Consider the following 57671-nt stretch of genomic DNA (forward strand, 5'->3'; position numbering starts at 1 on the left):
GAGGTCGCCGACGAGCGCGAGCGCGTCGCGGACGCCCTGTCGCGGGCAGGGATGCGCCCGCCCGAGCGCTTCTTCCTGCGCTACCCCCACGAGCTCTCCGGCGGGCAGCGCCAGCGCGTCGTCATCGCCGGTGCGCTCGTCCTCGACCCGACGCTCCTCGTCGCGGACGAGCCGGTCGCCTCGCTCGACGCGTCGGTGCGCGGCGAGATCCTCGCCCTCATGCTCCGGCTGCGCGAGGAGCTCGACCTCGCCGCGCTCGTCGTCACGCACGACCTCGGGCTGGCGTGGAACATCGCCGACCGCGTCGCCGTCATGTATCTCGGCCGCATCATCGAGACCGGCCCGGTCGAGAAGATTCTCACCGCGCCCGAGCACCCCTACACGCAGGCCCTGCTCTCGGTGCTGCCCGAGGGCGGGGAACCCGTCGTGCTCAGCGGCGAGCCGCCGGACCCGTCGCGGGTGCCGGGTGGGTGCCGGTTCCACGTGCGTTGCCAGAGCCTGGCCTCCGGTGCCGCCGAGGCGGCCGGCGTGGCCGACCTGTGCCGCACGAAGGACCTGCCGGTGCTCGACGGGCGTGGCACGCAGGCCGCCTGCCACCTCGCGCAGGCCCGGCTGCTCGCGACGTCAGGCGAGGGCGGGCACGTCCAGCACCAGCGTTGACGCGTCGGCGTCGAGCGTCGCCGGGACGCCGAGCGGGACGGTGATCGTGCTCGGGCAGTGACCGAAGCCGAGGTCGGCGAGCACCGGCACGCCGAGGTCGCCGAGCCGGTCCTCGAGCAGCTCGGTGACCGGCTCGCAGTCCTGCCACGAGCCGAGCACGACGCCCGCGACGCCGTCGAGCCACCCGGACCGACGCAGGTGGGTGAGGTAGCCGTCAATACGGTAGGCCTTCTCGTCGACGTCCTCGAGCAGGAGGAGCCCACCGGAGGCGGACGGCATACCGGTCGGGGTGCCGAGCTCACCGGCGAGGAGACTGAGGCACCCGCCGAGGGTGACGCCCTCCGCGCGACCGCCGACGACCGGGCTTGCCCACTCGGAGGTGAGCGTCTGCACCGACTCCGGCTCGAAGAGGGTGCGGCGCAGGTGCTCCGCGCTCGCCACGTCGTTGAGGAAGACCTCGGTCGCCGACATCGGCGCGTGCAGCGTCACGAGGCCGAGGTGGGTCGTCACGGCGGAGTGGAGCGCGGTGATGTCGCTGTAGCCGACGAGCACCTTGGGCTCGGCCGTGCGCAGGGCGTCCCAGTCGACGCGGTCGACCATGCGCTGCACGCCGTATCCGCCGCGGGCGCAGACGACCGCCGCGACGTCGGGGTCGCACCACGCGGCCTCGAAGTCGGCGGCGCGGACGTCGTCGTCACCGGCGAGGTAGGAGAACCGCGGTGACCGCTCGCCCGCGCTCGGGGCGACGGTGACGTCGAGCCCCCAGCCGCGCAGGACCTCGGCCCCGCTCTCGATCCGGTCACGAGGGGCCGGACCGCTCGGCGAGACGATGACGACGCGGTCCCCCTCGGTGAGCCGTCGCGGACGCTGCAGGGGCTTCACGCTGGACGCAGTCACCGCGCCATTCGACCACGGCGCGGGAGACGAGGCGCCGACGACGCGCGTCGGCGGCGGACACGCGTCGCACGGCGGCAGACGGGGTAGGTGCACAGGACGCCACCCCCGACGAAGGACCCATGATGCTGCTCGAGACCGACACGACCCTTCTCGAACCGGGGTGGCGTGAATCCGCGCACGACGTCGGGGACGTGCTCCTGCACGTCGTCGAGGCCGGGGATCCCGGCGACCCGGTCGTGGTCCTCCTGCACGGCTTCCCCGAGTTCTGGTGGGGTTGGCGCCACCAGATGACGGCCCTCGCCGAGGCGGGTCACCACGTCGTCGTCCCTGACCTGCGTGGCCACAACCTCAGCGACGCACCCAGCGGGGTGGCGAACTACCACCTCGACGTCCTCGTCCGGGATGTCGTCGGACTGGTCGCCGGGCTCGGCGCTGACCAGGTGGACCTCGTCGGGCACGACTGGGGCGCCATGGTCGGCTGGCGCTTCGCCGCGCAGCACCCTGAGCGCCTGCGGCGGCTCGTCGCCTTGGCCGGGCCGCACCCGGACCTGCTGCTGCGCTCGGCGCTGAGCTCACCGCTCCAGCTCGTGCGGAGCTCGTATGCCGGCCTCTTCCAGCTCCCGTGGCTCCCGGAGTCGGTCCTGCGGGCGGCGGGGTTCGCCCTGCTCCGCCGGACCCTGCGGTCGACGTCGGCGCCCGGCACGTTCTCGGACGCGGACCTCGACCGCCACGCCGAGGCCTGGTCCCGGCCGGGCTCGCTCACCGCGATGCTCGACTACTACCGCGCCCTGCGGCTGCCGCGCGCGTCGCTCGCCGCCGTCCGCGTGACCGCTCCGACCCTGGTGCTCTGGGGCGAGAACGACGTCTTCCTCGACACCGGGGTCGGCGAGGCCACCCTCGTCCAGTGCACCGATGCCAGGCTCGTGGTGCTCGACGGTGCGACGCACTGGCTGCACCACGAGCAGCCCGAGCGGGTCAACGGCGAACTGCTCGCGTTCCTCACCGGGTGAGCAGGTGGGCGATCGCCGAGTTGCCCGCGATCTGTCCTGCGGCCGACGCCTGGACGACCGAGGCCATCGGCATCGGGTAGGCGGGCAGGTGCGCGAGGTCGCCCCCCGCGAGAACGCCCGGCAGACTCGTGCGCCCGAACTCGTCGACGCGGACCGCCCCCGACGGGTTGCGCTCGAGGCCGAGCTGGTCGGCGAAGGGCGCGGACTGGTGCAGCGTCGGCACGACGAAGAGGACGGCCACGTCCTCGGTCGACCCGTCGTCGAGGGCGAGCCGGAGGCCGTCCCCGTGCCGCTCGACCGCGGTGACGCGGGCCGAGACCCGGGGCACGTCGAGGCTGGCGCCCTCGGGCAGCGCCTGCCCCTCGTCGAGGACGACGAGCTCGCCGGCGACCGGGGCGAGGAGCGCCGAGAGGTGCGGGGCGGCGGCCGCGCCAAGGATGCCGATGCGCTGCCCGGCGAACTCGAACCCGTGGCAGAACGGGCACTGCGCCGCGAGGTCGCCCCACACCTCCTGCAAACCCGGCACCGGCGGCAGCTCGTCGCGCACCCCGGTGGCGAGGACGACGGCATACGCACTCACGACGTCACCGCTCGCGGTGGTGAGCCGGAAGCCGGTCCCGTCGCGCTCGACCGTCTCGACCCGCTCCTCGCGCACCGAGACGGTGTCGTATGCCGTGAGCTCCCGCCGCGCGGCCGCGCGGAAGTCGGCGGGTGGGGTGCCGTCGTGGGTGAGGACGTTGTGCATGTGGCTCACCGTCGCGTTGCGATAGGTGCCGTCGTCGAAGAGCGTCACCTGCCGCCGCACGCGACCGGCGGTGAGGGCGGCCTGGAGACCGGCGGGGCCGCCGCCGATGACGGCGATGTCGGTGTGGTGCCGGGGTGCTGGAGAGGTCATCATGAGTCGATGGTGAACCTTCAGGTCAACCTGAAGGCAAGCCCGGATCGCGGGCGGCCGGACCGCCGCGGCCGGTCGTGCGCGGCGGCTCGTAGCCACCCTCGGGCGGGACCATCTCGGCGCGCACCCCGAGCAGCCGGATGGGCCGGTCGTCGTCGAGGCCGTGCAGCAGCTCGAGCGCCGTCGTCGCGATGACGGACGGGTCGAACGTCGGCTCGGTGAGCTTGCGGATCCGGGTCGTCGTGAAGAACGGCGCGAACCTCACCTTGAGGTGCACCCGCGCGCACGCCCGGTCCTCGCGTCTGATGTCCTCGACGACCTGCTCCGAGAGCGCCAGCACGGCGGCCTCGACGTCGCCCGCGTCGGTGAGGTCGGACTGGTAGGTCGTCTCGCGGCCGTGCGCCCGCGCGACCCAGGGTGTGTCGTCGACGGTCGTCGCGCCGAGACCGCGACCGAGCCGGCGGTAGTGCGGCCCCATCCGCGGCCCGAACTCGGCGGTGAGGACGTCGTCCGAGGCCTCCGCAAGCTGCCTCACGGTGTCGTAGCCGTGCGACGCGAGACGGGCGGCGATCCGGTTGCCCACACCCCAGAGCGCCGTCGTCGGCCGCTCCCCCATGACGTCGAACCAGGTGTCGGCCGTCAGGACGAAGGTGCCGCGCGGCTTGCCGAAGTCGGTGGCGATCTTGGCCCGCACCGTCGTGTCGCCGACGCCGACCGAGCAGTGCAGCTCCGAGGCCTCGAGCACCTCGGCCCTGATCGCATCGGCGTGCGCGACCGCCTCGGCCACGTCGTCGCCCGCCGTCGTCAGCCCGACGAACGCCTCGTCCCACCCGAGCACCTGCACGACCGCCCCGTCATGAGCGCGCAGGGTCTCCATGACGACGGCGGACGCGGCGTCGTAGGTCGGGCCGTCGACGGGCAGGAAAACGGCGTCCGGGCACTTGCGCGCGGCCAGCCGCAGCGGCATCCCGGAGCGCACCCCGAACTCGCGGGCCTCGTAGGACGCGGTCGACACGACGGCACGCTCGGTCGGGTCGCCGCGACCGCCGACGACGACGGGAAGCCCGGCGAGCTCCGGCCTCCTCAGCACCTCGACCGCGGCAATGAACTGGTCGAGGTCGACGTGGAGCACCCAGCGCGCCATGCGACCCAGTGTGCACGCAGCCACCGACCGGGCGTAGGTTCGCGCGTGGGTTCAGGTGAGCCTGAAGGAAGGACGGTGGAGATGCGCGACGACGACGCGACGTGGTCGATCAGCGACCTCGCCGGCCGCTTCGACCTGCCGACGCACGTGCTGCGGCACTGGGAGGACCTCGGCCTGCTCGAGCCCCAGCGCAACGCGTCGGGCTACCGCCGCTACGGCCACGACGACCTCGTCCGCGTCGCCGTCATCCAGCGCAACAAGCTCGCCGGCATGACCCTCGAGCAGATCGGCGTGCTGCTCGACGCCGACGCCCGCGACCGGCACGAGGTCCTCGAGGCGCACCTGCGTGACCTCGAGGAGCGGCGCATCGCCCTCGAGCGCTCGCGCGAGATGACCGAGCACGCCCTGCGCTGTCGCGCCCACGACATCACCGCCTGCCCGCGGTTCGCGTCGGCGGTCGAGGACCTCGTCGAGGGCCGCCGCCACCCGGGGCTCACCCGTGCGTGACGTCGTCGTCGTCGGCGGCGGCATCGTCGGTCTCGCGACGGCATACGAGGTCCTGCGGAGGCGACCGGGGGCCGACGTCCTCGTCGTCGAGAAGGAGGCCGAGGTCGCCCGTCACCAGACCGGGCACAACAGCGGGGTCATCCACGCCGGCGTCTACTACGCGCCCGGAAGCCTCAAGGCCCGCTTCTGCACGGAGGGCGCCGCGCGGACGCGCGAGTTCTGCACCGAGCACGGGATCCCGTTCTCGGACACCGGCAAGCTCGTCGTCGCGACGACTCCGGTCGAGGTCGCGCGCCTCGCCGACCTCACCGAGCGCGCCCGGGCCAACGGCCTGGCCCTCACCTCCCTCACCGGCGCCGAGCTGCGCGAGCGCGAGCCGCACGTCTCGGGCCTCGCGGCGCTGCATGTGCACGCCACCGGGATCACCGACTACGCCGCCGCATGCCGTGCGCTCGCCTCCGAGGTCGTCGCCGCCGGTGGCGAGGTGCACACCTCGACCGCCGTGACGTCGATCGACGAGGGCACCGACGGTGTGCGGCTCGGTCTCGACGGCGGGAGCGACGGCAGCGGTGCCACGAGCGAGACCGCTCGCCGGGTCGTCGTGTGCGCCGGGCTCCAGGCCGACCGGCTCGCCGCCATGTCGGGGGTCAACGACGGCCCGGACGCGTTCCGGATCGTGCCGTTCCGCGGCGAGTACTTCCGGCTGCCCGCCTCGCGGGGCGACATCGTGTCGACCCTCATCTACCCCGTGCCCGACCCCGAGCTGCCCTTCCTCGGCGTCCACCTCACCCGCACCATCGACGGCGGGGTCACCGTCGGCCCGAACGCGGTGCTCGGGCTGAGCCGCGAGGGCTACCGCAAGGGGTCGGTCGACCTGCGCGACCTCGCCGACCTCGCGCGCTTCCCCGGGACGTGGCAGGTGGCCCGCACCCACTGGCGCACCGGCCTCGCGGAGCAGCGCGACTCGTGGAGCCGGCGCGGCTACCTCCGGCTCGTGCAGCGCTACTGCCCAGAGCTCACGCTCGACGACCTCCTGCCGGAGCCGGCCGGCATCCGCGCGCAGGCGGTGCTGCGCGACGGCACGCTCGTCCACGACTTCCTCCTCCGGCGCACCGAGCGGACGGTGCACGTGTGCAACGCGCCCTCGCCGGCCGCCACCTCGGCCTTCCCCATCGCCCGCCACATCGTCGACGTCGCGACGGCCGCGGCGTGACGACGCAGGAGCTCATCGACCTCGCCGCCCGGGTCGGACCGGTCATGGTCTTCCTCGTGGCGATGACCGTCGTCGCGGAGGTGGCCGAGATCGCCGGGGTCTTCGACGTCGCGGCGCACTGGACCTCGCACGCCGGACGCCACCGGACGTGGCTGCTGTGGCTGCTTGTCGTCGCCCTCGCCACCGCCTGCACCATCGTCCTCAGCATCGACACGACGGCCGTGCTGCTCACTCCCGTCGTCATCGCGATGACCCGACAGCTCGGCATCCCGGCCATGCCCTTCGCCCTGACGACCGTCTGGCTCGCCAACACCGCCTCGCTGCTGCTGCCCGTGTCGAACCTGTCGAACCTCATTGCGCTGCACCGGTTCTCGTCCTTGGGCGTCGGCACGCACGAGTACATCGCACTCGCCTGGCGGCCCGCACTCGCGGCGATCGTCGCGACGGTCGTCGTCCTCTTCCTGCTCCACCGCCGCGACCTGCTCACCCGCTACTCTCCCGACCCGCCGGCCGAACCGCACGACCGCGTCCTGCTCTGGGTCGCGGGCGCCGTCTGCATCGCGCTCGGCCCGGCCTTCGTCAGCGGCATGACCCCGGCGATCCCCGCGGCGGTCGGTGCCGTCGTCCTCGTCGGCGCGCTCGCGTGGCGCTGGCCCGCGCGGCTGCGGACCGTCGCCGTGCCGTGGCCGATGGTGCTCGCGGTGTGCGCCCTCTTCGTCGTCGTCGAGGTCGCGATGCGGCACGGGCTCGAGGGAGTCCTCGCCGACCTCGTGGGCGGTCCCGACGGCAGCCTGTGGCAGGTCGGTGCCGTGGGCGCTGCCGGGGCCAACGTCGTCAACAACCTGCCCGCCTACCTCGCGCTCGAGCCGGTGTCCGACACCTCTCCCGAGCACCTCATGGCGCTGCTCGTCGGCGTCAACGCCGGCTCGATCGTCACGGTGTGGGGCTCGCTCGCGACCCTGCTGTGGCGCGACCGCTGCCGCCGCGCAGGCCTGACCGTCGACGCCCTCCCGTATGCCGTCCGCAGCCTCCCGTGCGCCGTCGCCGCGGTCGGTGCGGCCCTGCTCGCGCTCAGCCTGGGCTGACCGCCGCGCGCACCCACTCGGCCACCTCGGCGGCGAGGTCGCCGGGGTGGCGTGCCCAGACGAAGTGGTCGATCGCCGGACCGTGCTCCCCCGCCTCGCGTGCGACGAAGCGGTGCTCGACACGGGCGGAGGTCAGCTTGTCGACGAGCCCGTCGACCGAGCCGCGCGGGGCGAGGTCGTCGTTGTCGAGCGTGAGCGCGAGGACGGGCAGGTCGAGGGCGCCGAAATCGGGCTCGGCTCGCTCGGACCCGCGCTCGACGACGAGGTCGCCGCGCCGGGCGAAGCGGGCCCACTCGCGCATGAGCCGTCGCGGCTGGCGCCCGCCGAAGCCGAGCCGGTGACCGGGCCAGTGGCCGCGCACCGCCGCCACCGCACCGACGAGCTGGGTCTGGGCAAGCAGCCGCAGCCGGCGCCGGTAGCCGCGCCAGTGCGGCGAGCCCGAGCCGACGAGGACGAGCGCATCGGCCGACGAGGGGTCGGCCGCGAGGTGCACGAGCGCGACCTGCCCGCCGAACGAGTGGCCGAGCATCGCGACCGGCCGTCCGGGGTGCCGGGATCGGGCCACCGCGACGGTGGCGCCGACGACGGCATCGGACACGACGGCATACCCGAAGTCGTTGCGCCGGCTCGCGACCGGCCGGCTGGCGCCCTGCCCCGGGAAGTCCGCGACGAGCACCGCCACCCGCTCGGCGGCGAGCGCGGCGACGAAGGGGCCGTAGTAGCCGGCGGCGACGCCGAGCGCGGGGAGGAGGAGGACGACCGGGTCCTGGCTCCCGCCCGCGTCGAGACCGACGACGGTCGTGTGCCCTCCGCCGGGGAGGTCCAGGTCGGCGACGTGGTCCACGAGGTCACCGTAGGCGGTGGGGACCGGTGCCCATTGCGTCGCCACCGGCCGCGGGCCTAGGTTCCCCTCAGCGGCCGCACCGCGCGGCCCGGGGAGGGGAGTTCCACCATGTCCAGAACCATCACGCGCGCGCGTCGCAGCCTCGCGGCCGGCATCGCCGGAGCCGTCGCGCTCACGGCCGCCACGATCGTCGCGTCACCGGGGTCGGGGCTCACCGCCCGGGCCGACGCCGCGGCCGCCGTGTGCGCGACCGACGAGACGTCGAGCGAGTTCGGCGGCGCGAAGGTGAGCGCCACCTACGGCGCCTACTTCAACGCGAGCACGCCGGCCGCCGCCTACCTCTCGACCTACGTCCCCCAGGGCCTCGGCCTCTGGGAGAACTGGCGCGGTGGCACGAGCACCGAGGACCTCTTCCTCGTCGGGATGCACCACGAGGTCGAGAACTCCAACCGCTCGCGCCTCTACGGCATGACCTCCGGCGGCACCGTGCGCGGCTACGCCAACCTGCCCGTCGGCTCGCACGCCGGCGGCGTCAAGGTCCACAACGGCTGGGTCTACGTCCAGCACGACAACAGCCGCATCCTGCGCTACCCCGTGTCCCGCATCCGTCAGGCGTTCACCGACAGCACGAAGCGCGACCTCGGCTGGGGCACCGCCACCAACACCGTCACCGACGTGAGCTTCTTCGACATCGACGGCGGCTACCTCTACGGCGGCTACCACAACCCCAGCGCGCGGGGTCACATGTTCCGCTACCGCATCCTGTCCGACGGCAACCTCGTCCAGGACATGGCCTGGGGGCCGATCCAGATCCCGATGAAGGCGCAGGGCCTCCTGGTCCTCAGCAACACGTGGATCTTCTCGACGTCCCGCTTCCGCGACCACCGGGGCAACGTCTACGTCGTCCGGCGCGGATACGGCCGGGGCGAGGAGTTCACCTCGGTGCGCTACCGCTGCTTCCAGTCGGTCGCGATGATCCAGGAGCTCGTCGGGTGGAACGGCCGCACCTACCTGCTCAACGAGAGCGGCGCGGACACGTTCGCGGACGGGCGGATCCACAACATCCGACACCTCCACGTCGCCAACACCGAGTCGCTGCGCGGCATGGTCTGGTGAGCCGCCCGGTCGCCTGACCCCAGTGCGTGTGCCGGGTCGTCACCCTCGTGGGGTGACGGCCCGGTGCTCGTTGGCGACGGTTCGGTCACGAATCCGCGACGCACGCAACCCGGCTCCCGGGGTGCGCGTCTGGACGGGTGGAGGATGTCCGGCAACCACGAGCGGGGAGCGACATGACAGGGACGACGAGGCGACGGGTCGCGACGGTGGTCCTCGCGACGGCACTCACCGGCGGGCTCGCGGGCTGCGGTGGCGTGACCTGGACCCCCGATGCCGAGGCCGTCGCGGATCCGTCGCGCACCCGACCGACGAGCGCGAGCCCGGCTCCCGTCACCCCGGTGCTGCCGACGTCGACACCGACGTCCGCCACCCCGACGACGGCGCCGACTCCCCGTGCCACCCCCACACCTCGACCCACATCCACGCCCCGGGCCACGACCACCCCACGCGCGACTCCGACGCCGGCGCCGTCGGCCTCGAAGCGACCCAAGCCGAAGACCGCACCCACTCCGAAGGCGTCCCAGCCCCGCACCGAGCTGCGCCTCGGCGACCGCGGGCCCGAGGTGCTCGCGCTCCAGCAACGACTCTCGGCCCTCGGCTACTGGCTCGGGGAGCCGGACGGCCACTACGGCTCCCTCACCCAGCAGGCGGTGTGGGCGCTGCAGAAGACCGCGGGGATCTCCCGCGACGGTCGCGTCGGTCCGAGCACCCAGCGTGCCCTCGACCGGGGTGTGCGTCCGACGACCCGCCTCGCCGGCAACGGCATCGACATCGACCTGCACCGCCAGGTCCTCCTCGTCGTCCGCGGTGGCCAGGTGAAGCACGTTCTCAACACGAGCACCGGCGGTGGCTACGAGTACGAGCGCAAGGACGGCAGCACCGCGACGGCCCGCACCCCGAAGGGCTCGTTCCGGGTCTACCACTCCGTGGACGGGCGCGACGAGGGCTTCCTCGGCGAGATGTGGCGGCCGCGCTACTTCAAGGGCGGGTATGCCGTCCACGGCTCGCCGTCGATCCCGCCCCACCCCGCGTCCCACGGTTGCGCCCGGCTCAGCAACGCGGCGATGAACCTCATCTGGGCGCGCGACTACATGCCCATGGGCTCGACCGTCCTCGTGCGCTGAGGCGACGCGGCGGCGTTCCCTCGACGTGGGGTCGGCGGGCTGCGCCGCCGGGGCCGTCAGCGTGCCGGCTGGTGCGCGAGGATCGCCTCGCGCGGCAGCGTCTCGCGGGCCCGGGCCCACGGGATCGTCGCGAGCAGGCTGAGCAGACCGGTGACGCCGAAGGCGAGGGCATAGCTGCCCGAGTCGACGAGGGCCCCGGCGACGATGGGTCCGATGATCGCGCCCGCGTCGGCCGACATCTGGAAGGCCGCGAGTGCCGGGCCGCCGTTGCGGTCGCGCCCGACCACGTCGGCCATGCTCGCCTGCTGGGCGGGGTTGAGCGCGCCCGAGCCGATGCCCGCCACAACCGAGAAGACGACGAGCACGGGGAACGAGGTCGCGAGCCCGGTGGCGATCGTCGCGACACCGGCGACGGCGAGGCCACCGAGGATGAAGGGACGACGGCCGAGGCGGTCGCTGAGCCGGCCCGCGATGTTCATGCCGACGGCGTTGGCGCCCGCATAGATCGCGAGGACCGCGCCCGCGAGCCAGGGCTCCTTGCCGATGTTGGCGGCGACGAAGAGCGGGATGATCGCGTTGCGCACGCCGAAGTTGGCCCACCCGTTGGCGAAGCCCGACACGAGACCGGCACGGAACGCGCTGTCGCGCAGCCCATCGCGGGCGGTCATCACGGGGAGGACGGGTGCGTCCGGCGCGGGACGCAGCGACTGGCCGCTGATAAAGAACGCGACGAGAGCCGCAGCGACGACGAGCGCGCCGGCATACGCGAGGAACGGGACGCGCAGGCCGAGCCCACCGAGGAGGCCACCCACCGCGGGTCCGCCGATGCCGCCGATGAGGAAGGCCGAGCCGTAGGCCGACGAGACCCGGCCGCGGATCGAGGGCGGGGCGAGTCGCACGACGAGGGCCGTCGCCGAGACGGTGAACATCACCGAGCCGATGCCGCCGAGGCCGCGGAAGACGACGAGCTGCCAGTAGGAGCCCGCGAAGGCCGTCGCGGCGGTCGAGGCGGCCACGATGAGCAGGCCGGCGAGGTAGACCGGACGCTCGCCGAGCCGGACGATGAGGTTGCCACCGGCCGGCGCGAAGATCAGCCGGAAGAAGGCGAAGACGCTGACGACGACCGCACTCGCCGTCGCCCCGACCCCGAAGCTCTGCGCGAACTGCGGCAGGACGGGCGTGATGAGCCCGAATCCGAGCGCGATGACGAAGGCGGAGGCGACCAGGACCCAGATCTCACGCGGGATGCGGACACGCTCGACCGGCGCGGAGGTGGTGGTGGTCATGACAGGGGACAAGTATGCCGTCGCCCTCCGACATTCCCTCCGTGCCGTGCACAACTCGCCAATTCCTCCCGTTCGGTACGGAGGCCGTGTGTACCGAACAGGAGGAATTGGCGAGTTATGCGCGGGTGAGCAGGACCGCGACGACGAGCGGGACGAGGGATCCGACGACGAGGAGCGTGTCGGCCCACCGCCACGGTGCCGGCGCGAACCACGTGCGCCGCGAGGCCGACGCGAACCCGCGTGCATCCATCGCCACGGCGAGGTCGGCCGCCATCCGGAGCGTGCGGACGAGCAGCCCGAAGGTCACCGTGCCGAGGTCGCGGATCAGCGCCAACGGCCGGCGGCGGTCGACGCCAATCCCGCGGACCCGCCGGGCCAGGGCGATCTCGGACCAGACCTCACCGAGCGTGTGGACCCGCTGCAGTGCCGCGGCGAGAGCGACGACGGGACGGGACGGCATACGGAGGCGTTGGGCGAGGTGGTCGCCGAGGCGGTCCGGGTCGACGAGCGGGAGGAGGACGGCCGAGGGCAGGACGATGACGAGCACCCGCAGGGCGGCCGTGACAGCCGTCGTCGTGTCGTGACCGCCGAGCAGCCACGTCGACCAGCCCACCGACAGCGCGCCGAGAGCCCCGGGCAGCATCCGCAGGGTGACCCGGCGGAGACGGCCCCTGGGCCGTGGACCCGACCCGGGAGCCGCCCACAGGGCGACCACGGCAAGAACCGCCTGGACCGCGAAGACGACGAGCGAGGTCCGCCAGTGGTCCGGGACGATGCCGGCCGGGATCGCGGCGAAGGCACCGAGCAGGAGGGCGAGCGGGCCGGCGCGGGCGGCGAGCACCGGGCGCGGCGGCTCCGGGTCGGGAGCCTGCGTCGGGGGTTCGAGCGTGACGACGGTGTGCGCCCGCTCGATGAGCGACGCGTCGTGGGTGGAGACGACGACCGCCCCGCCCGCCTCGCGGTAGCCGGCGAGCAGCCCGACGACCGCTGCCCACGTGTGCCGGTCCTGCCCGACGGTGGGCTCGTCCGCGAGGAGCAGCGGGGGCCGGTGGAGGACCGCCGAGGCGATCGCGAGACGCCGCTGCTCGCCGCCGGACAGCTCGCGCGGGTCGGCCGCCTGGAGGTGCCCGAGACCCAGGTCGGCGAGGAGCCGGGAGGCGAGGGCGACCCGCTCGGGAGTCTCCTCACCGAGCGCGCGGCTGGCCACGAGGACCTCGTCGAGCACGCTGCCGGCGAGGATCGTCGAGCTCGACCACTGGGGCACCCACCCGAGGCGGCGGGCGAGCGCGGTGGTGCCGAGGTCGGCGACGGGGTCCGAGCCCGCCGTCACCGACCCGGTCGCGGGCTCGAGCGCCCCGGCGAGGGCGAGGAGCACCGTCGACTTGCCCGAGCCGCTCGGCCCGACGAGGGCGGTCGCACTGCCCGGCGACGGGTGGAGCGGGATGTCGACCGCGGCAGCCGTGCGGGTGCGGGTCGAGCCGTCGAGCAGGCGGACGGTGCGCTCGACGGTCATCGGCGTCGCGGCGACGTCCTGCGTCCGGCGAGGTGACGGCCCAGCCCCCAGAGATGCGGACGCAAGGGCTGAGGAGGTGAGAGGGGCAGGTGGCGGCGCACCGGGCACCCAGATGCCCATGTCGAGGAGCCGTTCCCGCTCCTCCCGGATCACGTCGCCCACCGGCCCGTCGGCGACGAGTGTCCCCTCGCCGTCGAGGACGAGCATGCGCTCGACGAGGTCGACCCAGGGCCCGAGGACGTGCTCGACGACGACCGTCGTCACCGGATGGGAGGCGAGCACCTTCGCGACGCTGCGCCGCACCTGGGCAGCGTGGCCCGGGTCGAGCATCGCCGTGGGCTCGTCGAGCAGCAGCACGCTCGGGTGCAGGGCGAGCGCTCCGGCGAGCGCCAGCCGTTGGGTCTCGCCGCCCGAGAGCGCCGAGGTCGGGGTGTCGTGCGGGTGCGCCAGGCCGACGGCGCCGAGCGCCGCCGTCACGGCGGCGGGCATGTCGGCGCGGGGCGTCCCGACGTTCTCGAGGCCGAAGGCGACGTCCCGGCCCACCGTCGCGGCGACGATGCCCGCGCCGGGTTCCTGGAGGACGAGCCCGACCTCGCCGGCCCGGGTGCCCGGTGCGTGCCCGTCGACGGTCACCGACCCGAGGAGCTCGCCCGCGTCGGCGGTCTCGAGCAGCCCCGCGATGGCGCGGAGGAGGGTCGACTTGCCCGACCCGGACGGGCCGACGAGCAGCACCCGCTCACCGGGGGGAAGCGTGAGCGAGACGTCCCGGAGCACCGGCTCGCGACGCCCGAAGGGCCGCCACGTCACCCCCTCGAGGGTGACGTGGCCGCCTGCGACGGGCTCGACGAGCGGCTCGGGAGCCGGCTCGAGCGGTGCCACCGGCGCTGCCTCAGACAGCGCGGGTCTCCCGGTGCTCCTGCCCGGGCGGGAAGGCGTTCAACGCACCCGCCGCCGCGAGGGCCCGGGTGAGCAGCCAGCCGCCCGCGCCGGCGACGACCGCGCCCGAGAGGGCGAGGACGCCGGCATACGCGACCTTCCACGCGAGCGACCAGTCCTGGATCCAGGTGAACGACTCGTAGGCCGCGGCGAACGGCCCCGCGAGCGCACCCGCGAGCATCGCGGCAGCGATGCCGAAGGCGCGGTAGCCGAGCAGCGCGAAGGCGATCTCGGTGCCGAGACCCTGCACGATGCCGGACACGAGGGTCGTCGCGCCCCACTCCGTGCCCGGGATCATCGAGACCAGCGCCGCGACGACCTCACAGAAGAGCGCGGCGCCCGGTCGGCGCACGACGAGCCCGCCGACGACGCCCGCGAGGAACCACGGCCCGGCGAAGAGCCCGCCGAGCGGCGCGAACCCGAACGTGATCGCGCTCAGCGGCCCGTTGTAGAACACGCCCCAGCCCCAGAACGCGATGCCGAGCGCCGCGCCGAGGAAGGCGATGGTGAGGATGTCGACGGTCCGCCACCCGGTGAGGGGACGGGTCGCCAGGATGCTCCGGCCGCGGGCGGTGCCCGCACCCGTGGTCGTGCCGGTGGTGGCGGTCGTGCCGTCGGTCGTGGCCGACGTGTCGGTCTGTGCTGCCATGTGGACTTCTCCCGTGGTCTCCGGCGCAGGCGCGCCGTTGGATACCTCGGGGAGGTGACCGGCCGGCATACCTCTCGTATGCCGCTCAGTCACCTGAGAACTCGACTCCCTACGCCGGTGCGAACCGGATCAGGTGTGAGGGTCTGCGGTCTCCCGCACTCTCAGCGCCGAAGCGCTCCCCTGTCGTTGACGTCGCCACCCTACTCCTTCGGTGTGGCAGGGTGGAACGAGAGCAGGAGTGCGTCCCGCACGAGCGATCAGGAGGAGTCCGATGGGCAGCATGGTGTGGAAGATCCTCGGCACCGGTTCGGCGATCCTCGCCGGCATCGCCGCGACGAAGGTGGCCGACCAGATCTGGCAGAAGGCGGGCCAGGACGCGACGTTCGACCCCAAGGACCCGGACTCGCCGTTCACGACCGCGCTCGCCTATGCGGCCCTCACGGGTCTCGCCGCCGGTGTCGCGCGGACGATGGCGACCCGCAAGGCCGCGCAGTTCTATGCCCGTTCCGCCGGGCACAAGCCGAAGGAGATCGTCGACCGCGACCTCTGAGCTCGTGGCTCGAGCCGCTCGGGCGGCGACATGGGTCGTCTTCGCGCCGAGTACCTATAGGTGCGCACGAACACCCATAGGTACTCGAAGGTGAACGAACCCCTTTGGCCGGGACACCGCACCCGGGTTCGGGGTCCTGCGCACTGAGCCTGTGGACAAACGGGACGTGCCTGCGCCTGGGCGCGCCATCGTGTGGCCATGACCTCGAACTCCGATCCCACGACGGCACGCGACATCCTGCGACTGGCGCGTCGACGACAGCGCCTCACCCAGGCGGAGCTCGCCGAGCGGGCGGGGGTCAGCCAGACGGTGATCGCCCGATACGAGTCCCGGCGCCAGCAACCCACCGTCGGGGCCCTGCAGCGTCTCGTCGCGGCCTGCGGCTACACGTTGGAGTGGAGCCTCCGGCATGCACCCGACGAGGCCGCCGCAGCGACCGGTGACACAAGGTTTCCGGGGCCGATCGGGCGGCGTCTCGTCGGTGAGCTCGACACCGTCTTCGCGGCGCTCGATGCTTTGGGCGCGACCGATGCTCACATCCACGGTGGGGTGGCCGACGGTTCCGAGGGTGTCGGCTGTCCCGTGCTCATCGGGGTGTGCCTGCCGCCGGACGTCGACGTCGTCTTGGTGATGGCGGCCGCAGGGCGCATCGGGCTCGCCATCGGCGCCCACGTCACCATCGTTCCGCACGCCAGGGTGGCGGACTACGGCTTCGACGACGAGGGTGTGCCGCTCACTCCGCTGCGGAGGGCGTCGTGACCAGGGTCCGTGCAATGGGGACGCCCGCCCGGTAGGCAAGGTGCAGGTGGCTGGGCGCGTCGAGCACGGCGAGGTCCGCAGGTCCGCCGACGGCGATCCGCCCGACGTCGTCGCGCCGGAGGCTGGCGGCCGAGCCGCGCGTCGCCGCCCACACCGCCTCCCCAGGCGTCATCCCCATCTCGCGCACGGCGAGGGCGATGACGAAGGGCATCGAGCTCGAGTAGCACGTGCCCGGGTTGCAGTCGGTCGCGAGCGCGACGGAGACACCGGCGTCGAGAAGCCGACGGGCGTCCGGATAGGGCGACCGGGTCGAGAACTCGACGCCGGGCAGCAGCGTGGCCACCGTCGTGCCGGCGGCATCGACGAGCGCGTCGACGTCGGCGTCGTCGAGGAAGGTGCAGTGGTCGACGCTCGCGGCACCGAGTTCCACGGCCAGCTGCACGCCCGGCCCCGGGCCCAGCTGGTTGCCGTGGACCCGCAGCCCGAGCCCGGCGTCGCGGGCCGCGACGAGGACCGCGCGCGACTCCTCCTCGGTGAAGGCGTGCGGCGAGTTCGGCTCGCAGAAGACGTCGGCCCACCTCGCGTGCGGTGCGCACGCGTCGAGCATCGGCCCGGTCACGAGCTCGACGTATGCCGCCCGCTCACCACGCGCCTCCGGCGGCACGACGTGCGCACCGAGGAACGTCGTCTCCGGCGTGAGCTCGCGGGCGATGCGCAGCGATCTGGCTTCGTCCGCGACGGTGAGGCCGTAACCGCCCTTGATCTCGACGGTCGTCGTGCCCTGGGCCCGCATCTCGGCGACCCGGCGCCGGACGAGCTCCCGCAGCCGGTCGTCGTCGGCGGCTCGTGTGGCCGCCACCGACACCCCGATGCCGCCGCCGTCGTAGCGCTCCCCCGTCATCCGGGCGGCGAACTCGGCGGCCCGGTCGCCGTCGAAGACGAGGTGGCTGTGGCTGTCGACGAACCCGGGGAGGACGGCGCGGCCCTCGAGGTCGAGACGCCGGTCGGCGGCGGGGGCATCGGCGGCTGGGCCGAGCCAGGCGACGCGGCCGTCCTCGACGACGAGCGCGGCGTCGCGCACGATCCCGAGATCGCGGTCGCGCGGCTCGGCGACGCAGGTGACGAGCTCCCCGATCCCGGTGACGAGCGTCGCGCCCGCGGCTGGGGCAGCCGTCACGAGGACCTCCGGACGGCCTCGATGGACTCAGCGACGACGTCGTCGACCGGGCCCAGCGGGTGCACCCCGCCCGAGAGCACCCGGCGGCCGGCGACGACGACGTCGGTGACGTCGGCCCCGGTGGCAGCGAAGACCGCCTGGCCCAGCGCGACACCGCCCGTGCGGCGGCTGTCGGTGCGGATGGCGACGAAGTCGGCGAGCGAGCCCACGGCAATCCGGCCGCCGTCCCAGCCGAGGCTGCGGTAGCCGTTCGCCGTCGCCATCTCGAGCAGCCCGGAGAGGGGGAACCGCCCCCGCTCGTGGCTCTTGAGCCGCTCGTGCATCTCGATGCCGCGGATCTCCTCGAACGGGTCGATGACGGCGTGCTGGTCCGAGCCGAGGCTGAGCGGCACGCCCCGCTCGGCGAGCTCGCACCCCGGCCCGATGCCGTCGGCGAGGTCGCGCTCGGTCGTCGGGCAGAAGCAGGCTCCCGCGCCCGACCGCCCCATGAGCTCGAGGTCGTCCTCGGACAGGTGCGTCGCGTGGACCGCGGTGAACCGCTCCCCGAGCATCCCGGCGTCGGTGAGGTGCTCGACCGGGCTGGCGCCGTAGACCATCTGGGTCGCGAGGTTCTCGGCGATCTGCTCGCTCACGTGGGCGTGCACCGGCCGGTCGCCGACGACGGTGGCGAACTCGGCGAGCTGCTCACCCGTGAGGGCGCGCACCGAGTGCGCGGCGGCACCGATCCGCACGAGGTCGCTGTCGCGCAGCGCTTCCACGCGCTCCGCCCACGCCTGCACCGAGCCGTCGGAGAAGCGGGTCTGCACCTCGTCGAGCGGCAGGTGGCCGTCGGCGGAGAGCCCGCCGGTGAGGTAGCACGTGTCGAGGAGCGTGATGCGGATCCCCGCCTCGGCGGCGGCGGCGATGAGCGCCTCACCCATGGCGTTGGGGTCGTCGTAGGGCTTCCCGCCGGGCTGGTGGTGGAGGTAGTGGAACTCGCCGACGACGGTGTAGCCGGCAGCCACCATCTCGACGAACACCCCTCTCGCGAGGGCGAAGTAGGTGTCCGGCGTGAGGCGCGAGGTCACGGCATACATCTGGTCCCGCCACGACCAGAAGTTGCCGCCGTCCGCGTGGGTGCGCCCACGCAGCATCCGGTGGAAGGCGTGGCTGTGCGCGTTGGCGAAGCCGGGGAGGACGAGCCCACGCAGGCGGACGTCCCCGTCGCCCGGCTTGGTCTCGGACGTGACCTCGGTGATGCGTCCACCCTCGACGACGACCCGCACGCCGCGGTGCATCCTGTCGGGGAGCTGGGCGTGCTCGCACCAGTAGGTCGTCACGCGCGTGCTCCCGCCAGGTCGGTGAGGACGGTCGTGAGCGCCTCGACGCCGGCAAGGCAGTCCTCGGACGTCGCGAACTCCTCGGGTGAGTGCGAGACGCCGGTCGGGTTGCGCACGAAGAGCATCGCGCTGGGGACGCCGGCGTTGGCGAGGATCCCCGCGTCGTGCCCCGCCCCGGTCCCGATGACGGGTATGCCGCCGAGCCGGGTCGCGATCCTGCGCGCCAGTCCCGGGTCGAAGGGCGTCGAGCCGGTCCAGGAGTCCTCCACCACGAGGCCGCCGAACTCGTCGACGACGTCCGTGACGTCGGCGACGACGCGACGGACGGCGTCCTCGTCGGCGCCGCGCGCGTCGAGCCATCCGGTGACCTCGCTCGGGATCGCGTTGACCCCGCCCGGGGTGACGGCGACCTTGCCGACCGTCGCGACGCAGCCGTGCTCCTCGGCGGCCCGGCGTGCGGCGATGACGGCGGCAGCGAAGCCGAGCATGGCGTCGTCGCGGTCCTCGAGCCGCGTCGTCCCGGCGTGGTTGGCCTCGCCGAGGGTGCGGATGCGCCAGCGGCCGTGAGGCCAGATGTCGCTGCCCACGGCGAGGGGGGTGTCGGTGTCGAGGGTGGAGAGGTGGCGGCCCTGCTCGACGTGGAGCTCGACGAAGGTGCCGACCCGCCGCACCGTCTCGGAGTCGGGTCCGAGCTCGTCCGGGTCGCGGCCGGCGGCCTTCAGCGCCTCGGCCATCGAGGTGCCGTCGGCGTCGGTGAGCGAGCGCGCCCGGTCGGCAGTCATCGCTCCGGTGAGCACGCGGGACCCCGAGCAGGCCACCCCGAAGCGGGCGCCCTCCTCGTCGACGAAGTTGACGATGCCGATGGGGCGGTCGGGCTCGAAGCCGCTGTCGCGCAGCGCATCCAGAGCGGCGAACGCCGAGACGACGCCGAGCGGTCCGTCGAACGCACCACCGTCGGGCACGGAGTCGAGGTGCGAGCCGGTGACGATGCCCGGCCGGCCCGCCGCGAGCGCGGCGTCCGGGTCGCCCCACCACGCCCATTGGTTGCCGACGCGGTCGACGGTGAGGTCGAGACCACGCCGCTGCGCCTCGGCCGCGAACCACTCGCGCAGGGTGTCGTCCTCGCGGGTCCAGGCGAAGCGGGAGTAGCCACCCGAGCGGGCGTCACGGCCGACCGGCGTGAGGTCTCGCCACATCGAGCTGAAGGTCACCGCTTCCTCCTCCTTCCTCGTCGTCGGCTCACGGCCCCATTCCACACCCGGTCCGTGCCCCGGCGCGCGACGCAGAGCCGAATCGGTGTCTGACATGCCAGACCCTGCTGTGCGCGTGGGGCGTACCCGCAGACGCTGCCCCGCCGAACCCTAGAGTCGGTGCATGAGCGACACCGACAGCGCGCACCCCGAGTCCGACGGCGCCCGGCGCGCCCGCGAGGCACTCGAGGCGAGCGGCATCGAGCACCGCATCCTCGTCTCGACCGTTCCGGCGCGCTCGCTGGCGGAGGCGGCCGAGCAGCGGGGCATCGAGCCGCGCGACATCGTCAAGTCGCTCGTCGTGCGGCGCGGGTCGGGCGACTACGTCTTCGTGCTCGTCCCCGGCGACCGCGAGATCTCGTGGCCCAAGCTGCGCGCCCACCTCGGTGTCAACCGGCTGTCGATGCCGCCGGCCGACAAGGCCAAGGAGGCGACGGGCTACGAGCGCGGGACGATCACGCCGTTCGGCTCGACCACCGCGTGGCCGGTCATCGCCGACGCGACCGTGCCCGGCCGGACGATCTCGATGGGCGCCGGAGCGCACGGGACGTCCGTGACCGTGGCCGCCGACGACGTCGTGTCCGTCCTCGGCGCCGAGGTCGTCGACGTCACCGACCCGGCGTGAAACCTCGACATATTGCCCGTTCGGGCGCCGACTGAGGTCGGCGCACCGGAGCTGGAACTCGCCGAAGGGGGCAATAAGTCGGGTGGTCAGCGGGTTCCGGCGACGACGTCCTTGACGAGCTGCGGCGGCAGGTAGTCGTAGCGGGCGAACGCCCTGCGGAAGGTGCCGGTGCCGTGGGACACCGAGCGCAGGTCGATGGGGTAGCGCGAGAGCTCGAGCGCCGGCACCTCCGCGTGGATGACGGTGCGGCCCTCGTGCTCCGACGGCTCGGTGCCGTGGACCTGGCCGCGGCGGCCACGCAGGTCGGCGAGCACCGAACCCACCGAGGCGTCGGCCACGTCGATGTCGACGGCGTCGATCGGCTCGAGCATCGCGACCGTCGTCTCGTTCGCGGCCTGCCGCAGTGCGAGCCCGGCGGCGGTCTGGAAGGCCATGTCCGACGAGTCCACGGAGTGCGCCTTGCCGTCGACGAGCGTGACCCGGACGTCCACGGTGGGGTAGCCCGCGAGCACACCCTTGTCGAGCTGGGCCCGGGCGCCCTTCTCGACCGAGGCGATGAACTGGCGCGGCACGGCTCCGCCGACGACCTTGTCGACGAACTCGATGCCGGACCCCCGGGGCAGCGGCTCGACCTTGAGCTGGCACACGGCGTACTGCCCGTGACCACCGGACTGCTTGACCTGCCGGCCCTGGACCTCGCACTCGCGCACGAACGTCTCGCGCAGCGCCGTCCGCAGCGGCTCAGCCTCGACCGCGACGTGGTGGCGCTCCTCGAGCGACTGGGTGAGGAGCGCGACGTGCGCCGGCCCCATCGCCCAGATGACGACCTGGTGGGTCTCGGCGTCGAGGACGAGCCGCATCGTCACGTCCTCAGAGACGAGGGACTGCAGGACGGTGGCCAGCTTGTCCTCGTCGCCCTTGCTCTTCGCGTGGATCGCGACGGGCAGCAGCGGTTCGGGCAGCACCCACGGCTCGACGAGGGCGGGCCGGGACGGCGACGACAGCGTGTCGGTCGTCTCCGCGACGGCGAGCCGGGCCACGACGACGAGGTCCCCGGCGATCGCGTACGACTTCGGTCGCAGGTCGTCGCCGAGCGGGGCCGACAGCGCCCCGACGCGGTCGAGGTCGTCGTCGTGGTCGCGGTGGCCGCCGATCTCCTCGCCCGCGAACTGCTGCAGGTGGCCCGAGACGTGCACCGGGTCGTCGGGGCGCAGCGTCCCCGAGAAGACCCGCACGAGCGACTGGCGCCCCACGAAGGGGTCGGTCGTCGTGCGCACGACCTCGGCGACGAGGGGCCCGTCGGGATCGCACGACAACGCGCCGAAGTCTCCCCCGTTGGTGCGGTAGACCGTCGGCAACGCGGCGTCGGCCGGCGAGGGCAGGCCGTGCTCGACGAGGTTGAGCACCTCGTCGAGCCCGATGCCGCTCGTCGCGTGGGTCGGCAGCACCGGGAAGAAGCGCCCTGTCGCCACCGCGGTGTGCAGGTCCTCGCGCAGGGTCGCGGCGTCGACCTCCTCACCGTCGAGGTAGCGCTCGAGCAGCGTGTCGTCCTCGGACTCCTCGATGATCGCCTCGACGACGTGGCCGCGCCTTGCGAGCACCTCCTCGGTGGCATCGGCACCGGCGCCGAGCAGGTCGACGAGGCCGGTGACGGTCGTCGCCGGGCCGTCCGGCTGCACCGGGAGCGCCAGCGGTTGGGCGTCCCCGAAGACGCGCCGGCACGTCTCGACGGTCTCGTCGAAGTCCGCCCGCGCCTGCTCGAGCCGCGTCACGACGATCGCACGCGGCATACCGACGGTCGCGCACTCGCGCCACAGCATCTTCGTCGCCTCGTCGACGCCGTCCGCCCCCGAGACGACGAAGAGGGCGGCATCCGCCGCCCTCAGCCCTGCTCGCACCTCACCGACGAAGTCGGGGTTCCCCGGCGTGTCGACGAGGTTGACCACCACCTCCCCGCTCGCGAAGCTGGCCGCCACGAGCCCGGTCGACGACGAGCGCTCGCCCTCCCTCGGGCGCCGACCCTCCACGCGGGCCGCGACGAGGTGCTCGAAGAGCGTGCTCTTGCCCGCTCCCGGTGGTCCGACGAGGACGACGTTGCGGATCTGCTGCGGGCTGCTGGGGGCTGGGGCCTCGTCGCCACCTGACGCGCGGTTCATGTCCACACTGTGCTCCCGCGCCGGGGGGCCGCACAAGGCTTTCGCGAACCCTGACAGCCCGTATGCCGGCCTCTCCCCTCCGTTCCCCGCGAGGCGTAGCGTCGGAAGGACGCACCTGCACGACACCGCAGCGACGGAGCAGCGATGAGAGGAACCCCGAACCCGGTGGTGGACCGGGTCGCCGGCTGGCTCGACGGGTCGAACCCGCGCGCCACGCGACGCTTCGGATGGGCCGCCGTCGCCGCTGTCGCCCTCGCCCTCGCCTGGCCGTTCTCGGCGTCCGACGGAGTGGCGCCCCACGCGGCTGGCCCGGCGAGTGACGTGGGGACGGCTCCGACCGCTGTCGTCCCGAGGGCGCCGGAGTGCTGGCCCGAGTCCGGTCGGGCGAGCACCCGGCCGCCCGGCCTGGCAGCGGTCTCGACCAGCCCCGTGGACCCGAACGACGTCGTGGAGTCGACGCGGTGGGGTCGGCTCGGAAGCAGGGGTCTCTGGGGGGTGGCCGCCGTCGCCGAGTGCAACGTCGTGCGGCTCGACGCCGTCTGGTTCGAGCCCGGCGGGCGCAAGCAGCGCCACCGGATCGACGGCTCCGGCCCGGCCGCCACCGGGGTCGTCGCCGACGGGCTCGACGGCGCGATCGCGATCTACTCCGTCGGTGTCGACGGGACCGGGCGGCTGGCCGCCCGGCTCCACATCAGCACCGACTGGGGCCGCACGTGGCAGCAGCGCGAGGTGCCGGCGTCGGCCGAGCCCGACGTGCGGGCCGGCCAGCTCCCGGCCCAGTGGGAGCGCTGGCGAGTCCTCGACGGCTGACGAGCGCAGGTCCCACGCTCTGCGTGGGCCGGCATACGGAGGAAAGGTTGAGGGTCCGGAGGGAAATGTTCCCTCCGGACCCTCAACGTTCCCTCATGGGGAGCACAAGCTGGGGCCAGCGGCTCAGTCCTCGCGCATCGGGATGCGCACGCCCTGCTCTGCGGCGGTCCGCTCGGCGATGTCGTAGCCGGCGTCGACGTGGCGGATGACGCCCATCGCCGGGTCGTTGGTGAGGACGCGGGCGAGCTTCTGCGCCGCCAGGTCGGTGCCGTCGGCGAGCGAGACCTGACCGGCGTGGATGGAGCGGCCCATGCCGACGCCGCCTCCGTGGTGGATCGAGACCCACGAGGCACCCGACGACGTGTTGACGAGTGCGTTGAGCAGCGGCCAGTCGGCGATGGCATCGGAGCCGTCGGCCATCGCCTCGGTCTCGCGGTAGGGCGAGGCCACCGAGCCGGTGTCGAGGTGGTCGCGGCCGATGACGAGCGGTGCGCTCACCTCGCCGGTGCGGACGAGCTCGTTGAAGGCCAGGCCCGCCTTGTCGCGCTCACCCTGTCCGAGCCAGCAGATGCGAGCAGGCAGTCCCTGGAACGCGATCCGCTCCTGCGCACCCTTGATCCACGTGTGCAGCCGCTCGTTGTCGGGGAAGAGGTCGAGCACCGCGCGGTCGGTCGCCGCGATGTCCCTCGGGTCGCCCGAGAGCGCCGCCCAGCGGAACGGGCCCTTGCCCTCGCAGAAGAGCGGGCGGATGTAGGCCGGGACGAAGCCGGGGAACTCGAACGCACGGTCGTAGCCGCCCTGCCGAGCCTCGTCGCGGATCGAGTTGCCGTAGTCGAAGACCTCCGCGCCGCCGTCCTGGAACTCGACCATCGCCTGCACCTGCTTGGCCATCGAGGCCCTGGCGCGGTCGGTGAACTCCTCGGGCTTCCTGTCGGCGAGCTCGTGCCACTCCTCGAGCGAGACCCCCTCGGGCAGGTAGGACAGCGGGTCGTGCGCAGACGTCTGGTCGGTGACGATGTCGATCGGCACGCCACGGCGCAGCAGCTCGGGGAAGACCTCCGCCGCGTTGCCGACGACACCGACGGACCAGCCGCGCCGCTCGTCCTTGGCGCGCAGCGCGAGCTCGACGGCCTCGTCGAGCGAGGACGCGACCTCGTCGAGGTAGCGGTGCTCGACCCGGCGCCGCAGCCGCGACTCGTCGACGTCGACGATGAGGCAGGCGCCGCCGTTGAGGGTGACCGCGAGCGGCTGCGCCCCGCCCATGCCGCCACAGCCCCCGGTGAGGGTGAGCGTGCCGGCGAGCGTCCCGCCGAACCGCTTCTCGGCGACCGCGGCGAACGTCTCGTAGGTGCCCTGGACGATGCCCTGCGTCCCGATGTAGATCCACGACCCGGCGGTCATCTGCCCGTACATCGTCAGCCCGAGCTGCTCGAGCCGGCGGAACTCCGGCCACGTCGCCCAGTCGCCGACGAGGTTGGAGTTGGCGATGAGCACGCGCGGCGCCCACTCGTGTGTCTGCATGACGCCGACCGGCCGCCCCGACTGCACGAGCATCGTCTCGTCCTGCTTGAGCGTGCCCAGCGTACGCACCATCGCGTCGAAGGAGCGCCAGTCGCGCGCCGCCCGGCCGGTGCCGCCGTAGACGACGAGGTCGTCGGGTCGCTCGGCGACCTCGGGGTCGAGGTTGTTCATGAGCATCCGCAGCGGCGCCTCGGCACCCCAGTGGGTGGTCGAGGTCAGCGACGTGCCGCGCGGGGCGCGGACGGGACGAGCACCTTCCATGACGTTCTCCTTGACTGCGATTCGGTATGCCGGCTCGTCACGCGAGGCGGCCGGTGACGCCTTCGGCTGCGGTGACGACGGTGCCGTCGAGCACCGCCTCGTAGGCGGCCTCGAGGTCGGGGGCGAGGAAGCGGTCGGGTCCGGGGGCGACGTCACCTGACTCGGCGAGCGCCCCGATGACGGCCGCGGACGCGGGCGCGGGCTGCAGCGGCGCTCGGAGCTGGATGCCGCGGGAGGCGGCCACGAGCTCGATGGCGAGGACACGGGTCAGCGCGTCGACCGAGCGGCGCAGCTTGCGGGCGGCGGACCAGCCCATCGACACGTGGTCCTCCTGCATGGCGCTGCTCGGGATCGAGTCGACGGAGGCCGGGACCGCGAGCCGCTTCATCTCCGAGACCATCGCCGCCTGGGTGTACTGCGCGATCATGAGCCCGGAGTCGACACCGGGGTCGTCGGCGAGGAAGGGCGGCAAGCCGTTGCTGCGGGCCTTGTCGAGGAACCGGTCCGTCCGCCGTTCGGAGATCGAGGCGAGGTCGGCCGCGACGATCGCGAGGAAGTCGAGGACGTAGGCCACCGGCGCTCCGTGGAAGTTGCCGTTGGACTCGACGCGCCCGTCCAGGGTGACGACGGGGTTGTCGATCGCCGACGCGAGCTCCCACTCGGCCACCCGCGAGGCGTGGTCGATCGTGTCGCGAGCGCCACCGGCGACCTGCGGCGCACACCGCAGCGAGTAGGCGTCCTGCACGCGCGTGCACGCCTCGGGGTCCCGGTGCGACTCGCGGATGGGGCTGTCCGCCAGCACCTTGCGCATGTTCTCTGCCGACCGCGCCTGCCCGGGATGCGGGCGCAGCTCGTGGAGGTCGGGGGCGAAGACGTCGTCGGTGCCGAGCAGGCCCTCGACCGACATGGCGGCCGAGATGTCCGCGGTCGTCACGAGCCGGCGCAGGTCGGCGATGGCGAGGCAGAGCATCCCGAGCATGCCGTCGGTGCCGTTGATGAGGGCGAGGCCCTCCTTCTCGGCGAGCTCGACGGGCTCGATGCCCGCCGCCGCGAGTGCCTCGGCGGCCTCCATGACCTCGCCGCCGTCGTCGCGGACGAGGCCCTCGCCCATGAGCGCCAGGGCGCAGTGCGACAGCGGGGCGAGGTCGCCGGAGCAGCCGAGCGAGCCGTACTCGTGGACGACCGGCGTGATGCCCGCGTTGAGGATCGCCAGGTAGGTCTCGAGCGTCTCGGCACGCACGCCGGTCCGGCCGGTCGCCAGGGTGTTGATGCGCAGCAGCATGAGGGCACGCACGACCTCGCGCTCGACCTCGGGTCCGGCGCCGGCGGCGTGCGAGCGCACGAGCGAGCGCTGGAGCTGGGCGCGCAGCTCGACCGGGATGTGCCGGGTCGCGAGCGCCCCGAAGCCGGTCGAGACGCCGTAGTGCGCGACCGTGTCCTCGGCCAGGCCCTCGATCGTCGCGCGGGTCGCGCGCACCGAGTCCAGCGCCGTGGCGCTCAGCTCGACCGGAGCGCCGTGGCGGGCGACGCGGACGACCTCGTCGATCGTGAGCCGCGCCCCCCCGACGATGACGGGGGTCTGCAAGTGCTGCTCGTTCGTCATGTGCCAAGCACACCGCAGGTATGCCGTCCGCGACAGGCGCGCATCCGGCATACCGTCTCGGATGCGAGACGACAGGGATGGTGGGCTGCTGCCGATGCCGACAACCCGGACCTCGCCGTCGTCGATGCGCGGCGTCGGGTCGAGCTGGCATGGGAGCAACGGTCGAACGATGACGCGAGCCAGGTGAGCCGGGAGCAGTTCGAGGCCTTCGGCCGCACGCTGGAGGAGGCGATCGACTGCATTCGGCAGGCCGTGGCAGGGTCCCCCGGCGACCCGGTGCCGTGGGCGGTCGCGCTGCGCCACTGCCGGGGCAGCGAGGGCGACCGGTCGGTCTTCGACGAGTGCCTGCGCGAGCTGGACAAGGCCGATCCGCACCACTACGGCGCGCGCTGGGAGGCGATGCAGTTCGTCTGCGCGAAGTGGTTCGGCTCGCACGACGAGATGTTCGACTTCGCCCAGCGGACCGTCGAGGCCGCGCCCCGCGAGGCCCGGGTCCAGTCGCTGCTCCTCGACGCCGTCCTCGAGCACCTGGCCGCCGAGCCGTCCGCGCTGAGGGCGAGCCCCGACCGAGTCGAGGAGGCGATCTCCCGGGCGCAGGGCTGGCTCGACGCCAACCCCGACCCCGGCCACCACCTCACTTCGCAGACCCGCAACACGTTGGCGCGGGTCCTCTTCCACCTCGAGCGGCCGCGCGAGGCCTACGAGCAGCTCAAGGCCGTGGGTCCGTACGCGACGGCCTATCCGTGGCGCTACTGGGGCGACGCGCGCGAGGAGTTCCTCACCCACCGCTCGCACATCGTGACGATGGCGGCCGCGTCGTCGTGACCGCGATGGTCCTCTGCGTCCGGGCGCCGGTGGCCGAGCTCCGGCGTCCTGTCGTGTGGGCGCGCACGAGGGTGCGCCTCGTCGAGAGCGAGCGGCCCGGCTGGTGCCTGGCCGACGTCGGAGAGCCCAACCAAGCGGCACTGGAGCGGGTGGGCGAGGAGGCGAGCGCGTTCGGGCCGGCCCTGCTCGTCGTCGTGGGCGACCTCCGGACCGGGGTGCAGCTGTGGTCGGGCGGGCGCCGAGCCGCTCGCGTGGGATGGACGTCGGGAGAGGCCAACGCCCTGCCGGCCGCCGATGCGGAGGTGACCGCCCACGCCTTCGCCTCGACCCTCGACGTCGACCCGGGGCCCGTCGGGCGTGTGCTGCGCGAGGCCACGACCCCGGACAGGTCACTGCGTGCACTCATTGCGTCCCTGGGTGCCCCCCTTCCGCCGACGCTGGCGCGTCACTCACGGGGCCCTCTGGACTCGGAACGCACGACCGAGGTTCGACGCCACGGCATCCTCGATGCGGTCGTCGAGGACCACTGGGGTCACTCAAGGCAGGCGTGTCTCAGTAGCACCCGGTGGAGGTCGCCGCGAGCGCGTCGACGTCGTCTCGAGCCGCGTTGGTCGACGTGACGCCGTTGACGAGCACCGAGAAGAGCCGTTCCCGACCATCCACGCCGGTGGACACCCCCGAGAGCGCGACGACATCGGCCAAGGTGCCCGTCTTCGCCCGGATGTCGCCGCGGGCGCACATCGTCGGCGCGGTGTCGTAGCGGCCTGCGAGAGTCCCCGAGACACCCGACGTGGGCATCCCGGAGCCGGCGAAGACGACGGAGTTGAGTGCGGGGGTCGCGCGGATGGTCGCGATGAGGTCGACCGCGGTCAGGGCTGTCATCCGACCTGTGCGCGACAGTCCCGAACCGTCGTTGACGACCATGCCGGCGCGGTCCACACCGGCAGCGGCGAGGACCTGGGCGGAGTTCGTCCGCGCGCCCTCCCACGTGGCCGGCAGCCCCCGCCTGAGCGCCGACAGCCGGTGGAGAGCCTCCGCATAGTCGTTGTGGCTCGCGTTGAGCATGGTCTGCACGAGCTGGCCGACCGTGGGCGAGGTGACGCTGGCGATGGCCGAGGCGTCCGCGGGTGTCACGCCACGGGCGACCGACGTCGCCGTGACACCGGCCGCCTTGAGCTCGGTGGCGAACACCTGGCCCGCATGCATCGACGTGTCGCTGACGTTGGCCTGGTCGACGACGAGTGCGCGGACCGGGGCCACGGTGCCCGGCACCCACTCCGGCTTCCACCCGGGGGCGTTCGTCGGCGCCGGGAAGAGCGAGTCGTCGACGACGACGGAGACCGCGCTCATCCCCTGGGACGTGACCCTGCTCGCCACGCTGCGGGCCATCGATCTCAGCTGGGCTGACGAGAGCGCCGGGTCTCCGGCTCCGCGCAGGTGGACCAGCGCAGGGTTCGTCGGTGCCTGCAAGACCGAGGTCGTGAGCCGCGCGGAGACACCCATGGAGGCGAGGGCGACGAAGGCCGTGACGACCTTCTGGTTGGAGGCAGGAACTCGGGCGGTGGCGGGGTTCCTGGCCCAGAGCACCCGCCCGGTCGCTGCGTCCACGACCTGCCCACTGACCGAGGAACCGAGCTGCGACGTGCTCCCCCGGCTGAACAGCGAGGCCCTGATGCTCCAGGTGAGGTCGGCCGAGGTGCGCTGGGCGCCCGTCGCCGGTCCCAGCGCGGAGCCCGCCGAGGTGACGAGGGGCACGCCGCGGGTCCACGCGCCCGTGTCGCTGTCGCCGCTGATCGGGACTGGCCGGGCGGCGAGGGCGCCACGGTGGCCCGTGGCGACGGACTCCCACGGCTGCGGATCGCGCGTGATGCCCGCGGACGCCGGGGACGTGGCGGTCGACAGGGCGAGCGCGAGGGTTGCGGTGGAGGCCGCCACGAGCGAACGCACGGCGCGACGAGAGCTCATGACAAGGAGGGTGGCACGAAAAGAACTAGTTTGCTCGGTGTCGGGGACATAGCACCATCGGGTCACCCGGGGCTACGCCATCCTGACGCCGTTCGTGCACCATGACGCAAAGTTGCACTGCAGTGCAGGCTAGGCGTACGGTCGGCTGTCATGAGCACGAAGGACACCAGCTGCGTCATCGGTGGACTGCGCGAGCGCAACCGGCAGCGAACCGCAGCCCGCCTCGAACGGGCCGCCTGGGAGCTCGTCGCCGAGCAGGGCTTCGACGCCGTGACGGCCGACGCCGTCGCCGAGCGGGCGGAGGTGTCGCGCCGGACGTTCTTCAACTACTTCCCCCGGGTCGAGATGGTCCTCAATGAGCGGATGCGCTCGACGATCGCCGCGTTGGCCGAGCGGTACGTCGCCCGGCCCGCCGACGAGCCGGTCCACGCGTCGCTCACGGCGGTCCTCGACGAGCCGTTCGGCGCGGACCTCCTCGAGAAGGCCGTGCTCGTCCTCGGCCAGGCCTCGGGGTCGGTGGCCGCCCGCCACTTCCTCGTCGAGACCCAGCTCGCCGAGACCGCGCAGGTCGAGCAGGCCCTTTTGGACCACACCCCCGGCACCGACCCGATGTATGCGCAGGTCGTCGCCCGCGCCGTCATGGGCGCCGGTTATGCCGCGACCGAGGCGTGGATCGAGCAGTCGGGCGGCGTCGTCGACGAGGCGTCACGCAGGCTGCACCTCGACCTCCTCCGGCAGGCCTTCGCCCATCTCTTCACCGCCTTCTCGTCGCCCGCCACCGCCACACCGTCCCGGAAGTCCTGAACCATGGCCGTCCTCCTCTACCGGCTCGGCCGGCTCACCGCCCGCCGTCCCTGGCTCACCCTCCTCGCGTGGGTCCTCGTCCTCGGCGGCCTCGGCGGCACCATGGCCGCCGTCGCCACGCCGCCGAGCTCGGCGATCAGCATCCCCGGCGCCCAGTTCCAGTCGGTGCTCGACACCCTCGGCCGCGAGATCCCGCGGGCCGCGGGCGGCATCGGCACGATCACCATCGAGAGCGAGACCGGGCGGTTCACGCCGGAGCAGCGCACCGCCATCGAGACCACGCTCGCGGAGTGGGAGAAGGCGCCGCACGTCCAGTCGGTCATGGACCCGTTCGAGAACCAGGCCCAGCTCGACGACGGCCGCGCCAAGGTCGCCGAGGGACAGGCGACGTACGACGACGCGGAGTTCCGGCTGCGCCAGGCGCAGTGGCTCCTCGACCGCGGTGACGAGGACCTCGCCGCCGCGCGCGCCGAGCTCGCCACCCTCGAGTCCACCGGGCGCGGGTCGAGCGACCGTGCCCGTGAGCTCCGGGTCGAGATCCCGGCTCGCGAGAAGGGCAACGCAGGCATCCGCGCGCAGGTCGACGACGGCGAGTCGCAGCTCGCCGCGGCCCGCGTCCAGCTGGCGCAGGGCAAGGGCACCCTCGCCCTCAGCGACGGCCTCCGCTTCGTCAGCGAGGACGGAGCGACCGTCATGCTGCAGATCCAGTACGACGACGCCATCGCCCAGCTCTCTCCCGAGGTCCGCGCCCACGTCCCCGAGATCGGCGAGCAGCTCACCGAGGCCGGGATGCGCGTCGACTACAGCGCCGACATCCTCCAGACCCGCAGCATCGTCGGCATCGGCGAGGTCATCGGGTTCGCCGTCGCCGCGACCGTCCTGCTCGTCATGCTCGGCAGCCTCCTCGCCGCCGGGCTCCCGCTGCTCGTCGCCCTCGTCGGTGTCGGCGCCGGGCTCCTCGCGGCAATGGCCTCCACCGCCTTCTTCGACATGAACTCGATGACGCCCGCGCTCGCCCTCATGCTCGGGCTCGCCGTCGGCATCGACTACGCCCTCTTCATCGTCAACCGGCACCGCCAGCAGCTGCTCGACGGGGTCGAGGAGCAGCACTCGATCGGGCTCGCGACCGGCACCGCGGGCAACGCTGTCGTCGTCGCCGGCGCGACCGTCGTCATCGCCCTCACCGCCCTCACCGTGTCGGGCCTGCCGATCCTCGCCCAGATGGGTCTCGTCGCCGCGGGCACCGTCGTCATGACGGTCCTCGTCGCGCTCACCGTCACCCCGGCCGTCCTCAGCCTGCTCGGCCGCCGGGTCGTCTCCAAGCGCGCCTGGCGCCGGCACCAGACGACTGCCGACGCCGACGCCGCCGCAGCCGCCGACCCCACGGGCCGAGGCTCGGGCCGCTGGGGCGTCCTCGTGACGAACCGTCCCTGGCTGGCGATCGTCCTCACCGTCGTGACGATCGGGCTGCTCGCTATGCCAGCCGTCGCTCTGCGGCTCGGCCTGCCCGACGGCAGCAGCGAACCCAGGGACTCGAGCGCCTTCCACTCCTACACGACCATCGAGCGCGAGTTCGGTCCGGGCGCCAACGGGCCCATCGTCGCCGTCGTCTCCTTCGACGAGCCGGTCGCGCAGGCCGACGTCGTGACGATGCAGAACCGCTACGGGCGGGAGCTGTTCAACAGCGTCGGCGTCGAGCGGGTCGTGCCCTTCGGCGTGAGTGAGGACCGCGACACGCTCGCCTTCCAGGTCGTGCCGACCGAAGGTCCGACGAGCGAGGCGACGACCGAGCTCGTCCACGAGCTGCGCGACCTCCAGCAGCAGATGCCCGAGGGCGTCGACCTCGGCATCACCGGCCAGACCGTGGCCAACATCGAGATCTCCGAGCGGCTCGCCGACGCGCTCCCGCTCTACGTCGCGCTCGTCGTCGGTCTCTCGCTGCTCCTGCTCATGGCGGTCTTCCGCTCGGTGCTCGTGCCACTCGTCGCGACCGGCGGCTTCCTCCTCTCGGTCGCCGCAGGCTTCGGCTCGGTCGTCGCGGTCTACCAGTGGGGCTGGCTCGGCGACCTCTTCCAGGTGAGCCGTGCCGGGCCGATCATGCCCTTCCTCCCGACCCTGCTCATCGGCGTCCTCTTCGGCCTCGCGATGGACTACCAGATGTTCCTCGTCTCGGGAATGCACGAGGCCCGGGCCCACGGCCAGGACAGCCGGACCGCGATCCGCACCGGCTTCCGGCACGGCTACAAGGTCGTCGTCGCAGCGGCGCTCATCATGATCGCGGTCTTCGCGGGCTTCGTCTTCGCCCACCTCGCGATGATCCGGCCGATGGGCCTCGGCCTCGCGATCGGCGTCGCCGTCGACGCGTTCCTCGTTCGGATGACGCTCACCCCGGCCGTCCTGCACCTGCTCGGCGACCGCGCCTGGTGGATCCCGCGCTGGCTCGACCGCGTCCTGCCCGACCTCGACGTCGAGGGCACGAAGCTCCGGACGCACCTCGCCCGCGCCGAGGCCGACGTCCCGGCGCGGGACGCGGCCTCCCCGGAACGCGAGCTCACGAACGTTTGAGGTCAGCCCTCGCCCCAGGTGTGTCGACGGGTCGAGTACCCATAGGTGTTCAGGAACACCTATAGGTACTCGACCCCGAAGCACCCCCCTGGTCGTCGCCTCTTCAGGCCACGGCGTATGCCGGCCGCGCACCTGCCAGCGCGGCGTACCGACCGTCGAGCCGCACCAGCTCGTCATGCGTTCCGCGCTCGACGATGCGGCCCGAGTCGAGGACCGCGATCTCGTCGGCCGACTCGACCGTCGAGAGCCGGTGGGCGATGGTGATGGTCGTCCGGCCGCGGACGAGCTCGTCGAGGGCGCGCTGCACGGCGCGCTCGGTGTCGTTGTCGAGCGCGCTCGTCGCCTCATCGAGGACGAGCACCCGGGGGTCTCGCAGGATCGTGCGGGCGATGGCGATGCGCTGCTGCTCACCGCCGGAGAACCGGTGCCCGCGAGCGCCGACGACCGTGTCGAGCCCGTCGGGGAGCGACGCGACGAGGTCGGCGACCTGGGCCGCTCCGAGAGCCCGCCACAGCTCGGCCTCGGTGGCGTCGGGTGCGGCGAGCAGGAGGTTCTCGCGGATCGAGGCGTGCACGAGGTAGGTCTCCTGCGAGACGACGCCGACGACGCGCGCGAGCACCTCGGGATCGAGGTCGCGCACGTCGACGCCGTCGATGGTGACGCGACCGGACGTCGGGTCGTGCAGCCGGGCCACGAGCGAGGCGAGCGTCGACTTGCCGGAGCCGGTGTGCCCGACGAGCGCGAGCGAGCCACCGGCCGGGACCACCGCCGAGACGGAGTCGAGCGCGAGAGGTGCGTCGGCGGCATACCGGAAGGAGACGTCCTCGAGGCGCACCTCGCCGCGCACGCGTGAGGGGTCGAGGGCGACCGGCGCGACGGGGGCGGCGACGTCGGGGACGAGGTCGAGGTACTCGAAGACCCGGCTGAAGAGAGCCATCGACGAGACCCACTGGGCGCCCACGTTGAGCAGCCCCATGAGCGGGCGGAAGATGCCGGCCTGGAGCGTCGTGAAGGCGATGAGGGTGCCGATGGTCATGCCTCCGGAGGTCGCGGGTAGGCCGGCGACGAGGTAGACGAGCGCCGGGATCGCGGCGAAGACGACCTGCATCGTCGCCATCCGCCAGCGTCCGGCCAGCTGGCTCCGGAGCTCGAGGTCGACGAGCTCCTCCGAGGTCGAGGCGAAGCGCTCGGCATGGCGGCCGCCGGCGCCGAGGGTCTTCGAGAGGCGCACGCCCGAGACCGAAAGGCCCTCCTCGATCTGGACGTTGAGGTCGGCGCGGCGGGCCTGCTGGCGCGCGGTGACCTCGCGGCGGATGAGGGCGACGCGGCGGGTCAGCCACACAGCCGGCGGGATGACGAGGAGCGAGAGCAGCGAGAGCCGCCACGACAGCGCGACCATGGCGACCGAGGTGGCGACGGCGGTCGTGAAGTTGCTCGCGATCGAGGTGGCCGTCGTCGTCACGACGCCCTGCATCCCGTTGATGTCGTTGGTGAGGCGCGACTGGACCTCACCCGCGCGGGTGCGTGTGAAGAAGCCGAGCGACTGCTTCTGCAGGTGTGCGAAGAGGTCGGTGCGCAGCCGGTGCATGACGCGCTGGCCGACGCCTGTCGAGAGCCAGGTCTGGACGACGCCGAGGACCTGGGTCGTCGCGGCCACGGCGAGCATGCCACCGACGGCGAGGAGGAGCAGGCGCACGTCCTGCTGCGGGATGGCGACGTCGACGACCTCGCGCACGAGGAACGGCTGGGCCATCGAGACGACCGATGTCGCGACGATGATGGCGGTGACGATGCCGATGGGGCGGCCGAAGCCGCGGAACAGCCCGGCGACCCGGCGCAGCGGCACGGGCGCGATCTCGAGCTGGGCGCGGTCCCGCGGGTCGACCCTCATGGGGCCGCCGCCGCGACCGCCGCGGACCGCGAACCCGCCGGAGTCGGGGGTGGTGTGTGGGGTGACTGTCATGCGCACCCTCCTGTCTGTCGAGCGTGGAAAGTCAATGGTGAGGTTGCCTCACAATGAGCCAAACGCACGATGGGCGGCTAGCATTCCCGTATGCCGCCCACTCGCCCCGACCCGTCACCGGAGCCCCAGCTGGGTGAGCTGGTGATGGAGGTGGCTCGGGGTTTGCGGCGCCGGTTCGCCGTCACCCTCGAGCCGTGGGGCATCACCCCGCACGAGGCCCGGGCACTGCGGGTCGTCGGACACCACGAGCCGACCCGCCTGGGCGTGGTCGCCACCCACCTCCGGATCGCACCCCGCTCGGTCACCGACGTCGTGGACGCGCTGGAGGCCCGCGGCTTCGTCGCCCGCGAGCCCGACCCGAGCGACCGCCGCGCCACCCGCGTGGCCCTCACGCCCGAGGGCCGCCGGGTCCTCGACGAGCTCGACGCCGCCCGGCGGGCCGACTCCGAGGACTACTTCGCGGGGCTCTCCGACCGCGACCGGGCCACGCTCGCCCGTGTCCTCGGCCGACTCGTCGACGACCGGCGAGCGCCGGGTGGATGATGGGCGGACCACCCGCCCCAGAGAGGAGCGCCCGATGACGCGCGCCATCCACTTCGAGATCCACGCCGAGGACGTCCCTCGCGCCGTCGCCTTCTACACCGCTGTCTTCGGCTGGGAGACCCAGGACTGGGGCGAGTTCGCCGGGATGCCCTACTTCGGCGTCGTCACCGGTCCGGAGGACCAGCCGGGCATCAACGGGGCGATCATGCAGCGCTCCGGCCCGAACCCCGAGCCGGGTGCGCCCGTGGCCGGGTGCGTGCTGACGATGGGCACCGACGACTTCGACGCCACCGCCGCGAAGGCGATGGAGGCCGGGGCCACGGTCGCCCTCGAGAAGCACGCCCTCACTGGGATGGCGTGGCAGGGCTACTTCGTCGACACCGAGGGCAACGTCTTCGGGCTGCACCAGCCCGACCCCGAGGCGAAGTGACCCTCGGAGCCACCGACCCGCCACAGCGCCCCTCGGCTCGAGAGCGCTCCAGCGTGCCCGCTGCCGGGCACGCCCTCGACGTCCTCGAGCTCCTCGCCCGTCGGGGCGAGCCGCTGCCCGCCGCAGCAGTGGCACGCGAGCTCGGGCTCCCCCGGTCGAGCACCTACCACCTGCTCTCCGTCCTTCGGGACCGCGGCTACGTCTCCCACCTCGAGGGCGAGCGACGCTACGGACTGGGCGTCGCGGCATACGAGCTGGGGTCGGCCTACCAACGGCAGGCGCCGCTGCAGCGGATCGCCCGCGGCGCCCTCGACCGGCTCGTCGACACGACCGGGCACAACGCCCACCTCGCGGTGCTCCACGGGCGCGACGTCCTCTACGTCATCGAGCAGCGCGCACCCAAGGGCCCGGTGCTGGTCTCCGACGTCGGGGTGCGCCTGCCGGCGACGCTCACCGCGACCGGGCTCGCGATGCTCGCCGCGCTGCCGGCCGGTCAGGTGCGTGCGCTCTTCCCGCACGCCGACGCGCTCGTGCAGCGCGACGGGCTCGGGCCCGCGTCGACGACGGCGCTCCGCTCGCTCCTGCAGTCGGTCCGCGGACGTGGGTATGCCGTCGAGGACGGTCTCGTGACCCGCGGCCTCCGGTCCGTGGCGGTCGCGGTCCTCGACCACAGCGACCACCCGGTGGCGTCGGTGGCGGTAACCTTCAGGGTCGAGTCGGTCGGCGACGCCGAGGAGGCACGGCTCGTCGCGGCCGTCCACGAGGCGGCCGACGACCTCTCGGCGAGGCTGCGCGGGCACGCACGACCTCCACGTCGCGGCTGAGCACTGGCGCGCACCCCATGCAGCCGCTACCGCACAGGAAGTGTCGTCATCACAGCACGTCCCGTGCAGTAGCCCGTGCGGTCGGGGGTGCGGTCAGTCCGTGGACATGGGCGGGCGGTAGCCGGGACGGCCGGCGAGACCGGCCGAGCGCACCGCTGCCCGTCCCACGGCACGGCCCGCCTGCTCGAGCGGGCTCGACAGGTGCGAGACGCGGGGCGGCATGACGACGACGGGACAGGACGCGGCATACACGAGCCGTTGCGCGAAGAGCGGCGGGCCGGTGAAGCTGCGCGGTGCGTCGATGACGAGGAGGTCGGCCTCCTGCGCCGCGGCGAGCAGCACCTTGCGCTTGCCGCCCCGCACGACCCGCACCTCGGCGCCGTGGTCGTCACCGAGGATGGCAGCGACGTCGGCCTCGAGTGCGGCCTGCTCGCTGCGGGCGGTGTCGCGCTCATCGGTGATCCGGGCCGCGGCCGCGCCGGACATCGTGCCCGGTGGACCGGTGACCCGCCACGACCGCACCGCGACGAGCCGCCCGCCGTTCTGGGCCGCCTGCGCGGCGCCCCACTCGAGGGCGGCCGGGGACTTCGAGGTGGCGCTCACGCCGACGACGACGGTGTAGGGGCGCTCGCCCGGCGTGGGGGTGTCGGTCTGCTCGCTCATGGCTCGCCTCCTCAGACCGGCAGCTTGATGGTCTCGTTGCCGTGCTCGTCGTAGCTGCTGAGCGGCGGCGCGATCTCCTCGAGCGACTTGCCCTCGGCGTCCACACCCCACACGGCGGCGACGGCGGCACCGATGAGCATGATCCCGGAGGCGAGCAGGTAGCCCCAGAACATCGGGCCACGCTCCTCGCCCTCACCGATGAGCCAGCCGTAGAGGACCGGACCGAGGGCGCCGAAGACCTGGGCGATGGCGAAGAAGTAGGAGATCGCCTGGCCGCGGGCCTCGAGCGGGAAGATCTCCGAGACCGTGAGGTAGCCCGCGGACGCTCCGGCGGAGGCGAAGAAGAACGCGACGCACCAGAAGATGGTGTGGGTGCCCGCCGACAGCGACCCGGCGTTGAAGAGGAACGCCGAGATGGCGAGCACGACGGCGGCGAAGGCGTAGCAGCCACCGATCATCTTGCGCCGGCCGACCGTGTCGAAGAACGGGCCGAGCAGGAGCGGGCCGAGCAGGTTGCCGACGGCGAACGGGAAGAAGTAGATCGCCGCGCTCGACGGCGTCTTGTCGTAGAAGTTCTGCAGGACGAGCGAGTAGGTGAAGAAGATCGCGTTGTAGAGGAAGCTCTGGGTGATCATGAGCGTCGCGCCGAGGACGGTGCGCGTCGGGTAGAGCTTGAAGAACACGTAGGCGAGCTGGCGGGGCGTGAGGCCCTCGCGGGGCTTGACCCACATGCCGTCCTTCTCCTCGTCGAGCTTCGGCAGGGTCTTGCCGGCGGCCTCGACCTCGCGCTCGATGCCGGAGACGATCGCCTCGGCCTCCTCGCCCTTGCCGTGCGTGACCATCCAGCGCGGGCTCTCGGGGATGTGGCGACGCAGGTAGATGATCGCGAGGCCGAGGATCGGGCCGATGAGGAAGGCGATGCGCCAGCCGACGTTCTCGCCGAAGCGCTCGGTGTCGAGGAGGAAGAGGCTCGCGAACGCACCGATGCCCGCACCGAACCAGTAGGTGCCGTTGATGGCGAGGTCGACGCGACCGCGGAAGCGGCCGGGGATGAGCTCGTCGACGGCCGAGTTCACCGCGGAGTACTCACCGCCGATGCCCATGCCGGCGACGAAGCGCAGCGCGAGGAAGACGAGCATGTTGGGCGAGAACGCCGCGAGTCCCGACGCGACGAGGTAGAGCGCGAGCGTCATCGTGAAGAGCTTCTTGCGCCCGAGGGTGTCGGTGAGGCGGCCGAACCACAGGGCGCCCACGACCTGCCCGACGAGATAGACCGAGCCGGCGAGGCCGACCTCGGTCGCGCTCATGTCGAGCGACTTCTCGAACCCGCCCGCCGCGACGATCTGGACCTCGAGACCGTCGAGGATCCACGCGGTGCCGAGCCCGACGATGACCATCCAGTGGAACTTCGTCCACGGCATGTCGTGCATCCGCGCCGGGATCAGGCTGCGGACCGGCTTCTCCTGGTCGACCTCTGTCGCTGACATCCGACCCCACCCTCCACGTCGTCCGATCGCCCGGGCGAGAGCCGGACCGTCCGGCACGTTACGCCTGCAGCGCCGCGTCGTGCGGATACCCGTTCGGGAGATTTTCAATCGCACGAGGACGGGTTCGGCACCCGTTCCCCCGACGGTGCGACAACGAGAACTCGGCGTATGCCGGTCACGCGAGTGACCGTCATACGCCGAGTTTCGTTGTGGGACAGGAAGAAGGCGTCAGACGCCGATGCGCTCCCACGGGCCCCAGATGGCGAAGGACATGCCCGCGCTCGCCTGGATGTTGACGAAGAGGGTCCGTCCGTCGGGGCTGAAGGTCGAGCCCGCGAACTCGTCATCGTAGCGCGGCAGCCCGGTGCGGGCCGACTCGGCACGGTTGAGGGCGATGTCCCAGAGCTGGCCGCCCCGGCTGAGTCCGCGGACGTAGTTGTCCTGGTTGCTGTCCTCGCAGACCACGAGGGTGCCGCGCTCGCTCACGGTGATGTTGTCGGGGAAGTCGAAGGTCTGCTTGCCCGGCGACTGGTAGACGAGGCGCAGCTTCTCCGAACGGGTGTCGTAGGCCCACACCTGCCCGAAGCCGTTGCCGTAGCCGTTGACGAGCTCGTTGCCGGTCTCGGGAGCACCGCCGCCCTGGGTCGAGGTGAAGTAAACGACGCCGTTGTCGTAGATCTGGCCCTCGAGCCGCGAGAACCCGGCCGCACCCTTGGCCCGGCCCTGGCCGCCGACGTACTGGAGGGCGGTGTCGTTCGCCGTCGGAGCGGTCTGGCCCGGGGTGTAGGGGAACTCGGGGTCCGGGTCGTCGATCTCGACCCACTCGACGGAGTAGACCGCGCCCTTGTCCTGGTGGCCCTCGAGGTGCGCGTTCGGCTGCCCCTTGACGGCGAGCATTTCGAGGACGCCGTCGTTGTCGAGGTGCCCGGACTCCATCGGGTTGGTCCTCGGCGTGTAGCGGTAGAAGCCCGACGGGAAGGCGAAGTTGTCCTCGGTGAGGTAGAGCCGGCCCTCGCGCGGGTCGAACGACACGGCCTCGTGCGGGAAGCGCCCGGCCCTGGTGATGGGCATGGCGTCGGCGCGACCCTCGGTCGGCACCTCGAAGACATAGCCGTGCGGCTTGGTGAGCCCGGTGTTGGGGGCGCCGGTGAAGTCGGGCCCGACGTCGGGGCCGTTGACGGTCTCCTCGCAGGTGACCCAGGCGCCCCACGGCATCTGGCCGCCGGAGCAGTTCATCATCGTGCCGCTGATCGCGGTCCACGCGGCCTGGACGTTGCCGTGGCCGTCGACGTCGATGTGCGTGCAGCCGCCCTTGGCCGCCGGGTCGTAGACGTGCTCGCCGGGCGGACCGAACGCCGCGCCGGTGCCGTTCTGCTCGTGGTTGCGGATGAGCGTGACGGCGCCGTCGGGCCCGTCGAACGCGCCCATGCCGTCGTGGCGCCCGGGCAGCTTGGTGCCGTCGTCGAGGACGACGGGGGTCTCGGTGTCGTGGAACGAGCGGTAGCGGAAGCCCTCGGGCAGGTGCAGCCGCACCTTGCCGTCGCGCTCGTCGGGGACGGGCCGCAGGCCGCGGAACGCCGGACCCCCGATCTTCCCGACCGGGGCGGCTCCGGCCGGTCCGGCCACGAGCCCTTGGAACGGACCGGCGAGGGCAGTGGCCCCCGCGGCGACAGCAGCACCCTTGAGGACGGTGCGGCGCTGTGGATGGTGATCGGCAACTGCCATGGTGTTCGACTCCTTCGTCGTGTGGCGATCGACCCAACCTAGGACGAGGGTGTGACGGGCGACAATGGTCAGATGAGTCGATCCGTGCAGGTCATCGTGCTGGCGGGGGGATCCTCACGGCGTTTCGGCTCCGACAAGCTCGCGGCTCCCTTGAGTGACGGACTGTCCGTCCTCGACGCCTGCCTGACCGGTATGCCGTCCGCCTGGCCCCTCGTCGTCGTGGGTCCTTCGCGGCCGGTCCCGGCCGCGGTGTCGGAGCGGGTGCGGTGGGTCAGGGAGTCGCCACCCGGGGGCGGTCCGCTGGCGGGCGTGGCCGCCGGGTTGGCACTGGTGGAGGCCGAGGTCGTGTGCCTCGTCGCGGGTGACACGCCGGGCGCGGGCGGGGTGCTGCCGGCGCTCGTGTCAGCCCTGCTCGCCGACCCCGCCCTTGATGCGGCAGTGGCGAGCGACGGTGAGGGGCGGGCGAACCCGCTCCTCGCGGCATACCGGGTCGAGGCCCTGAGGGGCGCGGTGCCGAGCCCGGCCGCAGGGGTCGCGGCGCGCACGCTGCTGACCCTCCCCCACGTCGTCGTACCGGCGCCGGCCGAGGCCCGCGACGTCGACACCCCCGCCGACCTCGCCGCGATGACGCGGAAATCGTGAATCTGCCCGGTTGCAACCGGGAAGAACCACGACGTCTGCGTCAGGACCGCGTGAGTCGGTCCGCTCCAGCAGTCGTACGTTGGGAGCCATGAAGGCGATCACGATCCCTAAGCCCGGCGGGCCCGAGGCCCTCGTCCTGTCCGACGTCGACGCGCCCGAGCCCGGCGCGGGTGAGGTTCGCGTCAAGGTCGCCGCGGCCGGCGTCAACCGGGCCGACACCCTTCAGCGGCAGGGCTTCTACGACCCACCGCCCGGCCAGACCGACATCCCGGGGCTCGAGGTGTCGGGGGTCGTCGACGCGGTCGGCGACGGGGTCACGGAGTGGGTCGTCGGTGACGAGGTCTGCGCGCTGCTCGTCGGCGGCGGTTACGCCGAGCAGGTCACCGTGCCCGCCGGCCAGGTGCTGCCCGTCCCCAAGGGGATCGACCTCGTCGACGCGGCCGCCCTGCCCGAGGTCGCGTGCACCGTCTGGTCCAACGTCTTCCTCACCGCGAACCTCCAGCCCGGCGAGACCTTCCTCGTCCACGGCGGGTCGTCGGGCATCGGCACGATGGCGATCCAGCTCGCCCGCGAGGTCGGCGCCCGCGTCGCCGTCACCGCCGGCTCGCAGGAGAAGCTCGACCGCTGCCGCGAGCTAGGCGCCGAGATCCTCGTCAACTACCGCGAGCAGGACTTCGTCGAGGAGCTCGCCAAGGCCACGGACGGCCACGGCGCCGACGTCATCCTCGACAACATGGGCGCGAAGTACCTCCCGCGCAACGTCCAGGCCCTCGCCACCGCCGGCCGCCTCGTCGTCATCGGCATGCAGGGTGGCGTCAAGGGCGAGCTCGACCTCGGGACGCTGCTGCGCAAGCGCGGCGCCGTCATCGCCACCTCGCTGCGCGCCCGGCCGGTCGCCGAGAAGGCGACGATCGTCGCCGCCGTCCGAGAGCACGTCTGGCCGCTCGTCACCGACGGCCGGGTGCGTCCTGTCATCGCCTCGCGGCACCCGCTCGCCGACGCCTCCGCGGCGCACGCCGAGATGGAGGCGTCCACGCACATCGGCAAGATCCTCCTCGTGCCCTGACCCTTCGACTTCTTGCCCGGATGCGACAGCGAGCGCCAGCGAGCTGTCGCATCCGGGCAAGACGTCGGGGCCCGGGGCTTGCGCGCGCACGTGAATACTCGGTATACATGTCCTGCCCGAGCACGGCATACCGAGTATTCATGCGGAACAGGGGCCAACTGAAGACCGTCGGTATGCCGGCTCGGCACCGTACGCGGGAGCGCAGGGGTTCCCGCGTCGAACGTCGAAGGAGAGACGCATGTCGGTCAAGCAAGGGCTCCTGGCCCTCCTCGCCGAGGGCCCGATGTACGGCGCCCAGCTGCGGGTCGAGTTCGAGGAGCGCACCGGCGGCACGTGGCCGCTCAACGTCGGGCAGGTCTACACGACGCTCGCCCGCCTCGAGCGCGACGGGCTCGTCGAGCCGACCGGGGAGGCCGACGCCGAGGGGCGCATCTCCTACCGCCTCACCGAGGCGGGGAGCGCCGAGGTCGGCACGTGGTGGACGACGCCGGTCGACCGCGACAACACCCCGCGCGACGAGCTGACGATCAAGCTCGCCCTCGCGGTGACCGTGCCCGGTGTGGACGTCGCCACGGTCGCGCAGACCCAGCGCACCGCCACCCTCAAGCACCTGCACGACCTCACCCGCCTCAAGCAGCAGGTCATGCGCAAGCAGCGCGACGCCGAGCGGGTGCCGAACGCGGAGACGCCGACCGGCGACGCGCCGACGGCATCGCCCGCCGGCGGCGCCGACCACGACCTCGCCTGGCTCCTCGTGCTCGAGAACCTCATCTTCACCGCCGAGGCCGAGGTCCGCTGGCTGGACCACGTCGAGACCCGGCTGCACCGGGAGTCACTGCGCCCTTTTCCCCGTTCCGGGCGCACCCCGGAGGCGGCGGCACGAGCGGCGGCCGAGGACACGGCATACCGGCGTGAGAGTGCCGACCACGGGACCGACCGGACGGAGGCACGTCGATGACCACACCCAGCCTGCTCCTCGACGAGGTCACGCGCGTCCACGGCACCGGTGAGACCGCGGTCCGGGCCCTCGACGGCGTGAGCCTCGAGGTGATGCCCGGAGAGCTCGTCGCCGTCATGGGTCCGAGCGGGTCGGGCAAGTCGACCCTGCTCAACCTCGCCGGCGGCCTCGACCTGGCCACGACCGGCCGGGTCGTCATCGAGGGCGAGGACCTCGCGACGCTCAGTGCCAAGGGCATCGCCCGGCTGCGCCGGCGCCGGGTCGGGTTCGTCTTCCAGGACTACAACCTCATCCCCAGCCTCACGGCGGCCGAGAACGTCGCCCTGCCCCTCGAGCTCGACGGCGTGCGCGCCGGCCAGGCGCGGCGTCAGGCCCGCCAGACCCTCGACCTCATGGGTCTGCGCGAGCTCTCCGACCGCTTCCCCGACCAGATGTCGGGTGGCCAGCAGCAGCGCGTCGCCATCGCCCGCGCCCTCGTCGGCAGCCGGCGCCTCGTCCTCGCCGACGAGCCCACCGGCGCCCTCGACAGCCACACCGGCGAGGACGTCCTCCGCGTCCTGCGGGAGCGCTGTGACGAAGGCGTGGCGGGGCTGCTCGTCACGCACGAGGCGCGCCACGCCGCCTGGGCCGACCGCGTCGTCTTCCTGCGCGACGGCGTCGTCGTCGACTCGACGGGGCGGGCCAGCGCGGCCGAGGACCTCCTCACCTCCAGCACGCGATGAGCACCCTGACCCGCGCGCCCGCCGCTCCTGAAGCATCCGGCGCCTCCGAGCACCGCTCTGCCCGAGGGCGGTTCACCGGGAGCTGGGGCGTCGCCCTGCGCATGGCCCGTCGCGACGTGCGGCGCCACAAGGGCCGCAGCGCGCTCATCCTCGTCATGGTCGCCCTCCCCACCCTGCTCCTCGTCTTCGCCATCACGTCCGCGGCAACGAGCCAGGTCACCGGGCCCGAGCAGATCCCGAGCCGGATGGGTTCAGGCGTCGCGGCCCTCGACTACCCGGTCCCCAACGCGGTCGACCAACCCTTCGACCCGTCCGTGGGCATGTCGTCCACAGGTGAGGTCGCGCCCATCCCGGGCTGGGTCGAGGGCGGCTCGTCCTTCGACAACGCCCAGGCCATCTCGACCCTCACCGGCACGACCGCCGTTCCCTTCCTGGAGGAGTCGGCGACGACCAGGGTCGACGACCGCCGCATCAGCCTCCAGACGATGGCCGTCGACGCCCGCACCGGCCTCGACGGCAAGGTGATCCTGCGCAGCGGCCGACTCCCGCAGCGCGCGGGCGAGGTCCTCGTCACCGAGGTCGGCGTCGACCGGGGTCTGCCCACGAGCGGCCCCCTCACCCTCCGGACCGGCGGCACCGAGCACGAGGTCACCGTCGTCGGCACCGCCCGGGTGCTCAGCGGCGGTGGCGGGACCTACCACCACCTCGTCACACCCACGCCCTTCACATCCGGGCAGGCCGGGGGCGGCTGGATCCTCGTCGGCGACGACCCCGTGACGTGGTCCGACGTGCGCGACCTCAACCGCCACGGCCTGCTCGTCTGGTCCGCCGACGTGCTTCGCGACCCGCCGGACGTCAGCGCGCTCTCGGCCGAGCAGCGCGACATGCTCGTCTTCGACCAGGACCGCACCGGGACCTTCGTCGCCATCGGCGGCGCCCTCCTCCTCGTCATCACGACCCTCCTCGTCGGGCCGGCGTTCGCCGTGAGCGCCGCCCGCCAGCGGCGCACCCTCGCCCTCTCGGCGAGCAACGGAGCGACGACCGCGCAGCTCCGTCACACCGTGCTCGCCCAGGCACTCGTCCTCGGTGCGATCGCCGCGGTCACCGGCGCCGCTCTCGGGGTCCTCACCACGTGGGCGCTGGCCCGGCAGAGGCGCGCGGCCGAGTGGCTCGGGCTCGTCGGCCCCTTCGAGGTGCCCGTCGTCCCCATACTCCTCGTGACCGCGACGGCCGTGGCCAGCGCGATCATCGCCGCCCTGCTGCCGGCCCGCCGTCTCGGACGCCTCGACATCGTCGGCGTCATGAAGGGCCAGAGCGTGTCGCCGCGCCCGAGCAAGGTCGTCTTCCTCGTCGGCGCGCTGCTCGCGGGACTCGGTGGCTTCGCCGTCATCTCGCTCGCCGCGTCGCAGGCCCGAGCCCAGACCGGGGGCGGCGAGGTGCCGATCGTCCTCGCCACCATCGCGCTCGTCGTCGGCGCCGTCATGCTCGCCCCGATGACCCTCGTCGGGCTCGCGCGAGTCAGCTCACGGCTGCCCGTCTCGCTGCGGATGGCCACCCGTGACGCCGGACGCCAGCGCACGCGAAGCGTCCCCGCCATCGCCGCGATCCTCGCCGGTGTCGCGGTCCTCACGATGGTGCTCATCGCCAGCGGCAGCGACGAGGAGCAGCGCCGGCGGGAGTACGTCGCGCAGAACCTGCCCGGCGACACCTCCGTGCACGCCGGCAGCGAGACCCTCGACGCGGAGCGCGTCGAGCGCATCACCGCCGGTTTCCGCGCCGTCCGGCCGGGGCTCGTCGTGTCGCCGGTGTCGGCCGTGGACACGAACGACCCCTGGATGACGTCGTCGACCCCGCCCACGCAGCCCTTCGACCTCCGTGTCCTCAACGTCGTCCCGCCGGGCTGCGCGCCCGAGGAGACCTTCGGCAGCGCCGCGCCCACCGACGCGGCGGAGCAGGCAGGGCCGCCGCCCTGCATGCTCATCGGCACCCAGGGCATGGGCAACGCGCAGATGAGCTTCACGAACGCGGACGAGATCACTCGCCGCCTCACCGCCATCGGCCGCGAGTCGGACGTCGCCGCCGTGCTTGCCGGTGCGGTCGTCATCGGCCACGCCCCCGGGTCAACGAGGGTCGTCATCGACGGCCGGGTCACGGTCATGACGGCGACCCAGCACGTCGACCCGAGGGAGAACGCCGAGGTCGACCCGGCCGGCGCACTCGACGACGTCCGCACGACCACGCTCCCGGCCGTCGAGGTCGAGCTCACGAAGGAGACGATGGGCGCGCTGCTCTCCTCGAGCCTGCTGGCCACGACCGCGACCGCGAAGGCCCACGGCTGGCCGACCCGGACCTCGTTCCTCACGGTGCACGACCCGGCCGGCCCCATCTCGCAGGACCTCTCCGACCGCCTCGGCTACGGCGCCGACGACGACGTCTACCTCATGACCGAGCGCGGCTTCGTCTCGGAGTACGGCACCATCATCGCCGTCCTCCTCGGCATCTTCACGCTGCTGCTCCTCGTCATCACGCTGACCTCGACCGCGCTCACCCTCACCGAGCAGGAGAACGACCAGGCGACCCTCGCCGCCCTCGGCTCCGGCCGCGGCACCCGGCGGGTCATGGCGGCCGCCCAGGCGTTCACGCTCTGCGTCATCGGCGCGGTGCTCGGGGTCGCCGTCGGCATCGTCCCCGGCATCGCCCTCGCCTACCCACTCACCGCCCAGGGGTGGAACCCGCTCACCGGCCAGTCCGTGATCGGCGACCCCGTGCTCGTCTTCCCGTGGCCCGTCCTCCTCGGGTTCGCGGTCGCGGTCCCGGCCGTGGCAGCGGGACTGGCCGCGGCCGGCATACGCAAGGCTCCGGACGCGACCCGCCGCACGGCGTGAGTGACGGCGGGGCCTGACAGACTCCCCGTATGCCGTTCCCACACGACCCGGCCGGACGTCACCGCGCGATCGCGGGCATCTTCACCGAGCGCGCCCGAGGGGTGCGCGACTGGGACGCCCCGTCGCCGGTCGACGGGTGGCTCGCGCGCGACGTCGTGCGCCACCTCGTCGAGTGGTTCCCGGGGTTCCTCGAGGCCGGGGCCGGGGTGCGGCTCGACCGAGGTCCGTCGGTCGACGACGACCCCGTGGCGGCGTGGACGACGCACGCCGACGCCGTCCAGGCGCTGCTCGACGACTCCGAGACCCAGACCAAGGTGCTGAGCAACCGCCACGTCGGCGACGTGCCGCTGCCGCAGGCGGTCGACCGGTTCTACACGAGCGACGTCTTCATGCACACGTGGGATCTCGCGCGGGCGACGGGTCAGCCGGACCGGCTCGACGAGGAGCTCGCCAACGAGATGCTGAGCGGGATGCAGGAGCACGACGAGATGCTGCGGGCGTCGGGGCAGTACGGCCCGAAGGTCGACGTGCCCGAGACCGCGGACATCACCGACCGGCTCATGGGGTTCGTCGGCCGGGACCCCTCCTGGGTCCCGCCGGCTCGCGCCGCCGAGGACCCCGTGGGGCAGGATGGGTGACATGACGCAGCAGCCCGGATCCACCGACCACGAGCAGGGAGCCGAGCAGCGCGAGGTGCACGGCACCGCGACCGTCGGCGAGGACAAGGTCGTCGTTGTCACGCCCGAGGGCATGGGTGTCGCCGAGCGCGCCCCCGAGGAGGGCAAGCCCAACCAGAACCCCGCCGACCTCGTCGAGCAGCCGGCCAAGGTCATGCGCATCGGCTCGATGATCAAGCAGCTCCTCGAGGAGGTGCGCAACGCGCCGCTCGACGAGAAGGGCCGTGCTCGTCTCGCCGACGTGCACGAGCGGTCGATCGCCGAGCTCAAGGACGGTCTCGCGCCCGAGCTCGTCGAGGAGCTCGAGCGGATCGCGCTGCCGTTCTCCGAGGACGCGCCGTCCGACGCAGAGCTCCGCGTCGCCCAGGCCCAGCTCGTCGGCTGGCTCGAGGGTCTCTTCCACGGCATCCAGACCGCGCTCGTCGCCCAGCAGATGGCCGCCCAGTCGCAGCTCCAGCAGATGCGTGCCTTGCCGCCCGGACACTCGGCGGCTCCCGGTCACGGTGGCGGCCCGGGGACCCCGCCGATGGGGATGCCCAACATGCCCGGCGGCCCCTCGCGCCCCGAGGAGTCCCACGGCGAGGGCACCGGCCAGTACCTCTGAGCCGCTCGCCGGCCCGGCCGGCCGGGTCGCTCGCCGCGCGCTCCGGCGTGAGGTGCGGCAGGGTGCCTCTCATGCGCACCCCGCCCCGAACCCTCACCGCTCCCCTGTATGCCGTCGCGCTCGTCGCGCTCACCGCTCCCGTCGCGCTGGCCGCGCCCTCGGGAGGTCCGGCGACCGATGGAGGCGCCGAGCCCCGCGCGCTCTCGTGGACGACGACGACCGTCGACGCCGACCAGAGCTTCCGCGGGCTCGACGCCGTCGACCGCTCGACGGCATGGGTCGTCGGCGCGAGCGTCACCGGCGGGCGGGGCAAGGTCTTCCGGACGAGCGACGGTGGCGCGTCGTGGCAGGACGTCGGCCCGGCCGACGCCACAGGTCTCAACTTCCGTGACGTCGAGGCCGTCGACGCACGGACGGCGACCGTCCTCGCGATCGGCGAGGGCGAGAAGTCGCGGATCTACCGCACGAGCGACGGCGGCGCGACCTGGACTGAGGCCTTCCGCAACGACACCCCGGCCGCCTTCTACAACTGCATGGACTTCTACTCCGACGGCCGGCGCGGTCTCGCGGTGAGCGACCCCGTGGACGGGAGGTTCCGGATCGCCGCGACGCAGGACGGCGGCCGGTCGTGGAAGGTGCTGCCCGACGACGGCATGCCCGACTCCAGCGGCGAGGCCAACTTCTCGGCCAGCGGCGACTGCCTCACGATCTCGGGCGAGCAGGCCTGGTTCGGCTCCGGTGGTGAGAGGTCGCGGGTCTTCTCCTCGCGTGACGGCGGGCTCACGTGGAGCGCGACCGACTCGACCATCCCCGCGGGTGAGGCGGCCGGCGTGTTCGCCCTGGCCTTCCGCACGCCGGGGCAGGGCGTCGCCGTCGGTGGCGACTTCGCCGCACCGGCCGACGGCGTCGACGCGAGCGCCGTGAGCTCGAACCGGCACACCTGGCGCAGCGGCGGCGACCTCACCCACCTCGGCGAGGACGTCTCGTGGCTCGGGCATCGGGTCGTCGTCGTCGGTCAGGGCGGCCCCGTCGGCGGCGCGAGCGTGTCCGACAACGGAGGTCGCACGTGGCAGCGCTTCAGCGACGAGCTCTTCCACACCCTCGACTGCACGTCCGACGGCGCGTGCTGGGCCGGCGGCGGTGGGGGCCGGGTGGGTCGCCTCTGACCTCGCAAAGACAACTCCCCGGTAACTAGCGGGGCCAACCTACGGAAGCGTAGGTTGACCAGCATGACCGCGACGACGTGGAGCCAGACCGACCTGCTGCGTGAGCTCAACCAGGTGGTCGAGACCAACCTCAACCGGCACATCGGCGTCGCGAAGGACTGGTACCCCCACGAGTTCATCCCGTGGAGCGACGGCCGCAACTTCGACGGGCTCATGGGCGGCGACGCCTGGAGCCCCGACGACGCCCCGGTCTCGGACGTCGCGCGTTCGGCGCTCATCGTCAACCTGCTCACCGAGGACAACCTCCCGAGCTACCACCACGAGATCGCGATCATCTTCGGGCGCGACGACGCGTGGGGCGAGTGGGTCCACCGCTGGACGGCGGAGGAGGGCCGTCACGGGATCGCCATGCGCGACTACATGCTCGTCAAGCGCATGGTCGACCCCAAGGCGCTCGAGGACTTCCGGATGACGCACATGTCGCAGGGCTACGAGTCCGCGCACAGCGGCGAGCTCCTCCACTCCCTCGCCTACGTCTCCTTCCAGGAGCTCGCCACGCGGGTGTCGCACCGCAACACCGGGCGGTTCACCGACGACCCGATGGCCGACCAGCTGCTGCAGCGGATCGCGGCCGACGAGAACCTCCACATGATCTTCTACCGCAACCTGCTGGGTTCCGCGCTCGAGCTCGACCCGAGCCAGGCCATGATGGCGATCCGCGACGTCGTCAAGGGCTTCCAGATGCCGGGCACCGACATCCCCGGCTTCCAGCGCAAGGCCGTCGAGATGGCCGTCGCCGGCATCTACGACCTGCGCCAGCACCGCGACGACGTCGTCGCCCCCGTCCTGCGGTTCTGGAAGATCTGGGACATCGAGAACCTTTCGGCCGAGGGCGAGCAGGCCCGCCTCGAGCTCTCCGCCTTCATGGACGACCTCGACACCAAGGCCGCTCGCTTCGAGGACAAGCGCGACACTCTCGCCGCCCGCATGAACCTCTGAGAACCCCGACTTCTTGCCCGGTTGCGCCAGCGAGCGCCAGCGAGCTGGCGCAACCGGAAAAGAAGTCGCGAGACAACGGCCGGTATGCCGGTCAGCGGACCTCGCGGGCCGCGGCCCGTCCCGCTGCGCGACCGGAGAAGAGGCAGCCGCCGACGAAGGTGCCCTCGAGCGACCGGTAGCCGTGCACCCCACCGCCACCGAACCCCGCGACCTCGCCCGCGGCATACAGGCCCTTGACCGGTTCGCCGTCGGCGCCGATCACCTGTGAGTCGAGGTTGGTCTGCAGGCCGCCGAGCGACTTGCGGGTGAGGACGTTGAGGCGCACCGCGACGAGCGGGCCGCGCTTCGGGTCGAGGATCCGGTGCAGCGGGAAGGCCCGCTTGGTGAGCCTGTCGCCGCGGTACTTCCGGGCGACGTGGATCGCAGCGACCTGCGCGTCCTTGGTGAAGGGGTTGTCGACCTGGCGGTCGCGCTCGACCACCTGCCGCTCGATGTGGTCGGCGTCCAGCGGCGCGTCGGGCGTGAGCGCGTTCATCTTCGCGACAAGCTCGCGCAGCGTCGTGGCCTGGACGAAGTCGACGCCGTGGTCGAGGAAGGCCTGCACCGACGGCTGCACCGCCGTCACCGGTCGCTTGAGGATGTCGCGGTAGCTGCGGTCGGTGAGGTCGAGGTTCTGCTCGCTGCCCGAGAGCGCGAACTCCTTGCCGACGAGCGTCCGGTTCGTGATGAACCACGAGTGGTCGTGGCCGGTCCGCCGCAGGTGCGAGAGCGTGCCGAGCGTGTCGAAGCCCGGGAAGTTCGGCGGGGGCAGCCGGTCGCCGTTGCCGTCGAACCACAGCGACGACGGCCCGGGCAGGATCCGGATGGCGTGGCTCGGCCACACCGGGCTCCAGTTGTTGATGCCCTCGACGTAGTGCCACATGCGGTCGCGGTTGATGACCGTGCCGCCGGCCTCCTCGGTGATGGCGAGCATGCGCCCGTCGACGTAGGCCGGGACGCCGGTGATCATGTGCTCGGGAGGGGTGCCGAGGCGCTCGGGCCAGTTGGCGCGGACGAGCTCGTGGTTGCCGCCGATGCCGCCGCTCGTGACGAGGACGGCGTGCGCGGCGAACTCGAAGTCGCCGACGACGTCGCGGTTCGAGGCGACGCCACGCTCCGAGTCGTCCTGTGCGAGAACGGATCCGCGCACGCCGGTCACGGCGCCGGCGGTCGTGACGAGGGCGTCGACCCGGTGACGCGGGCGGTAGATGATGCGTCCGCCGCGGATGTGCTCGCGCACGCGCTCGATGAACGGCTGGACCACGCCCGTTCCCGTCCCCCACGGGATGTGGAACCGCGGCACCGAGTTGCCGTGGCCGCCCGCGCGGCCGTCGCCGCGCTCGGCCCACCCGACGACCGGGAAGAAGCTGATCCCGAACTGCCGCAGCCACTCCCGCTTCTCGCCGGCAGCCCACTCGACGTAGGCACGGCCCCACTGGCGGGGCCAGAAGTCCTCGTCGCGATCCCAGCCGGCCGTGCCCTGCCAGTCCTGCCACGCGAGGTCGAAGGTGTCCTTGATGCCCATCCGCCGCTGCTCGGGGCTGTCGACGAGGAAGAGCCCGCCGAAGCTCCACCACGCCTGGCCGCCGAGGTTCGCCTCGCTCTCCTGGTCGAGGAGGACCACGGAGCGTCCGGCGTCGGCGAGCTCGTTGGCGGCCACGAGACCGGCGAGGCCGGCCCCGACGACAAGGGCGTCAGCGTCCATGCCGCGACCCTAGTGCTTGTTACCCGCCGGTACCACCAGTCCCGCGATCCCGTCCAGTGTCGGACATCCGGGGTCATCGGGCCGCGCGAGGCCCCGATTCCCCGACACCCGACCACCCACATGGACCCGTATGCCGGCCGCTCGCCTCCCGCTCGACAGGCGCCGCGCGCTGCGCGCACCTAGGGTCGCAAGCACCCCGTCCCCTTCCCCGGAGGTCAACGATGACCCGGTCCCTCGCCCGCTCCGCCGTCCTCGCCCTCGCCGGCGGGCTGCTCGCCAGCGCGCTGCCCTTCGCCACCTCCGCGGCGACGGCAGCACCCTCGAGCGAGGTGCCGACCGAGCCGACGTCCGGCGCCTGCGGCTTCACGCCGCTCGAGGACCAGACCTGGTCGACCTTCGTCGGGCTCCCGCAGGACCCGGCCCGCACTCCGAGCCGTGGCACGGCGGGCGTCGTCCTCGAGACCAACCAGGGCGACATCCCGGTCGTGCTGGAGCGCGCCAAGGCGCCGTGCACCGTCCTCAGCTTCGAGTTCCTCACCCGCAAGAAGTACTTCGACGGCACGGACTGCCATCGCCTCACGGCATACACGACTCCGCCGGCGGCGCTCTCCGTGCTCCAGTGCGGTGACCCCCTCGGGACAGGCTGGGGCGACCCGGGCTACGCCTTCGCGGACGAGCTCGACTCGGCCAAGGCCCTCGAGAACTGGCCGGGCTTCCCCGACGGCAGCCGCAAGGTCTACCCGCGCGGCACGCTCGCGATGGCCAACGGCGGGCCCGACACCAACGGCAGCCAGTTCTTCCTCGTCCACGAGGACTCGCGGCTGCGGCCCGACTACACCGTCTTCGGGCACGTCACCGAGGAGGGCATGGAGGTGCTCGACGCCATCGCCGCCGGCGGCATCGACCCGGGCACCGAGGGCAGTCCGCAGGACGGCACCCCCGCGGTCGGCGTGACGATCGAGCGCGCCAAGCGCACCGGGACTCCGTGACCACCCCGACGAGGACGGGATCAGGGCAGGCGGGCTAGGGAGTCGCGACGAGGGTGCGCCAGGGCACCGAGGCGATGCTCTCGAAGACGACGTCGGCGTCCTGTGCAAGGACCTCGACGGGGGTTGTGCCGAGGACCGCGACGAGACCGCCCGCGCCCGCCGCGCGCCCCGACACGAGGCCGGCCGTGGCGTCCTCGACGACGAGGCAGTCCTCGGGCTGGAGCCCGATGCGGGAGGCACCGAGGACGTAGGGCTCGGGCCCCGGCTTGCCGTGCGAGACGTCACTCGCGGTGACGAGCACGGTGGGGCGGGGCAGGCCCGCCGCGGCGATGCGCACCCCGGCGAGCTCGTGCTCGCACGACGTGACGATGGCGTGCGGGACGCCGAGCTCGTCGAGCAGCTCGAAGACCTCGCGAGCGCCCTCCAGGGCGACGACACCCTCGGTGTCGGCCAGCTCGATCTCACGGATACGGGCGTGCGCGGCGAGCTGCTCGGCCTCGGAGCGGTCGGCCATGACGTCGAGGATCGTGTTCATGCTCGTGCGGCCGTGCGAGCCGACGAGGGCGGCGGGCTCGACCCCGACCTCCTCGCACCACCGCATCCACGACCGCACGACGGCAGGCGTCGAGTCGATGAGGGTGCCGTCCATGTCGAAGAGGACGCCGCCGAACGCACGCTCGGACAGGGCTCCGGCCAGGGGTGCACTCACCGGCTCAGCCTAGGGTTGGGCCATGGCGCCTCCGACCTCGGGACACGTGCGGGGCGCCCTCGCGACCGCGACGACGGCGTTCGTCGCCCTCGTCGGCGGCTGGATCTGGGCCGCGATGCAGCAGCCCGACGGCTACGACGCCGTCCGCGAGTCGATCAGCGCGCTCGCCGCCTCCGAGACGCCGCACCGGTGGATCATGACGGCCGCGCTCGTCGTCACCGGCGTCGCGCACGTCGGATCAGCGCTCCTGTTGCCGGGGCTGCGCCGAGCCGGCCGGGCGGTGCTGACCGCGGCAGGTGTCGCCACCGTCCTCGTCGCCCTCGTCCCGCTCCCCTCGCGTGCCGAGGGGTCGGCCGTCCACACCGTCGTCGCCGCGCTGAGCTTCGTCCTCCTCGCGGCGTGGCCGTGGTTCGGGGCCGACGAGCGCGCCACCCCGCTGCTGCGTCCGGCGGTCGCCCGCCCGGCCTCGATCGTGCTGCTCCTCCTCGTCGCCTCACTCCCGCTCGGGGTGGGCAGCGGACTGCCGTTCGGTGCGCACGAGCGCGTCGTCGCGGGCCTGCTCGCCGCCTGGCCTCTGGCGACGGCCGCGGTCGCGTGGTGGGCCATGGGGCACCGCATCGGCGACCGGAGGGTGCGCCGCGTCGTCACCGTCGCTCTGCTCACCGTTGCCTGCGCGGCCGGCGGGGTCGCGGCCACCCGGCTCGCCCCGGCCACCGCCGAGACGACGCACTACTCGGCGCAGGTCCAGCTGTCGATGGACCCGCGCGACTCGACCCGGCTCGTGGCCCGCACCCTCTTCGGCGACATCGACGTCGGCTTCACCGGGCTCGCGCCCGGCATCGAGGCCACCCCGCAGGTCAAGGCCTCGATCGCCGACCTCCTCAGCCGTCCGCAGATCACCGTGTCGAGCCTCCAGCCCGGGCCCCTCGAGCTCAACGCGGCGATCGTGCGGGCCGCACGCGACGTCGGCATCCGCTTCGCCCTCGGCGCCCTCGCCGTCGCCGCCCTCTGGGTGCTCCTCCGCGCGATCGTGCGCCGGCGCCGGCCCGGCGCCTGGGCGTGGGCCGGGGCGACCACCGCCTGGGTCGTCGCGTGCGGCGCGACCGGCCTTGGCATGTGGCAGACCTACCAGCCCGAGCGGCAGCACGAGTTCACCTCGACCGGCGTGCTCGGCACGGTGCAGCGCAACCAGTCGCTGCTCTCCGACGTCGAGGCCCGCACGGCGCAGGTCTCGCCCTACCTCCGCAACCTCATCGCGCTGTCGTCGGCGCTGCAGGACAAGTACTCCCCGACCGAGCTCGCCCAGCCCACCGCGCTGCGCGTCCTCCTCGTCTCGGACCTCCACGCGGGCAACCAGTACGCCCTCATGCGCACGATCGTCGAGGAGGAGGACATCGACCTCGTCGTCGACACCGGCGACCTCGTCAACTTCGGCACGGTCGCCGAGGGCAACGCCTCGGGCATGTTCGCCGGCATCGCCTCGGTGCCCGTGCCCTATGTCTTCGTCCGCGGCAACCACGACGCCACGTCCGCGACCGACCGGGCCGTCCTCGACCGCATGGCCGCCATCCCCAACGTCGTCCTCCTCCAGCCCGACGACGAGACCTACACGGTCGTCGAGGCGGGTGGCATCCGGATCGCCGGGTTCAACGACCCACGGTGGTTCGGCGACGACGGCAAGCGGAGCAAGGACAAGCAGCAGCCTGCCAAGAGGGCGTTCGTCTCGGCGTTCGAGGAGCAGGACCCGCTCGACCTCCTCGTCTCGCACGAGCCGTGGGCGGTCCAGGACGTGCCGCGCGCCGACGTCGCCGTCAACGGCCACATGCACACCCCCGACCTCGAGGGGAACCGGATCCAGGCCGGCACCTTCACCGGCGGCGGACCGCTCACACACTTCGTCGGCAGCGAGGACGGCGAGGAGCTCATCGGCCAGCCGTCGGCCTTCGACGTCCTCAGCTTCGGCGAGACGTGCCGGCTCACGTCGGTGACCCGCTACCGGTTCCGCAACGTCATCGAGGGGCGGCCGGCATACGACGATGTCAGTCTCGTCAACGGCAGCCGCATCGACACCGTGACCGAGGACGGGCGCACGTGCGAGAAGCCGGAACCCGGCGCCGGTGTCCTCGACGCCCTCACCCTGACGGAGGTCCCGGCGAAGCCTCCCGCCGCCGAGTGAGCTCGCCCGATCCTCGTATGCCGTTCACTCGCCTCGCGTGCGCGCGCTCGCACCTCGTGACGTGAGCGCTCCGGCGAGGCCCCGGACGAGGTGGCGGTCGATCCGGCCGTCGCCAAGGCCGAGCTCGACGAGGGTGTCGAAGACCCGGCGGTCGTGAGCGGCCGCGGTGATGCCCGCGTCGACGACCCGGGACGACTGCGAGAGCCGGGCCGCGAGCCACGTGTGTCGGAAGTGGCTGCCGAGGAGCCGCCGGACCTCGGTGCGGTGGACGGCGCCGGCGTCAGCAGTGCGACCGAGCCGGACCGCACGGGCGGCGGTGCGGCCGGCGAGGATGCCGGTCGCGACGGCGTAGTAGATGCCCTCCCCGGTCATCGGGTTGACGAGCCTGGCGGCGTCCCCGGCGAGGAGCACCGGTCCGTCGGGCTGGTCCCACCGCCACGTGCTCAGCGGCAGGTGGTGGCCGATCCAGTCGGCGCCGGATGTCGCGGCGCCGGGGACGAGCTCCTCGAGCTGGTCGAGGAGGAGGCGCCGGCTCGGCGGGCTGCCACCCTCGCCCGGGAGCAGCTCGCCGTAGCCGACGTTGACGAGCCCGTCGCCGCGGTCGAACGCCCACGCGTAGGAAGGCTGTCGCCGCGAGCCGTAGCGGATGACCTGGCGGCCACGGGTCTGCGGCGTGACCGGCGCGTAGCCGCGAATGGCGAGCGCGCGCGACTCGCGGCGACGCCCGAGCAGCCGCTCCCGGACGAGCGAGTGGGCGCCGTCGGCGCCGACGACGACCCCGGCGGTGAGGTCGCCGAGGGCACCGGAGACGACGACCGGGTCGGTCGCCAGCGAGGTGACGCGGTGCCGTCGCAGCTGCGCGCCGGCGGCAACCGCGCGCTCCACGAGCCGGGCGTCGAGGACCGAGCGCGGGACGACGTGGACCTCGCGCGCCATGTCGCCCTCGACCCGGACGTCGCCGTGCGAGAGCTCGAGCCGCGTGATCGGCGCCCAGTCGTCGACGACGTCCGCGGCACCGACCGTCGCCAGGGCGGTGAGGACGTGCGGGGCGATGCCGTCGCCGCACGACTTGTCGCGCGGGAAGTCAGAGCGGTCGAGGAGCAGCACCCGCAGCGTCGGGTCCTCGGTGAGGGCACCGAGCGCCGCGGCCGAGCCGGCCGGACCGGCGCCGACGACGATGACGTCGGCGTCGGTGCTCGCGGTCGTGCTCGCGCTCATCGGAGCCGTCCGAGTCGCCGGTCCAAAACGGATTTCGACCGGGACCCCACCCCCGTCCGCGTCCGCGTCCCTGACCGCGCCACGTCGCCGACCACGCTCAGTCGGTCCGGAGCAGGTCGTCCCGCCACTCCGTGGCCTCCTGCTCGCCGTGGCCGCGGGCCAGCTCCTCCTCGCGACCGCGCAGCTCGACGCGGCGGATCTTGCCCGAGATCGTCTTGGGCAGCTCGCCGAACTCGAGGCGGCGCACGCGCTGCCACGGCTGCAGGTGCTCGCGGGCGTGCGCGAGGATCGAGCGTGCCGTCTCCTCGTTGGGCTGGTGCCCGGGCGCCAGGACGACGTAGGCCTTGGGCACGGCGAGTCTCACCTCGTCCGGCGCCGGCACCACGGCCGCCTCCGCCACCGCCGGGTGCTC

General features: G+C 72.9%; 50 protein-coding genes and 1 riboswitch (2 of these 51 running past the window's edge). Of the genes, 28 read left to right on the forward strand and 22 right to left on the reverse strand.

Annotated elements, in window-relative coordinates:
• Positions 1-660, forward strand: partial view of an ABC transporter ATP-binding protein gene (locus N798_RS01475; RefSeq protein ID WP_052116798.1) — the 3' portion only. It extends 399 nt beyond the left edge of the window; only the last 660 of its 1059 coding nucleotides appear in the window; its start codon lies beyond the left edge, outside the window; it ends in the stop codon at positions 658-660.
• On the opposite strand, the gene N798_RS01480 is transcribed toward N798_RS01475, so the two are convergent.
• Positions 625-1557: a S66 peptidase family protein gene (locus tag N798_RS01480; protein WP_229708503.1), complete on the reverse strand. Its 933-nt coding sequence runs from the start codon at positions 1555-1557 to the stop codon at positions 625-627. The genes N798_RS01475 and N798_RS01480 overlap by 36 nt on opposite strands.
• A 119-nt stretch (positions 1558-1676) precedes the next feature.
• Between N798_RS01480 and N798_RS01485 the strand changes: the two genes are divergently transcribed.
• The gene (locus N798_RS01485) at positions 1677-2567 is read left to right on the forward strand and encodes an alpha/beta fold hydrolase (RefSeq protein WP_198030690.1); all 891 of its coding nucleotides are present in this window, start codon (positions 1677-1679) and stop codon (positions 2565-2567) included.
• Here N798_RS01485 and N798_RS01490 read toward each other — a convergent pair.
• Both N798_RS01490 and N798_RS01495 read right to left on the reverse strand, forming a co-directional pair.
• A complete protein-coding gene (locus N798_RS01490) occupies positions 2557-3465 on the reverse strand; it encodes an NAD(P)/FAD-dependent oxidoreductase (RefSeq protein WP_229708501.1) in 909 nt (302 codons plus the stop codon). The two genes, N798_RS01485 and N798_RS01490, sit on opposite strands and share 11 nt — an antisense overlap.
• Positions 3466-3487: 22 nt before the next feature.
• Positions 3488-4606, reverse strand: coding sequence for a DNA polymerase IV (locus tag N798_RS01495; RefSeq protein WP_035945566.1), 1119 nt, complete (start codon positions 4604-4606; stop codon positions 3488-3490).
• Between the two features lie 81 nt (positions 4607-4687).
• On the opposite strand from N798_RS01495, the gene N798_RS01500 reads away from it, so the two are divergent.
• From N798_RS01500 to N798_RS01510, 3 genes are read left to right on the forward strand one after another with little or no spacing between them, the layout of a single operon-like run.
• On the forward strand, positions 4688-5113 hold the full coding sequence (locus tag N798_RS01500) for a MerR family transcriptional regulator (protein WP_035945568.1): 426 nt from the start codon (positions 4688-4690) through the stop codon (positions 5111-5113).
• Positions 5106-6326, forward strand: coding sequence for an L-2-hydroxyglutarate oxidase (gene lhgO, locus N798_RS01505; protein WP_035945569.1), 1221 nt, complete (start codon positions 5106-5108; stop codon positions 6324-6326). Before N798_RS01500 ends, lhgO begins: the two co-directional genes overlap by 8 nt.
• Positions 6323-7411, forward strand: a complete 1089-nt coding sequence (locus tag N798_RS01510; protein ID WP_035945571.1) for an SLC13 family permease — start codon at positions 6323-6325, stop codon at positions 7409-7411. Before lhgO ends, N798_RS01510 begins: the two co-directional genes overlap by 4 nt.
• On the opposite strand, the gene N798_RS01515 is transcribed toward N798_RS01510, so the two are convergent.
• Positions 7398-8255: an alpha/beta hydrolase family protein gene (locus N798_RS01515; protein WP_188450413.1), complete on the reverse strand. Its 858-nt coding sequence runs from the start codon at positions 8253-8255 to the stop codon at positions 7398-7400. The two genes, N798_RS01510 and N798_RS01515, sit on opposite strands and share 14 nt — an antisense overlap.
• Positions 8256-8363: 108 nt before the next feature.
• Here N798_RS01515 and N798_RS01520 point away from each other — a divergent pair, with 108 nt between their 5' ends.
• Positions 8364-9371 carry a hypothetical protein gene (locus tag N798_RS01520; RefSeq protein WP_035945573.1) on the forward strand — a complete coding sequence of 336 codons (1008 nt, stop codon included), beginning with the start codon at positions 8364-8366 and terminating at the stop codon, positions 9369-9371.
• A gap of 173 nt (positions 9372-9544) precedes the next feature.
• Complete coding sequence (locus tag N798_RS01525) at positions 9545-10495, forward strand: L,D-transpeptidase family protein (protein WP_035945575.1); 951 nt, start codon at positions 9545-9547, stop codon at positions 10493-10495.
• 56 nt (positions 10496-10551) lie between these two features.
• Here the strand turns inward: N798_RS01525 and N798_RS01530 are convergent, their stop codons facing one another.
• The 3 genes from N798_RS01530 to N798_RS01540 all read right to left on the reverse strand — a co-directional run bounded on the left by N798_RS01530 (position 10552) and on the right by N798_RS01540 (position 14879).
• Positions 10552-11781 (reverse strand): MFS transporter, encoded by a 1230-nt coding sequence (locus N798_RS01530; protein WP_035945576.1) that lies wholly within the window; start codon positions 11779-11781, stop codon positions 10552-10554.
• A gap of 115 nt (positions 11782-11896) precedes the next feature.
• Positions 11897-14173 (reverse strand): ATP-binding cassette domain-containing protein, encoded by a 2277-nt coding sequence (locus N798_RS01535; protein WP_229708498.1) that lies wholly within the window; start codon positions 14171-14173, stop codon positions 11897-11899.
• A 10-nt stretch (positions 14174-14183) separates the two neighbouring features.
• Positions 14184-14879, reverse strand: coding sequence for an ECF transporter S component (locus tag N798_RS01540; protein WP_084099957.1), 696 nt, complete (start codon positions 14877-14879; stop codon positions 14184-14186).
• Positions 14880-14968: 89 nt separating this feature from the next.
• A riboswitch (TPP riboswitch) is annotated at positions 14969-15071 on the reverse strand.
• Positions 15072-15150: 79 nt separating this feature from the next.
• On the opposite strand from N798_RS01540, the gene N798_RS01545 reads away from it, so the two are divergent.
• A complete protein-coding gene (locus N798_RS01545; protein ID WP_035945578.1) occupies positions 15151-15429 on the forward strand; it encodes a DUF4235 domain-containing protein in 279 nt (92 codons plus the stop codon).
• A gap of 198 nt (positions 15430-15627) precedes the next feature.
• Entirely contained in the window at positions 15628-16188 is a 561-nt protein-coding gene (locus tag N798_RS01550) for a helix-turn-helix domain-containing protein (RefSeq protein ID WP_156971568.1), read from the forward strand.
• On the opposite strand, the gene hutI is transcribed toward N798_RS01550, so the two are convergent.
• Genes hutI through N798_RS01565 form a run of 3 tightly spaced genes read right to left on the reverse strand, consistent with a single transcriptional unit; the run spans position 16163 to position 19895 of the window.
• A complete protein-coding gene (hutI, locus tag N798_RS01555; RefSeq protein WP_035945582.1) occupies positions 16163-17365 on the reverse strand; it encodes an imidazolonepropionase in 1203 nt (400 codons plus the stop codon). The genes N798_RS01550 and hutI overlap by 26 nt on opposite strands.
• Positions 17362-18684, reverse strand: coding sequence for a formimidoylglutamate deiminase (locus tag N798_RS01560; protein WP_035945583.1), 1323 nt, complete (start codon positions 18682-18684; stop codon positions 17362-17364). The genes hutI and N798_RS01560 overlap by 4 nt, the downstream gene beginning before the upstream one ends.
• Positions 18681-19895 (reverse strand): allantoate amidohydrolase, encoded by a 1215-nt coding sequence (locus tag N798_RS01565; RefSeq protein ID WP_268234565.1) that lies wholly within the window; start codon positions 19893-19895, stop codon positions 18681-18683. The genes N798_RS01560 and N798_RS01565 overlap by 4 nt, the downstream gene beginning before the upstream one ends.
• 163 nt (positions 19896-20058) lie before the next feature.
• Between N798_RS01565 and N798_RS01570 the strand changes: the two genes are divergently transcribed.
• Positions 20059-20559 carry an aminoacyl-tRNA deacylase gene (locus tag N798_RS01570; protein WP_035945584.1) on the forward strand — a complete coding sequence of 167 codons (501 nt, stop codon included), beginning with the start codon at positions 20059-20061 and terminating at the stop codon, positions 20557-20559.
• 86 nt (positions 20560-20645) lie between these two features.
• Here N798_RS01570 and N798_RS01575 read toward each other — a convergent pair whose 3' ends face one another.
• Entirely contained in the window at positions 20646-22715 is a 2070-nt protein-coding gene (locus N798_RS01575; RefSeq protein ID WP_035945810.1) for an elongation factor G-like protein EF-G2, read from the reverse strand.
• 144 nt (positions 22716-22859) lie between these two features.
• Here N798_RS01575 and N798_RS01580 point away from each other — a divergent pair, with 144 nt between their 5' ends.
• Entirely contained in the window at positions 22860-23525 is a 666-nt protein-coding gene (locus N798_RS01580; RefSeq protein WP_156971569.1) for a hypothetical protein, read from the forward strand.
• Positions 23526-23648: 123 nt separating this feature from the next.
• Here N798_RS01580 and hutU read toward each other — a convergent pair whose 3' ends face one another.
• Entirely contained in the window at positions 23649-25307 is a 1659-nt protein-coding gene (hutU, locus tag N798_RS01585) for a urocanate hydratase (protein WP_035945587.1), read from the reverse strand.
• Between the two features lie 37 nt (positions 25308-25344).
• Positions 25345-26910: a histidine ammonia-lyase gene (gene hutH / locus N798_RS01590; RefSeq protein ID WP_035945589.1), complete on the reverse strand. Its 1566-nt coding sequence runs from the start codon at positions 26908-26910 to the stop codon at positions 25345-25347.
• A gap of 183 nt (positions 26911-27093) precedes the next feature.
• Between hutH and N798_RS01595 the strand changes: the two genes are divergently transcribed.
• Positions 27094-27735, forward strand: a complete 642-nt coding sequence (locus N798_RS01595; RefSeq protein ID WP_052116800.1) for a hypothetical protein — start codon at positions 27094-27096, stop codon at positions 27733-27735.
• A 552-nt stretch (positions 27736-28287) separates the two neighbouring features.
• On the opposite strand, the gene dacB is transcribed toward N798_RS01595, so the two are convergent.
• The gene (dacB, locus tag N798_RS01605; protein ID WP_084099959.1) at positions 28288-29700 is read right to left on the reverse strand and encodes a D-alanyl-D-alanine carboxypeptidase/D-alanyl-D-alanine endopeptidase; all 1413 of its coding nucleotides are present in this window, start codon (positions 29698-29700) and stop codon (positions 28288-28290) included.
• Positions 29701-29850: 150 nt separating this feature from the next.
• On the opposite strand from dacB, the gene N798_RS17145 reads away from it, so the two are divergent.
• Together N798_RS17145 and N798_RS01615 are read left to right on the forward strand one after the other, a co-directional pair.
• Positions 29851-30504 (forward strand): TetR family transcriptional regulator, encoded by a 654-nt coding sequence (locus N798_RS17145; protein WP_052116802.1) that lies wholly within the window; start codon positions 29851-29853, stop codon positions 30502-30504.
• Between the two features lie 3 nt (positions 30505-30507).
• A complete protein-coding gene (locus N798_RS01615) occupies positions 30508-33069 on the forward strand; it encodes an MMPL family transporter (RefSeq protein WP_035945593.1) in 2562 nt (853 codons plus the stop codon).
• A 103-nt stretch (positions 33070-33172) separates the two neighbouring features.
• Here the strand turns inward: N798_RS01615 and N798_RS01620 are convergent, their stop codons facing one another.
• Positions 33173-35032, reverse strand: a complete 1860-nt coding sequence (locus N798_RS01620) for an ABC transporter ATP-binding protein (protein WP_035945595.1) — start codon at positions 35030-35032, stop codon at positions 33173-33175.
• 90 nt (positions 35033-35122) lie between these two features.
• Between N798_RS01620 and N798_RS01625 the strand changes: the two genes are divergently transcribed.
• From N798_RS01625 to N798_RS01635, 3 genes are read left to right on the forward strand one after another with little or no spacing between them, the layout of a single operon-like run.
• Positions 35123-35575 carry a MarR family winged helix-turn-helix transcriptional regulator gene (locus N798_RS01625; protein ID WP_035945596.1) on the forward strand — a complete coding sequence of 151 codons (453 nt, stop codon included), beginning with the start codon at positions 35123-35125 and terminating at the stop codon, positions 35573-35575.
• Between the two features lie 34 nt (positions 35576-35609).
• The gene (locus N798_RS01630) at positions 35610-36005 is read left to right on the forward strand and encodes a VOC family protein (RefSeq protein ID WP_035945598.1); all 396 of its coding nucleotides are present in this window, start codon (positions 35610-35612) and stop codon (positions 36003-36005) included.
• A 53-nt stretch (positions 36006-36058) separates the two neighbouring features.
• Positions 36059-36829: an IclR family transcriptional regulator gene (locus N798_RS01635; RefSeq protein WP_035945815.1), complete on the forward strand. Its 771-nt coding sequence runs from the start codon at positions 36059-36061 to the stop codon at positions 36827-36829.
• 93 nt (positions 36830-36922) lie between these two features.
• Here N798_RS01635 and N798_RS01640 read toward each other — a convergent pair whose 3' ends face one another.
• The 3 genes from N798_RS01640 to N798_RS01650 all read right to left on the reverse strand — a co-directional run bounded on the left by N798_RS01640 (position 36923) and on the right by N798_RS01650 (position 40704).
• The gene (locus N798_RS01640; RefSeq protein WP_035945601.1) at positions 36923-37492 is read right to left on the reverse strand and encodes a universal stress protein; all 570 of its coding nucleotides are present in this window, start codon (positions 37490-37492) and stop codon (positions 36923-36925) included.
• Between the two features lie 11 nt (positions 37493-37503).
• Complete coding sequence (locus N798_RS01645) at positions 37504-38979, reverse strand: MFS transporter (RefSeq protein WP_035945603.1); 1476 nt, start codon at positions 38977-38979, stop codon at positions 37504-37506.
• A 228-nt stretch (positions 38980-39207) separates the two neighbouring features.
• Entirely contained in the window at positions 39208-40704 is a 1497-nt protein-coding gene (locus N798_RS01650) for a PhoX family protein (protein WP_035945604.1), read from the reverse strand.
• 72 nt (positions 40705-40776) lie between these two features.
• Here N798_RS01650 and mobA point away from each other — a divergent pair, with 72 nt between their 5' ends.
• From mobA to N798_RS01695, 9 genes are all read left to right on the forward strand, one after another.
• Positions 40777-41346, forward strand: a complete 570-nt coding sequence (gene mobA / locus N798_RS01655) for a molybdenum cofactor guanylyltransferase (RefSeq protein ID WP_035945816.1) — start codon at positions 40777-40779, stop codon at positions 41344-41346.
• An 88-nt stretch (positions 41347-41434) separates the two neighbouring features.
• The gene (locus N798_RS01660; protein ID WP_035945605.1) at positions 41435-42412 is read left to right on the forward strand and encodes an NAD(P)H-quinone oxidoreductase; all 978 of its coding nucleotides are present in this window, start codon (positions 41435-41437) and stop codon (positions 42410-42412) included.
• A 238-nt stretch (positions 42413-42650) separates the two neighbouring features.
• On the forward strand, positions 42651-43370 hold the full coding sequence (locus N798_RS01665) for a PadR family transcriptional regulator (RefSeq protein WP_035945606.1): 720 nt from the start codon (positions 42651-42653) through the stop codon (positions 43368-43370).
• A complete protein-coding gene (locus N798_RS01670; protein WP_035945608.1) occupies positions 43367-44092 on the forward strand; it encodes an ABC transporter ATP-binding protein in 726 nt (241 codons plus the stop codon). Before N798_RS01665 ends, N798_RS01670 begins: the two co-directional genes overlap by 4 nt.
• Entirely contained in the window at positions 44089-46977 is a 2889-nt protein-coding gene (locus N798_RS01675) for an FtsX-like permease family protein (protein ID WP_084099963.1), read from the forward strand. The genes N798_RS01670 and N798_RS01675 overlap by 4 nt, the downstream gene beginning before the upstream one ends.
• Before the next feature lie 29 nt (positions 46978-47006).
• Positions 47007-47615, forward strand: coding sequence for a TIGR03086 family metal-binding protein (locus tag N798_RS01680; protein WP_035945612.1), 609 nt, complete (start codon positions 47007-47009; stop codon positions 47613-47615).
• Positions 47608-48258 carry a bacterial proteasome activator family protein gene (locus N798_RS01685; RefSeq protein ID WP_035945613.1) on the forward strand — a complete coding sequence of 217 codons (651 nt, stop codon included), beginning with the start codon at positions 47608-47610 and terminating at the stop codon, positions 48256-48258. Before N798_RS01680 ends, N798_RS01685 begins: the two co-directional genes overlap by 8 nt.
• Positions 48259-48329: 71 nt before the next feature.
• A complete protein-coding gene (locus N798_RS01690) occupies positions 48330-49424 on the forward strand; it encodes a WD40/YVTN/BNR-like repeat-containing protein (RefSeq protein ID WP_035945615.1) in 1095 nt (364 codons plus the stop codon).
• A 63-nt stretch (positions 49425-49487) separates the two neighbouring features.
• On the forward strand, positions 49488-50423 hold the full coding sequence (locus tag N798_RS01695; protein ID WP_035945617.1) for an acyl-ACP desaturase: 936 nt from the start codon (positions 49488-49490) through the stop codon (positions 50421-50423).
• A 91-nt stretch (positions 50424-50514) separates the two neighbouring features.
• Here N798_RS01695 and N798_RS01700 read toward each other — a convergent pair whose 3' ends face one another.
• Entirely contained in the window at positions 50515-52167 is a 1653-nt protein-coding gene (locus N798_RS01700; RefSeq protein WP_035945618.1) for an FAD-binding dehydrogenase, read from the reverse strand.
• A gap of 221 nt (positions 52168-52388) precedes the next feature.
• Between N798_RS01700 and N798_RS01705 the strand changes: the two genes are divergently transcribed.
• Positions 52389-53156, forward strand: coding sequence for a peptidylprolyl isomerase (locus N798_RS01705; RefSeq protein ID WP_035945619.1), 768 nt, complete (start codon positions 52389-52391; stop codon positions 53154-53156).
• A 34-nt stretch (positions 53157-53190) separates the two neighbouring features.
• Here N798_RS01705 and N798_RS01710 read toward each other — a convergent pair whose 3' ends face one another.
• Complete coding sequence (locus N798_RS01710) at positions 53191-53865, reverse strand: HAD-IA family hydrolase (protein WP_156971570.1); 675 nt, start codon at positions 53863-53865, stop codon at positions 53191-53193.
• A gap of 22 nt (positions 53866-53887) precedes the next feature.
• Between N798_RS01710 and N798_RS01720 the strand changes: the two genes are divergently transcribed.
• On the forward strand, positions 53888-56041 hold the full coding sequence (locus N798_RS01720; protein ID WP_052116805.1) for a DUF998 domain-containing protein: 2154 nt from the start codon (positions 53888-53890) through the stop codon (positions 56039-56041).
• A gap of 24 nt (positions 56042-56065) precedes the next feature.
• Here the strand turns inward: N798_RS01720 and N798_RS01725 are convergent, their stop codons facing one another.
• Together N798_RS01725 and N798_RS01730 are read right to left on the reverse strand one after the other, a co-directional pair.
• Positions 56066-57259, reverse strand: a complete 1194-nt coding sequence (locus tag N798_RS01725; protein ID WP_035945620.1) for an NAD(P)/FAD-dependent oxidoreductase — start codon at positions 57257-57259, stop codon at positions 56066-56068.
• 97 nt (positions 57260-57356) lie between these two features.
• Positions 57357-57671 carry the 3' end of an AMP-binding protein gene (locus N798_RS01730; protein WP_035945621.1) on the reverse strand. Its footprint extends 1404 nt past the window's final position, so the window shows 315 of its 1719 coding nt (coding positions 1405-1719); its start codon lies beyond the right edge, outside the window; its stop codon occupies positions 57357-57359.

Source organism: Knoellia flava TL1 (assembly GCF_000768675.1).
Classification (GTDB): Bacteria; Actinomycetota; Actinomycetes; order Actinomycetales; family Dermatophilaceae; genus Knoellia; species Knoellia flava.

Coding starts and splice junctions, on each gene's coding strand:
- N798_RS01625 (WP_035945596.1), top strand. CDS start 35,123: ATGCCGCCCACTCGCCCCGACCCGTCACCGGAGCCCCAGCTGGGTGAG.
- N798_RS01490 (WP_229708501.1), bottom strand. CDS start 3,465: ATGATGACCTCTCCAGCACCCCGGCACCACACCGACATCGCCGTCATC.
- hutH (WP_035945589.1), bottom strand. CDS start 26,910: ATGACGAACGAGCAGCACTTGCAGACCCCCGTCATCGTCGGGGGGGCG.
- N798_RS01690 (WP_035945615.1), top strand. CDS start 48,330: ATGCGCACCCCGCCCCGAACCCTCACCGCTCCCCTGTATGCCGTCGCG.
- N798_RS01640 (WP_035945601.1), bottom strand. CDS start 37,492: ATGAGCGAGCAGACCGACACCCCCACGCCGGGCGAGCGCCCCTACACC.
- N798_RS01550 (WP_156971568.1), top strand. CDS start 15,628: ATGACCTCGAACTCCGATCCCACGACGGCACGCGACATCCTGCGACTG.
- hutU (WP_035945587.1), bottom strand. CDS start 25,307: ATGGAAGGTGCTCGTCCCGTCCGCGCCCCGCGCGGCACGTCGCTGACC.
- N798_RS01540 (WP_084099957.1), bottom strand. CDS start 14,879: ATGGCAGCACAGACCGACACGTCGGCCACGACCGACGGCACGACCGCC.
- N798_RS01720 (WP_052116805.1), top strand. CDS start 53,888: ATGGCGCCTCCGACCTCGGGACACGTGCGGGGCGCCCTCGCGACCGCG.
- N798_RS01645 (WP_035945603.1), bottom strand. CDS start 38,979: ATGTCAGCGACAGAGGTCGACCAGGAGAAGCCGGTCCGCAGCCTGATC.
- N798_RS01620 (WP_035945595.1), bottom strand. CDS start 35,032: ATGACAGTCACCCCACACACCACCCCCGACTCCGGCGGGTTCGCGGTC.
- N798_RS01660 (WP_035945605.1), top strand. CDS start 41,435: ATGAAGGCGATCACGATCCCTAAGCCCGGCGGGCCCGAGGCCCTCGTC.
- N798_RS01705 (WP_035945619.1), top strand. CDS start 52,389: ATGACCCGGTCCCTCGCCCGCTCCGCCGTCCTCGCCCTCGCCGGCGGG.
- N798_RS01685 (WP_035945613.1), top strand. CDS start 47,608: ATGGGTGACATGACGCAGCAGCCCGGATCCACCGACCACGAGCAGGGA.
- mobA (WP_035945816.1), top strand. CDS start 40,777: ATGAGTCGATCCGTGCAGGTCATCGTGCTGGCGGGGGGATCCTCACGG.
- N798_RS01725 (WP_035945620.1), bottom strand. CDS start 57,259: ATGAGCGCGAGCACGACCGCGAGCACCGACGCCGACGTCATCGTCGTC.
- N798_RS01665 (WP_035945606.1), top strand. CDS start 42,651: ATGTCGGTCAAGCAAGGGCTCCTGGCCCTCCTCGCCGAGGGCCCGATG.
- N798_RS01675 (WP_084099963.1), top strand. CDS start 44,089: ATGAGCACCCTGACCCGCGCGCCCGCCGCTCCTGAAGCATCCGGCGCC.
- N798_RS01525 (WP_035945575.1), top strand. CDS start 9,545: ATGACAGGGACGACGAGGCGACGGGTCGCGACGGTGGTCCTCGCGACG.
- N798_RS01520 (WP_035945573.1), top strand. CDS start 8,364: ATGTCCAGAACCATCACGCGCGCGCGTCGCAGCCTCGCGGCCGGCATC.
- N798_RS01700 (WP_035945618.1), bottom strand. CDS start 52,167: ATGGACGCTGACGCCCTTGTCGTCGGGGCCGGCCTCGCCGGTCTCGTG.
- N798_RS01495 (WP_035945566.1), bottom strand. CDS start 4,606: ATGGCGCGCTGGGTGCTCCACGTCGACCTCGACCAGTTCATTGCCGCG.
- N798_RS01630 (WP_035945598.1), top strand. CDS start 35,610: ATGACGCGCGCCATCCACTTCGAGATCCACGCCGAGGACGTCCCTCGC.
- N798_RS01580 (WP_156971569.1), top strand. CDS start 22,860: ATGAGAGGAACCCCGAACCCGGTGGTGGACCGGGTCGCCGGCTGGCTC.
- N798_RS01575 (WP_035945810.1), bottom strand. CDS start 22,715: ATGAACCGCGCGTCAGGTGGCGACGAGGCCCCAGCCCCCAGCAGCCCG.
- dacB (WP_084099959.1), bottom strand. CDS start 29,700: ATGAGCTCTCGTCGCGCCGTGCGTTCGCTCGTGGCGGCCTCCACCGCA.
- N798_RS01695 (WP_035945617.1), top strand. CDS start 49,488: ATGACCGCGACGACGTGGAGCCAGACCGACCTGCTGCGTGAGCTCAAC.
- N798_RS01570 (WP_035945584.1), top strand. CDS start 20,059: ATGAGCGACACCGACAGCGCGCACCCCGAGTCCGACGGCGCCCGGCGC.
- N798_RS01530 (WP_035945576.1), bottom strand. CDS start 11,781: ATGACCACCACCACCTCCGCGCCGGTCGAGCGTGTCCGCATCCCGCGT.
- N798_RS01670 (WP_035945608.1), top strand. CDS start 43,367: ATGACCACACCCAGCCTGCTCCTCGACGAGGTCACGCGCGTCCACGGC.
- N798_RS01650 (WP_035945604.1), bottom strand. CDS start 40,704: ATGGCAGTTGCCGATCACCATCCACAGCGCCGCACCGTCCTCAAGGGT.
- N798_RS01615 (WP_035945593.1), top strand. CDS start 30,508: ATGGCCGTCCTCCTCTACCGGCTCGGCCGGCTCACCGCCCGCCGTCCC.
- N798_RS01500 (WP_035945568.1), top strand. CDS start 4,688: ATGCGCGACGACGACGCGACGTGGTCGATCAGCGACCTCGCCGGCCGC.
- N798_RS01680 (WP_035945612.1), top strand. CDS start 47,007: ATGCCGTTCCCACACGACCCGGCCGGACGTCACCGCGCGATCGCGGGC.
- N798_RS01485 (WP_198030690.1), top strand. CDS start 1,677: ATGATGCTGCTCGAGACCGACACGACCCTTCTCGAACCGGGGTGGCGT.
- N798_RS17145 (WP_052116802.1), top strand. CDS start 29,851: ATGAGCACGAAGGACACCAGCTGCGTCATCGGTGGACTGCGCGAGCGC.
- N798_RS01545 (WP_035945578.1), top strand. CDS start 15,151: ATGGGCAGCATGGTGTGGAAGATCCTCGGCACCGGTTCGGCGATCCTC.